At 70.9% G+C, this 53959-nt stretch carries 63 protein-coding genes and 1 pseudogene (2 of these 64 cut by a window edge); 30 read left to right on the forward strand and 34 right to left on the reverse strand.

Translation table 11 applies throughout. From position 1 onward, the window contains the following. Positions 1-615, forward strand: partial view of an MFS transporter gene (locus ACTU3I_RS09370; protein ID WP_442925419.1) — the final stretch only. Its footprint begins 891 nt before the window's first position; the window shows 615 of its 1506 coding nt (coding positions 892-1506); its start codon lies beyond the left edge, outside the window; it ends in the stop codon at positions 613-615. 45 nt (positions 616-660) lie between these two features. On the opposite strand, the gene ACTU3I_RS09375 is transcribed toward ACTU3I_RS09370, so the two are convergent. Next, positions 661-2370, reverse strand: coding sequence for an ABC1 kinase family protein (locus ACTU3I_RS09375; RefSeq protein WP_442926389.1), 1710 nt, complete (start codon positions 2368-2370; stop codon positions 661-663). Positions 2371-2426: 56 nt separating this feature from the next. Next, positions 2427-3002, reverse strand: coding sequence for a PadR family transcriptional regulator (locus ACTU3I_RS09380; RefSeq protein ID WP_442925420.1), 576 nt, complete (start codon positions 3000-3002; stop codon positions 2427-2429). A 252-nt stretch (positions 3003-3254) separates the two neighbouring features. Here ACTU3I_RS09380 and ACTU3I_RS09385 point away from each other — a divergent pair, with 252 nt between their 5' ends. After that, entirely contained in the window at positions 3255-3650 is a 396-nt protein-coding gene (locus ACTU3I_RS09385; RefSeq protein WP_442925421.1) for a TIGR03618 family F420-dependent PPOX class oxidoreductase, read from the forward strand. A 71-nt stretch (positions 3651-3721) separates the two neighbouring features. Further along, complete coding sequence (locus ACTU3I_RS09390) at positions 3722-4669, forward strand: aldo/keto reductase (protein ID WP_442925422.1); 948 nt, start codon at positions 3722-3724, stop codon at positions 4667-4669. A gap of 21 nt (positions 4670-4690) precedes the next feature. Here the strand turns inward: ACTU3I_RS09390 and ACTU3I_RS09395 are convergent, their stop codons facing one another. The 10 genes from ACTU3I_RS09395 to ACTU3I_RS09440 form a co-directional block, all read right to left on the reverse strand. Further along, positions 4691-5554: a phospholipase gene (locus tag ACTU3I_RS09395; protein WP_442925423.1), complete on the reverse strand. Its 864-nt coding sequence runs from the start codon at positions 5552-5554 to the stop codon at positions 4691-4693. Positions 5555-5726: 172 nt separating this feature from the next. After that, on the reverse strand, positions 5727-6437 hold the full coding sequence (locus ACTU3I_RS09400) for an NUDIX hydrolase (RefSeq protein ID WP_442925424.1): 711 nt from the start codon (positions 6435-6437) through the stop codon (positions 5727-5729). A gap of 21 nt (positions 6438-6458) precedes the next feature. Further along, the gene (locus ACTU3I_RS09405) at positions 6459-7700 is read right to left on the reverse strand and encodes a dihydrolipoamide acetyltransferase family protein (protein WP_442925425.1); all 1242 of its coding nucleotides are present in this window, start codon (positions 7698-7700) and stop codon (positions 6459-6461) included. Further along, positions 7700-9889, reverse strand: coding sequence for an alpha-ketoacid dehydrogenase subunit alpha/beta (locus tag ACTU3I_RS09410; RefSeq protein WP_442925426.1), 2190 nt, complete (start codon positions 9887-9889; stop codon positions 7700-7702). The genes ACTU3I_RS09405 and ACTU3I_RS09410 overlap by 1 nt, the downstream gene beginning before the upstream one ends. Positions 9890-9998: 109 nt before the next feature. Beyond that, on the reverse strand, positions 9999-10730 hold the full coding sequence (locus ACTU3I_RS09415) for a helix-turn-helix domain-containing protein (protein ID WP_442925427.1): 732 nt from the start codon (positions 10728-10730) through the stop codon (positions 9999-10001). 59 nt (positions 10731-10789) lie between these two features. After that, positions 10790-11845 (reverse strand): branched-chain amino acid ABC transporter permease, encoded by a 1056-nt coding sequence (locus ACTU3I_RS09420; RefSeq protein ID WP_442925428.1) that lies wholly within the window; start codon positions 11843-11845, stop codon positions 10790-10792. Between the two features lies 1 nt (position 11846). After that, complete coding sequence (locus tag ACTU3I_RS09425; protein ID WP_442925429.1) at positions 11847-12716, reverse strand: branched-chain amino acid ABC transporter permease; 870 nt, start codon at positions 12714-12716, stop codon at positions 11847-11849. A 13-nt stretch (positions 12717-12729) separates the two neighbouring features. Then, positions 12730-13449: an ABC transporter ATP-binding protein gene (locus ACTU3I_RS09430; protein WP_442925430.1), complete on the reverse strand. Its 720-nt coding sequence runs from the start codon at positions 13447-13449 to the stop codon at positions 12730-12732. Further along, positions 13446-14189 carry an ABC transporter ATP-binding protein gene (locus ACTU3I_RS09435; protein WP_442925431.1) on the reverse strand — a complete coding sequence of 248 codons (744 nt, stop codon included), beginning with the start codon at positions 14187-14189 and terminating at the stop codon, positions 13446-13448. Before ACTU3I_RS09435 ends, ACTU3I_RS09430 begins: the two co-directional genes overlap by 4 nt. Before the next feature lie 11 nt (positions 14190-14200). Beyond that, positions 14201-15448, reverse strand: a complete 1248-nt coding sequence (locus ACTU3I_RS09440; RefSeq protein ID WP_442925432.1) for an amino acid ABC transporter substrate-binding protein — start codon at positions 15446-15448, stop codon at positions 14201-14203. Positions 15449-15669: 221 nt separating this feature from the next. Here ACTU3I_RS09440 and ACTU3I_RS09445 point away from each other — a divergent pair, with 221 nt between their 5' ends. Genes ACTU3I_RS09445 through ACTU3I_RS09460 form a run of 4 tightly spaced genes read left to right on the forward strand, consistent with a single transcriptional unit; the run spans position 15670 to position 19127 of the window. Next, on the forward strand, positions 15670-16530 hold the full coding sequence (locus ACTU3I_RS09445) for an enoyl-CoA hydratase/isomerase family protein (protein WP_442925433.1): 861 nt from the start codon (positions 15670-15672) through the stop codon (positions 16528-16530). Between the two features lie 43 nt (positions 16531-16573). After that, entirely contained in the window at positions 16574-17449 is an 876-nt protein-coding gene (locus ACTU3I_RS09450) for an NAD(P)-dependent oxidoreductase (RefSeq protein ID WP_442925434.1), read from the forward strand. Further along, positions 17446-18012 carry a VOC family protein gene (locus tag ACTU3I_RS09455; RefSeq protein WP_442925435.1) on the forward strand — a complete coding sequence of 189 codons (567 nt, stop codon included), beginning with the start codon at positions 17446-17448 and terminating at the stop codon, positions 18010-18012. Before ACTU3I_RS09450 ends, ACTU3I_RS09455 begins: the two co-directional genes overlap by 4 nt. After that, positions 18009-19127, forward strand: a complete 1119-nt coding sequence (locus tag ACTU3I_RS09460; protein ID WP_442925436.1) for a zinc-dependent alcohol dehydrogenase — start codon at positions 18009-18011, stop codon at positions 19125-19127. The genes ACTU3I_RS09455 and ACTU3I_RS09460 overlap by 4 nt, the downstream gene beginning before the upstream one ends. A 16-nt stretch (positions 19128-19143) precedes the next feature. Here ACTU3I_RS09460 and pgi read toward each other — a convergent pair whose 3' ends face one another. The 6 genes from pgi to ACTU3I_RS09490 are packed head-to-tail and all read right to left on the reverse strand — an operon-like array spanning position 19144 to position 24780. Beyond that, the gene (gene pgi, locus ACTU3I_RS09465; RefSeq protein WP_442925437.1) at positions 19144-20823 is read right to left on the reverse strand and encodes a glucose-6-phosphate isomerase; all 1680 of its coding nucleotides are present in this window, start codon (positions 20821-20823) and stop codon (positions 19144-19146) included. Positions 20824-20861: 38 nt separating this feature from the next. Further along, the gene (locus ACTU3I_RS09470; protein ID WP_442925438.1) at positions 20862-21707 is read right to left on the reverse strand and encodes an NAD(P)H-hydrate dehydratase; all 846 of its coding nucleotides are present in this window, start codon (positions 21705-21707) and stop codon (positions 20862-20864) included. Then, positions 21691-22434, reverse strand: coding sequence for a histidine phosphatase family protein (locus ACTU3I_RS09475; protein ID WP_442925439.1), 744 nt, complete (start codon positions 22432-22434; stop codon positions 21691-21693). Before ACTU3I_RS09475 ends, ACTU3I_RS09470 begins: the two co-directional genes overlap by 17 nt. A 52-nt stretch (positions 22435-22486) precedes the next feature. Further along, positions 22487-23095 (reverse strand): GyrI-like domain-containing protein, encoded by a 609-nt coding sequence (locus ACTU3I_RS09480; RefSeq protein WP_442925440.1) that lies wholly within the window; start codon positions 23093-23095, stop codon positions 22487-22489. A gap of 21 nt (positions 23096-23116) precedes the next feature. After that, entirely contained in the window at positions 23117-24244 is a 1128-nt protein-coding gene (locus ACTU3I_RS09485; protein ID WP_442925441.1) for a PQQ-dependent sugar dehydrogenase, read from the reverse strand. Positions 24245-24300: 56 nt separating this feature from the next. Further along, positions 24301-24780 (reverse strand): pyridoxamine 5'-phosphate oxidase family protein, encoded by a 480-nt coding sequence (locus ACTU3I_RS09490; RefSeq protein WP_442925442.1) that lies wholly within the window; start codon positions 24778-24780, stop codon positions 24301-24303. 158 nt (positions 24781-24938) lie between these two features. Here ACTU3I_RS09490 and ACTU3I_RS09495 point away from each other — a divergent pair, with 158 nt between their 5' ends. From ACTU3I_RS09495 to ACTU3I_RS09510, 4 genes are all read left to right on the forward strand, one after another. Next, positions 24939-25226, forward strand: a complete 288-nt coding sequence (locus tag ACTU3I_RS09495) for a thioredoxin family protein (RefSeq protein WP_442925443.1) — start codon at positions 24939-24941, stop codon at positions 25224-25226. Positions 25227-25325: 99 nt separating this feature from the next. Continuing rightward, positions 25326-25808 carry a peptide-methionine (R)-S-oxide reductase MsrB gene (gene msrB / locus ACTU3I_RS09500; RefSeq protein ID WP_442925444.1) on the forward strand — a complete coding sequence of 161 codons (483 nt, stop codon included), beginning with the start codon at positions 25326-25328 and terminating at the stop codon, positions 25806-25808. Further along, entirely contained in the window at positions 25805-26353 is a 549-nt protein-coding gene (gene msrA, locus ACTU3I_RS09505) for a peptide-methionine (S)-S-oxide reductase MsrA (RefSeq protein ID WP_442925445.1), read from the forward strand. The genes msrB and msrA overlap by 4 nt, the downstream gene beginning before the upstream one ends. 82 nt (positions 26354-26435) lie before the next feature. Continuing rightward, positions 26436-27527: a DNA polymerase IV gene (locus tag ACTU3I_RS09510; protein WP_442925446.1), complete on the forward strand. Its 1092-nt coding sequence runs from the start codon at positions 26436-26438 to the stop codon at positions 27525-27527. A 3-nt stretch (positions 27528-27530) separates the two neighbouring features. Here ACTU3I_RS09510 and ACTU3I_RS09515 read toward each other — a convergent pair whose 3' ends face one another. Next, complete coding sequence (locus tag ACTU3I_RS09515; protein ID WP_442925447.1) at positions 27531-28127, reverse strand: M15 family metallopeptidase; 597 nt, start codon at positions 28125-28127, stop codon at positions 27531-27533. 86 nt (positions 28128-28213) lie between these two features. Between ACTU3I_RS09515 and ACTU3I_RS09520 the strand changes: the two genes are divergently transcribed. Then, the gene (locus ACTU3I_RS09520; protein WP_442925448.1) at positions 28214-28891 is read left to right on the forward strand and encodes a response regulator transcription factor; all 678 of its coding nucleotides are present in this window, start codon (positions 28214-28216) and stop codon (positions 28889-28891) included. Beyond that, on the forward strand, positions 28884-29972 hold the full coding sequence (locus tag ACTU3I_RS09525) for a sensor histidine kinase (protein ID WP_442925449.1): 1089 nt from the start codon (positions 28884-28886) through the stop codon (positions 29970-29972). Before ACTU3I_RS09520 ends, ACTU3I_RS09525 begins: the two co-directional genes overlap by 8 nt. Here ACTU3I_RS09525 and ACTU3I_RS09530 read toward each other — a convergent pair. Together ACTU3I_RS09530 and ACTU3I_RS09535 are read right to left on the reverse strand one after the other, a co-directional pair. Further along, positions 29945-30379, reverse strand: a complete 435-nt coding sequence (locus ACTU3I_RS09530) for a VanZ family protein (RefSeq protein ID WP_442925450.1) — start codon at positions 30377-30379, stop codon at positions 29945-29947. The two genes, ACTU3I_RS09525 and ACTU3I_RS09530, sit on opposite strands and share 28 nt — an antisense overlap. A gap of 41 nt (positions 30380-30420) precedes the next feature. Then, positions 30421-31248 carry an SDR family NAD(P)-dependent oxidoreductase gene (locus tag ACTU3I_RS09535; protein WP_442925451.1) on the reverse strand — a complete coding sequence of 276 codons (828 nt, stop codon included), beginning with the start codon at positions 31246-31248 and terminating at the stop codon, positions 30421-30423. 80 nt (positions 31249-31328) lie between these two features. On the opposite strand from ACTU3I_RS09535, the gene ACTU3I_RS09540 reads away from it, so the two are divergent. Together ACTU3I_RS09540 and ACTU3I_RS09545 are read left to right on the forward strand one after the other, a co-directional pair. Further along, positions 31329-31769 carry a MarR family winged helix-turn-helix transcriptional regulator gene (locus tag ACTU3I_RS09540; protein WP_442925452.1) on the forward strand — a complete coding sequence of 147 codons (441 nt, stop codon included), beginning with the start codon at positions 31329-31331 and terminating at the stop codon, positions 31767-31769. A gap of 13 nt (positions 31770-31782) precedes the next feature. After that, a complete protein-coding gene (locus ACTU3I_RS09545; RefSeq protein ID WP_442925453.1) occupies positions 31783-32205 on the forward strand; it encodes an organic hydroperoxide resistance protein in 423 nt (140 codons plus the stop codon). Between the two features lie 117 nt (positions 32206-32322). Here the strand turns inward: ACTU3I_RS09545 and ACTU3I_RS09550 are convergent, their stop codons facing one another. Beyond that, positions 32323-32493, reverse strand: coding sequence for a hypothetical protein (locus ACTU3I_RS09550; protein WP_442925454.1), 171 nt, complete (start codon positions 32491-32493; stop codon positions 32323-32325). A gap of 90 nt (positions 32494-32583) precedes the next feature. Then, a complete protein-coding gene (locus tag ACTU3I_RS09555) occupies positions 32584-33420 on the reverse strand; it encodes an SDR family NAD(P)-dependent oxidoreductase (RefSeq protein WP_442925455.1) in 837 nt (278 codons plus the stop codon). A gap of 160 nt (positions 33421-33580) precedes the next feature. Between ACTU3I_RS09555 and ACTU3I_RS09560 the strand changes: the two genes are divergently transcribed. From ACTU3I_RS09560 to ACTU3I_RS09580, 5 genes are read left to right on the forward strand one after another with little or no spacing between them, the layout of a single operon-like run. After that, positions 33581-34444 carry a helix-turn-helix domain-containing protein gene (locus ACTU3I_RS09560; RefSeq protein WP_442925456.1) on the forward strand — a complete coding sequence of 288 codons (864 nt, stop codon included), beginning with the start codon at positions 33581-33583 and terminating at the stop codon, positions 34442-34444. A gap of 50 nt (positions 34445-34494) precedes the next feature. Then, entirely contained in the window at positions 34495-35253 is a 759-nt protein-coding gene (locus tag ACTU3I_RS09565; protein WP_442925457.1) for a glycosyltransferase family A protein, read from the forward strand. Then, positions 35240-36043, forward strand: coding sequence for an endonuclease/exonuclease/phosphatase family protein (locus tag ACTU3I_RS09570; RefSeq protein ID WP_442925458.1), 804 nt, complete (start codon positions 35240-35242; stop codon positions 36041-36043). The genes ACTU3I_RS09565 and ACTU3I_RS09570 overlap by 14 nt, the downstream gene beginning before the upstream one ends. Beyond that, complete coding sequence (locus ACTU3I_RS09575) at positions 36040-36600, forward strand: hypothetical protein (protein WP_442925459.1); 561 nt, start codon at positions 36040-36042, stop codon at positions 36598-36600. The genes ACTU3I_RS09570 and ACTU3I_RS09575 overlap by 4 nt, the downstream gene beginning before the upstream one ends. 4 nt (positions 36601-36604) lie before the next feature. Continuing rightward, on the forward strand, positions 36605-37264 hold the full coding sequence (locus ACTU3I_RS09580) for an LON peptidase substrate-binding domain-containing protein (RefSeq protein ID WP_442925460.1): 660 nt from the start codon (positions 36605-36607) through the stop codon (positions 37262-37264). A gap of 11 nt (positions 37265-37275) precedes the next feature. On the opposite strand, the gene ACTU3I_RS09585 is transcribed toward ACTU3I_RS09580, so the two are convergent. From ACTU3I_RS09585 to ACTU3I_RS09600, 4 genes are read right to left on the reverse strand one after another with little or no spacing between them, the layout of a single operon-like run. After that, a complete protein-coding gene (locus ACTU3I_RS09585; RefSeq protein WP_442925461.1) occupies positions 37276-38097 on the reverse strand; it encodes an endonuclease/exonuclease/phosphatase family protein in 822 nt (273 codons plus the stop codon). Between the two features lie 58 nt (positions 38098-38155). Continuing rightward, positions 38156-38665, reverse strand: a complete 510-nt coding sequence (locus ACTU3I_RS09590; protein WP_442925462.1) for a glycine cleavage system protein R — start codon at positions 38663-38665, stop codon at positions 38156-38158. Positions 38666-38685: 20 nt separating this feature from the next. Next, positions 38686-39003: a TraR/DksA family transcriptional regulator gene (locus tag ACTU3I_RS09595; RefSeq protein WP_442925463.1), complete on the reverse strand. Its 318-nt coding sequence runs from the start codon at positions 39001-39003 to the stop codon at positions 38686-38688. 28 nt (positions 39004-39031) lie between these two features. Then, positions 39032-39793 (reverse strand): SDR family NAD(P)-dependent oxidoreductase, encoded by a 762-nt coding sequence (locus ACTU3I_RS09600; protein ID WP_442925464.1) that lies wholly within the window; start codon positions 39791-39793, stop codon positions 39032-39034. A 100-nt stretch (positions 39794-39893) separates the two neighbouring features. Between ACTU3I_RS09600 and ACTU3I_RS09605 the strand changes: the two are divergent. The 4 genes and pseudogenes from ACTU3I_RS09605 (at position 39894) to ACTU3I_RS09620 (ending at position 43732) form a co-directional block, all read left to right on the forward strand. Beyond that, positions 39894-40725: pseudogene (locus ACTU3I_RS09605) on the forward strand (helix-turn-helix transcriptional regulator). An 88-nt stretch (positions 40726-40813) separates the two neighbouring features. Continuing rightward, entirely contained in the window at positions 40814-41008 is a 195-nt protein-coding gene (locus ACTU3I_RS09610; protein WP_442925465.1) for a DUF2945 domain-containing protein, read from the forward strand. 21 nt (positions 41009-41029) lie between these two features. After that, positions 41030-42058: an FUSC family protein gene (locus ACTU3I_RS09615; RefSeq protein ID WP_442925466.1), complete on the forward strand. Its 1029-nt coding sequence runs from the start codon at positions 41030-41032 to the stop codon at positions 42056-42058. 27 nt (positions 42059-42085) lie between these two features. Beyond that, positions 42086-43732 carry a CocE/NonD family hydrolase gene (locus tag ACTU3I_RS09620; protein ID WP_442925467.1) on the forward strand — a complete coding sequence of 549 codons (1647 nt, stop codon included), beginning with the start codon at positions 42086-42088 and terminating at the stop codon, positions 43730-43732. Here ACTU3I_RS09620 and ACTU3I_RS09625 read toward each other — a convergent pair. From ACTU3I_RS09625 to ACTU3I_RS09645, 5 genes are all read right to left on the reverse strand, one after another. Continuing rightward, complete coding sequence (locus ACTU3I_RS09625; protein ID WP_442925468.1) at positions 43725-44360, reverse strand: SDR family oxidoreductase; 636 nt, start codon at positions 44358-44360, stop codon at positions 43725-43727. The two genes, ACTU3I_RS09620 and ACTU3I_RS09625, sit on opposite strands and share 8 nt — an antisense overlap. Positions 44361-44488: 128 nt before the next feature. Then, positions 44489-45586 carry an NAD(P)-binding domain-containing protein gene (locus ACTU3I_RS09630; RefSeq protein WP_442925469.1) on the reverse strand — a complete coding sequence of 366 codons (1098 nt, stop codon included), beginning with the start codon at positions 45584-45586 and terminating at the stop codon, positions 44489-44491. Between the two features lie 28 nt (positions 45587-45614). Further along, positions 45615-46010, reverse strand: a complete 396-nt coding sequence (locus tag ACTU3I_RS09635; RefSeq protein WP_442925470.1) for a YchJ family protein — start codon at positions 46008-46010, stop codon at positions 45615-45617. 32 nt (positions 46011-46042) lie between these two features. Continuing rightward, complete coding sequence (locus ACTU3I_RS09640) at positions 46043-46456, reverse strand: hypothetical protein (RefSeq protein WP_442925471.1); 414 nt, start codon at positions 46454-46456, stop codon at positions 46043-46045. Between the two features lie 67 nt (positions 46457-46523). Beyond that, the gene (locus ACTU3I_RS09645) at positions 46524-47114 is read right to left on the reverse strand and encodes a nucleoside deaminase (protein WP_442925472.1); all 591 of its coding nucleotides are present in this window, start codon (positions 47112-47114) and stop codon (positions 46524-46526) included. A gap of 112 nt (positions 47115-47226) precedes the next feature. Between ACTU3I_RS09645 and ACTU3I_RS09650 the strand changes: the two genes are divergently transcribed. The 6 genes from ACTU3I_RS09650 (at position 47227) to ACTU3I_RS09675 (ending at position 51993) form a co-directional block, all read left to right on the forward strand. Continuing rightward, positions 47227-47757 (forward strand): hypothetical protein, encoded by a 531-nt coding sequence (locus ACTU3I_RS09650; protein ID WP_442925473.1) that lies wholly within the window; start codon positions 47227-47229, stop codon positions 47755-47757. A 236-nt stretch (positions 47758-47993) separates the two neighbouring features. Continuing rightward, the gene (locus ACTU3I_RS09655) at positions 47994-48554 is read left to right on the forward strand and encodes a hypothetical protein (protein WP_442925474.1); all 561 of its coding nucleotides are present in this window, start codon (positions 47994-47996) and stop codon (positions 48552-48554) included. Between the two features lie 114 nt (positions 48555-48668). Continuing rightward, a complete protein-coding gene (locus ACTU3I_RS09660; protein ID WP_442925475.1) occupies positions 48669-49589 on the forward strand; it encodes a 5'-3' exonuclease in 921 nt (306 codons plus the stop codon). 163 nt (positions 49590-49752) lie between these two features. After that, positions 49753-50907: a sensor histidine kinase gene (locus ACTU3I_RS09665; RefSeq protein ID WP_442925476.1), complete on the forward strand. Its 1155-nt coding sequence runs from the start codon at positions 49753-49755 to the stop codon at positions 50905-50907. Further along, on the forward strand, positions 50904-51566 hold the full coding sequence (locus tag ACTU3I_RS09670) for a response regulator (protein WP_442925477.1): 663 nt from the start codon (positions 50904-50906) through the stop codon (positions 51564-51566). Before ACTU3I_RS09665 ends, ACTU3I_RS09670 begins: the two co-directional genes overlap by 4 nt. 118 nt (positions 51567-51684) lie before the next feature. Next, a complete protein-coding gene (locus ACTU3I_RS09675; RefSeq protein ID WP_442925478.1) occupies positions 51685-51993 on the forward strand; it encodes an SHOCT domain-containing protein in 309 nt (102 codons plus the stop codon). A 7-nt stretch (positions 51994-52000) separates the two neighbouring features. On the opposite strand, the gene ACTU3I_RS09680 is transcribed toward ACTU3I_RS09675, so the two are convergent. Together ACTU3I_RS09680 and ACTU3I_RS09685 are read right to left on the reverse strand one after the other, a co-directional pair. Further along, positions 52001-53308: an MFS transporter gene (locus tag ACTU3I_RS09680; protein WP_442925479.1), complete on the reverse strand. Its 1308-nt coding sequence runs from the start codon at positions 53306-53308 to the stop codon at positions 52001-52003. A gap of 20 nt (positions 53309-53328) precedes the next feature. Next, positions 53329-53959, reverse strand: the 3' portion of a protein-coding gene (locus ACTU3I_RS09685) for a PHP domain-containing protein (RefSeq protein ID WP_442925480.1). 362 nt of this gene lie beyond the right edge of the window; only the last 631 of its 993 coding nucleotides appear in the window; its start codon lies off the right edge, out of view; it ends in the stop codon at positions 53329-53331.

Here is a 53959-nt window from a genome sequence, read left to right on the forward strand (position 1 = left end):
TACTTCCTGCAGGCGACGCTGCAGTTCAGCCCGATCCAGACCGGACTGTCCTTCCTGCCGATGATCGCCATGCTGGTCCTCGCGGCCCAACTGTCGACGAACCTGCTGTTCCCGCGCCTCGGTGCGAAGCTCATGGTGCCAATCGGCATGGCCCTCGGCGCGGTCGGGATGCTCCTTCTCACGCGGTCGACGGTCGACAGCACGTACGTGGCCGACCTGCTCCCGGCGCTGATGGTCCTCGGACTCGCGATGGGCACCATCATGCCCGCCTCCATGCAGACCGCCACCATGAACGTCGACCGGCACTTCGCCGGTGTCGCCTCCGCGATGGTGAACACCAGTCAGCAGGTGGGCGGATCGATCGGCACCGCCCTTCTGAACACGATCGCTGCGACAGCGACCGCCGACTACGTCGCCGCCCATCTCGCCGATGGGGCGGGCGCCGCAGCATCCGCAGCCGTCGCCGGCTACACCACGGCCTTCTGGTGGGGAGCGGCGTTCTTCGCCGGAGGCGCGATCATCTCCGCGGTGCTCTTCCGACGGAGGGTGCGCCCATCCCGCGGCTCGGTGGCGGATTCCGCAGAAGAGGAACTGCCGGCCGCGATCGCGGTCTGACGGGCGGGCAGTCGGTCCTCTCCCGTCCGGACACCCGCTGCACCCTCAGGCACCCGTGCGACGAGCAAGGAGACCCGCAAGCAGGGCGTACAGGAGGGGAAGACCGGACAGCGACATCAGCACGGTGCCGAACACCGGGTCATCCGGCCGCACCACGGCGCCCGCGATGAGGAGTCCGGCGAAGAGCACGGCCGCCAGGATGCGACTGCCCAATCGCTCGAGCGCGCGCAGGCGGCGCTCGAGCCGCGGACTCTGCGCGGTGAGACGCCCCTCCTCCACGCGCGTGATCACGGCATCCAGGCGGCGCGGCAGGCGGGCGCTCACGCCGAGCACGGACACCGCTTCTCTCGCGAAGGCCTGCACGACGTTGCCGCTCTCCTCGCGGATGAGCCGATTCGCGTACGGCTCGACGGCGTCCCAGATGTTGAAAGCGGGATCGAGGGAACTGCACATCCCGGACGTCAGCGACATCGCCCGGATGACGAGAAGGAAGTTCTCCGGCAGCTGGAACGGCAACGACCGCACGACGTCGCCGAACTCCACCGCGAACGCACGGAATTCGCGAGGGTCGACAGCTTGGAGCTCAGCGAAGCCCATCCCGCCGAAGCGGGCGAACAGCTGCGTCATCGCCCGTTCGAGCTCGGCGGTGTCGGCGCTCGGGAGGAGCACGCCGACGTCGCGGATGCCCTCGACGAGGCCTTTGCCGTCGCGCGATGCCGCAGCGATGAGCACTCGGCGAAGCCCCCGCCGGAGGTTCGTGGGAACCTCGCCCATCATGCCGAAGTCGACGAACGTGAAACGCCAGCGCCTCGCCTCATCACTTCGATCCTCACTCAGCGCTCGGGGGGACGCGCTGCTCGTTTCGAGCGGAGTGACGAAGACGTTCCCCGGGTGGGGGTCGGCGTGGAAGAAGCCATGCTCGAAGAGCTGGTCGAACATCACCGCCGCGAAGGTCTGCGCCACCTCCGCCGGATCGATGCCGGCGGCACGGAGGCCGTCGAGATCGTTGATCTTGATGGCGGTGACGTCCTGTAGGGTCAGCACCCGCTTCGTCGTCCGCTCCCACACCACGGCGGGGGCGCCGACCCGGGCGTCATCGGCGAAGTCGGCGGCGAACCGTTCGGCGTTGGCCGCCTCGTGCAGATAGTCGATCTCCTCGAAGCTGGTGGTCGCGAACTCCTCCACGAGGGCGGGCACCTCGACCCGATCGCGGACGACCTTGACGCGGCTCAGCCAGACGCCGACCTTCCGCAGCGCCCGGAGGTCGACGTCGACGACCTCGTCGATGCCCGGCCGTTGGATCTTGATCACGACATCGGTGAGACCCGCCTGCTCGGCGTCCGGCGCCGACAGCTGCGCGCGGTGCGCCTGCCCGAGGGATGCCGCGGCGAGCGGGGTCGGGTCGACGAACGCGTAGGCGCGCTCCAGCGGCACGCCGAGCTCCGCCTCGGCCAGCGCGCGGATCGCGGGGAACGGGACGGCGGGCACCTCGTCCTGCAGGCCTTCGAGCTCCTTCGTGATCTCGGGCGGCAGCACGTCCAGCCGCGAGGACATGAACTGGCCGACCTTGATCATGAGGCCGCCCAGGTCGACCGCGAGCACGTGGAAACGCTGAGCGATACGTCGCATCCGCATCGAGCGATTGCGTGCCGCCAGGCGCGCCATCCCGAACCGCGGGAGCACCAGCTCGTACCACCACGCCTGGACGAGATAGCGCGCCGCGAAGCGCGTGATGCGCCGATAGCGGGCGCGCATGGCGTAGACGTCGGTCACCGAGTCTCCTCGACGCCGGCGCTCGTCGGGCACCCGCGTCAGTCCTGGGCGAGGATGGAGTAGAGCTTACGACGTGCCTCTTCGAGGACGTCGACGGCCTCCTTCACCTGCTCCGCGCTCCCGGTGCGTCCGACCTGTGCCGCTGCCTGCGCGAGGTCGATGCCGGCCTTCGCGAGGCCCGATGCGCGGCCGCTGTCGCGGGTGCTCGAGTTCTCCCACGGCGCCGGCTTCTCCGCATCCGCTTCGGCCACGAAACGGCCCTCGTCGGTGAGCGAGTAGGTCTTGCGCCCACCCGACTCCTCCGCCTTCAGGAGCCCCTCGTCGGTGAGCATCTGCAGCGTCGGATATACCGAGCCCGGGCTGGGCTTCCACGATCCGCCGCTACGTTCGCCGATCTCGGCGATGATCTGATAACCGTGCATGGGACGCTCGAGGAGAAGGGCGAGCACCGCGGCCCGCACATCCCCGCGCTGCATCCGGGTGCTGCCCCCGACCTTCTGATCGAACATGCCGCGCAGCTGCTCCATCGCCTCCATGATGTGAGGCATCGGCCAGCTGTCGCCCGTCGCCCGCCCGCGTCCGGGGAACCCGTCGCCGAACAATGATCCGCTCATGAGAATACCTCCCTGTGCCAGGCCCACTCGGGCTCAGCGATACATAACGATATATCGCTCACGCGAGGGCGAGCGCTGTTCGCGGTGAACGTCCAGCTTCCGGCGACGTTGCCCCTGGACGGCGGCGACCCTAAGCTCGACGGACCGCGATGATGCACAACGGCGTGCATCATCGCGCGATCACCCCGTGGACCTTCCGAGAGCGGATGTAGCATCCGTCGCGGCGACGGCGGTGCGCCTTAGCCTGGAGCCATGCCCCAGAACTGGACCGACGTCCGCCCCTCCTTCGAGAGGGCCATGGTCGCCCACGTGGCGACGCTCATGCCCGACGGCGCGCCGCACAGCGTCCCCGTGTGGGTCGGCATCGAGAACGACCTCATCGCGTTCTTCTCGCTCGCCGGGTCGCGCAAGGACGAGAACATCCGGGCCGACCCGAGGGTCGCGCTCTCGATCACCCACCCCGACAACATGCTCGACATGGCGTCCGTGCGGGGCCGCGTGATCGAGCGCATCGACGGCGATGCGGCCATGGCGATCGTCGATCGGATCGCCGAGCGCTACACCGGAACCCGCTACGACATCCGATCGGGTCTGGCCGTCTTCCTCGTACGGCCGGACGTCTTCTGGGCGCGCAACTACGCGGAGTGATTCGGCGCGGGAATGCGCTCGCCGGTTTCGGGTTCTCCTCAGGAGCGCATCCCGCTTTCGAAAGGACCCCCATGACCCGCATCGGCTCGAGTGAACTCGACGTGACCCCGCTCTCCCTCGGCGGCAACGTGTTCGGTTGGACGGCCGACCGCGACACGTCGTTCGCGATCCTCGACGCTTTCTTCGACGGCGGCGGCAACTTCCTCGACACCGCCGACGGGTACAGCGCAGGGGTACCGGGCAACGCCGGCGGCGAGAGCGAGACGATCATCGGCGAATGGCTCGCCGACCGGAAGCCGCACAACGCCGTCGTGGCGACCAAAGTCAGCTCGCACCCGGATTTCCGGGGTCTGTCAGCACGCAACATCCGAGCCGCCGCGGAGGCGTCGCTGCGCCGCCTCGGCCGCGACAGCATCGACCTCTACTACGCCCACTTCGACGACGCCGACACCCCTTTGGAGGAGACGGTCGCCGCCTTCGACGAGCTCGTTCGCGACGGTCTGGTGCGCTACGTCGCGGTGTCGAACTACTCCGCTGACCGCATCCGCTCGTGGGTCTCTTCCGCGCAGGCCATCGGCGCCGACCTTCCCGTCGCCATCCAGCCGCACTACAACCTGGTGCACCGCAACGACGTCGAGGACCACATCGTCCCCGTGGCCGACGAGTTCGGCATGTCACTCGTGCCGTACTACGCGCTCGCGAGCGGATTCCTCACCGGCAAGTACCGGTCGACGGATGCCGCGGGCGACTCGCCGCGCGCCGGTGGAGCGGCCAAGTACGCCACGGCGCACGGGCTCGCCGTGCTGGACGCGCTCGAGCAGATCGGCCGTGACCACCAAGCGTCCATCGCGACGACGGCGCTGGCGTGGCTGCGCGCCCAGCCGACGGTCGTCGCGCCGATCGCGAGCGCCTCCCGCCCGGAGCAGGTCGCCGATCTCCTCGCGAGCACGCGCCTCGATCTGACGGCGGCCGAGATCGCGCGCCTCGACGACGTGTCGTCCTGGAGCCCTGCACGCTGACCCCGTCCGCTTCCGCCTGAGTCAGTACCAGTTCGTGGCCTGCGAGTGTCCCCACGCGGCGCAGGGGCTGCCGTACGCACGATCGATGTAGTCCAGTCCCCACGCGATCTGCGTCGCGGCGTTGGTCGCCCAGTCGCCGCCGAAGCTGGCCATCTTGCTGCCCGGGAGCGCCTGGGGAATGCCCGTGGCGCCACTCGAGGCGTTGAGGGCCTGGTAGTTCCAGCTCGACTCGCGCTGCCAGAGCGAGGCGAGGCATGAGAACTGATCGCTTCCCCAGGCGTACCTCTCCGCTGCTAGCTGCGCCGCGTACGCCTTCGCGCCGTCGGGGGTGTTGACGGCGGCGAGGATCTCCGCCTGACGCTGCGCCTCGGCCGCTGCGGCGGCCTCGGCCTGGCGTTGAGCTTCGGCGGCCGCTTCTTCGGCGGCCCGCTGCGCGCGGGCGGCCGCCAGAGCCTCTCGCACGGTCGCGACGCGCTCGGTGACGATCTTCGCGTGCGCTGTCGCATCGGCTCCCAGCTCGGGGAAGAGCAGCACGGGCACGGTCGGCGCTTCCTCGAGCCGGGCCGTCGCGGCGCGCAGGTCTGCCGTGTCGATGTCGGCCGCGCCGCCCAGGTCGAGACCGGAGGCGACCACCTCGGCCCTCACCGCCGAGGCCGCATCGAGCGCGCCTTCGGCCTCCTCGAGCGCGGCATCCGCCTGGTCGGTGCTCATTCCTACGCTCTCGGCAGAGGTGAGAGCCGCCCCGAGCGAACCCGCGGTGGGCGCACCGACGTACGCGGCGGTGAGGGAAGCGGCCATCGGGCCGGACGCGGGTGCGCCGACGGCGAGCGCGACGGGAGCGAGTACTCCTGCGGCGACGGCGACGGCCGCGGTGAGAGTGAACAAGGTTCGACGGGCGGGACGAGAGGTGAGGCGGAGGCGCATGAGTGGTTCGGGAAGTCCTTCGGGAAGCTGACGCACGACGGCGCTGTGCCTCTTCGGGTGAGACACAAAGGCCCGAGTCTGCGCCTCGCGTCTGGACGGATCCTCCGCATCGGCTGGGTGAACGGTGTGCGCGTCACTCCCCCGGGAGCGGAGGAAGCGGTAACTCCCGCGAGTCGTCCCACGGCTCCGTCCATCGGAGGCGATCGAACAGGCCGTTCAGCAGCATCGCGGTGAAGCCCCACACGAGATACTCCTCGCGGGCATGCTCGATGAGAAAACCAGGGCCCCGCCACTCGCGCCCGCCGCGGCGCATCACCGTCACGCCGCGCTTGGCGGGGTCGAGCAGATCGGCCACCGGCACGCGGAAGACCGCGGCTGATTCGGCCTCGTCGACGACACGGATCGGGCTCGGATGCTGCCACCACGCGATCACGGGCGTCACGAGATGCTCGGAGTACGCCAGCGGTATGGGGGCCAGAGAGCCGAGCACCTCGACCCCCGCAGGATCGATGCCGGTCTCCTCTCGAGCCTCACGCAGCGCCGCTGCCACGGGATCCGCGTCGCCCGGATCCTGGCGGCCTCCGGGGAACGCCACCTGACCCGCGTGGGAGCGGAGCGTGCTCGCCCGCGACAGCAGCAGGACGTCGAGATCGCGCGAGACAGCTGTCGCCCGCGCATCGTGGTCGCTGGCGAGCCGGTCGAGCACGCCGAACAGGATGAGCACCGCCGCGGGACGGGGGTCTGCCGGGTGCGGGAGTCCGACCGGCGCGAGATCCTGCGCGGGAGCGGATGCCAGGGCGCTCAGCTGCGACCTGGCGTCGTCGAGAAGAGGATCGGCAACCACTCGTCGAGGCTAACGCGCCCCTCATATGAGGAGGCGCAACGGACTCTCCACGAGCGCGACGAATTCGGCGAGCCAGCGCGCGCCGACGACCTCGTCTATCACCCGATGATCGCCCGACAACGTCACCGTCATCATCGTCGCGGGCGACACCTGTCCGTTCACCACGACGGCGCGCGGCGTTGCGGCACCGACGGCGAGGATGCCGGCGTGCGGCGGATTGACGATCGCGGCGAACTCATCCACGCCGTACATCCCTAGGTTCGAGATGGTGAAGGAGCCACCCTCCAATTCGTGCTGCTGCAGGCGCCCTGCCCGAGCACGGTCGGCGAGATCCGCGACGACGCCTGCGATCCCGCGCAGGGAGAGCCTGTCGGCTCCGCGCACCACAGGGGTCACCAGGCCGCTGTCGATCGCCACCGCCACCGCGATGTCGGCGCTGTCGAGACGGCGCATCGTCTCCCCCTGCCTGATGGTGTTGGCCTCGGGGACGGCGGCGAGCGCGAGCGCCGCGGCCTTGACGACGAAGTCGTTCACCGACACTCCGGCGGTGCTCGACTCCTTCACCCGACGCCGCAGCTCCAGGAGCGCGTCGACACGACAGTGCCGCGTCAGAGAGAACTGCGGCACTGTCGACTTGCTCTCGACGAGGCGCCGTGCGATCGCTCGGCGCATGCCCGTCACCGGGATGTCGGTGCCGCGCTCAACCGACGCGACCGGCGCCGCCGGCGACACGGGCGTTCGCGAGGCGTCGGTCGGCTCTCCAGGTCGCGCGCTCACATGGCGCTCCAGATCGCGGCGCGTGATGCGTCCGGCCGGACCCGTACCCTCGACCTCGTCGAGGGCGATCCCCTCGCTGCGCGCGAGCCGCCGCACCAGCGGACTGGCCGGGATGCGCTCCCGCGACGTGCCGCGTGCCGGGACTTCGGCGGGCAGCGGCTTTGCGTCGGTTCGTTCCGCGCCGCCCCGGGCGGGCTCGCGCACTCCCGCCTCCGCGAGCGCGCGCTGCAGATGCGAGTCGTCCTCCCCCTCGCCGAGGAGCACGGCGATCGGGGTTCCCACGTCGACGCTGACGCCCTCCTCGATGAGGAGACGGGCAAGCGTACCGTCCGCGTCGGCGGCGAACTCCACGACGGCCTTGTCGGTCTCGATCTCGGCCAGCGGATCACCACGGTGAAGCGCCTGCCCCGGTTGCACGAGCCACGTCTGGACGGCCGACTCCGTCACCCCCGCCAGCGCGACCGGCATCCGCACCACCGTGGCCATCAGCGACCGCTCGCCGCCGCGCGCACGCGCTCGAGTCCTGCCGCGATCTCGGGCTCGCGCGCGATGGCGGCGCGTTCGAGAACGCGGGAGATGCTCGGCGAGGCCTCACCACCGGATACGCGCGCGATCGGCTGGTCGAGCCAGTCGAAGAACCTCCGCTGGATCTCGTCGGCCAGCCACCCGCCGTAGGACGTTCCCCGTGCCCCCTCCTCGACGATCACGACCGCGTTGGTCTTTCGGATGCTCTCCCCGATGGTGTCCCAGTCGAGGGAGGCGCGGTCCAGCCAGCGCAGGTCGATGAGCTCCGCGTCCACCCCCGTCGACTCGATCGCGACGGCGCTGCGACTCACCATCGACAGGTAGGTGAGGACCGTGACTTCCGCCCCCTCGCGACGGATGGCCGCCTTCCCCGGCGGGATCACGTAGTCCCACTGATCGGCGAGTACCTCGTCGTCGACGCCGTACAGGTCGACGTGCTCGATGACCAGCACGGGGTCGTCCAGCGCGAGCGCGGCATTCATCAGCCCGACGTAGTCCGCCGCCGTCGACGGGGCGACGATCCGCCACCCCGGGCTCGTCGCGAAGATACCTGCCGGATCGATGAGGTGCTGGCTGCCGTACCCCGTGCCCATCGCGACCTTCGTGCGCAACACGTAGGGCACGGGGTTGGTGCCGCCGAACATGTGCCGCGCCTTTCCGATCTGGTTGAAGATCTGGTCTGCGGCGACCCAGAGGAAATCGGGGTACATGAACTCGACCACCGGCCGGTACCGCCCGTCCAGAGCCATCCCTCCGCCGAGGCCGCTGAAGGCGTTCTCACTGATCGGCGTGCCGAGCACGCGATCCTCGCCGTGATTTCGCACCAGACCTCTGGTCGCCCCGTTCGTGCCGCCGTTGAGGCGGTGCACGTCTTCGCCGAGCACGATGATGCGTTCGTCCTCGGCCATCCGACGGTCCATCACTCGCGCCACCGCGTCGATGAATCGCATTCGGGACCGCGGTGCGTCGTCGGTCGTGGGCTCACGTGCCTCCAGTCGGTCCAGCTCGCTCGCGTCGCCGCGGAGACCCCAGTCCACCCAGTCGGGATCGGGCCAGAGCTCCGGGCGCACGCGCCGCTTCCCGGAAGCATCGGGGTCGGACTCGAGCAGACGATCGACGACGCTCGCCACGGCCTTCTCCGCACGGCGTCGCAACGCCGCGCGGGTGTCGTCGTCGAGGAGTCCACGGCGCGTCATCTCGGCCGCGACGCGCTCCAGCGGATCGCGCTCCCGCCACTGCTGCTCCTCGTCCTTCGAGCGGTAGCCGAAGGCGCTTCCCGGGTACGGACCGTTCTGATGGAAGAAGCGGTACACCTCGGCCTCGATGACAACGGGCCCCTCCCCCGCGCGCATCCGCTCGGCGGCTCGCTCGACGGCCAGATGAACGGCGAGCGGATCCATCCCGTCCACGCGCCACGCCGGGATGCCGAAACCCTGTCCGCGCACCGAGAGTCGTGGGTCGGCGGTGGCCTCCTCGACGCGGGTCGACACGGCGTAGATGTTGTTCTCGATGAAGAAGGCCAGAGGCAGCTTCCATGCCGCGGCCAGGTTCATCGACTCGAGCACCGAGCCGATCTGGCTGGCGCCGTCGCCGAAGTACGTCAGCGTCAGGTCGCCCGTGCCGCTGCGTCGCTGGGCCCACGCGTTTCCCGCGGCGAACGGCACCGCGCCTCCGACGATCGCGTTCGTGCCGAGCGCTCCTGCCTCCAGCAGCTGCAGATGCAGGGAACCGCCACGTCCGTTGCCGTATCCGTCCGACAGACCGAGGATCTCGGCCATCGTGCGATAGAGCACGGTGTCGACGGCCTCCCCGAAGGGCTCCCGCGCCGACATGGTGCCGCCACTGACGTGGGTGAGCACCTTGGCGAGAAACTGATGGTGGCCCCGGTGCGACCCGTTCACACCATCGGTCGAGCGCAACCCCACGATCGAGCCGACCGCTCCGCCTTCCTGTCCGATGCTGGAGTGGGCCGGTCCGTGCACGAGACTCTCCCCGGCGAGGTCGAGCACGGCCTCCTCGAACGTCCGGATGAGCTGGATCTGGACGAGCATCGTCTCCAACAGGGCGGGGTCGGCGGCGTTCCAGTCTGCAGGCGTGGTGGTCAACTCGATCCAGTCGACATCGGTGCGCAGCGGTCGTCGTTCAGGCATGGGGTTCTCCCGGGAAGGTGGGTGCGGAAAGCCGCGCCGTCGCCTCGGCCACCCGCTGGGGCGGCGCGACGGATCGCGATGCGCCCGTCCAGAAGGGCGCAGAGGTGGGTCAGTCGGCGTGCGCCTCGTAGCGGCGCACAGAGGGATCGTCAGAGGACGCAGCGCCGTGGAAGGTCTCGGGAGAGGCGAGCCCCGCCGCCTCGTTCACGAACCAGATGGCCCGAGTCTCACCGTCGGAGGCATTGCGAAAGCGGTGCGGGATCGACGAGCTGAAGGCGATGGAGTCGCCCGCTTTCAGAATCGTGGAGTCGAACCCCACCTCCACGTGCAGCGCACCGGAGAGGATGACGCCGTATTCACGGCCCTCGTGACGCGTCAGCCCGCTGTCGGTGGCCTCCTCCGTCGACGGCGGATAGACCACCTCCAGGAACTCCGCGAACTGCTCAGGTGCCGCGGTGAGGCGCTCCCAGCGCGGGCCGCTGCGGAGCTTGAGGCTGGGCCGGTCAGCGCGCCGCAGAACGATGCCGCCCTCGAATGTCGTCCGCCCGGCCGTGGCATCCGCCGCACGGGCGCGGGAGGCCGCGGAGGACGTCTCGGCGGCCGCATCGTCGAAGAGGCTGTCCAGCGAGATGTCGAGCGCGCTGGCCACCGAATACAGCACCGCCGCGCTGAAGGAGCCGAGACCTCGCTCCACCTGCGACACGTGCTGCGGAGTCACGCCGACGCGCTGTGCAAGCTCGCGGGCGCTCATCCCGAGCTGGCGGCGGGCCTCCCGGATGCGGGCGCCCACATGCTGCCATTCATCCAGGCCGCTGGCCTTTCCGGACGAAGGTGAAGACACGCCGACTCCCCGGAATCTCGATGAAGGCGCCACTCTATCAGCCGCTCGAATCGGCCCGTTCATACTGCCACCGTCCTTCCTCTGCGTGACGTGAGAGTGCCGAGCAGGCCCCGTCGCAGGAACAGCGCGCACGCGAGCAGCACGATCCCCAGCAAGAGCCGGTTGATCTCCGCCGGAGGTTCCCAGCCGAAGAACGAGACGTCGGCGATGAACAGTCGCAGCACCTGTTCGAGCACGACGACGACGACCGCGCCGACCAGCGGACCTGCCCACGTGCCGAGGCCTCCGATGACGCACACGAGGACGATGTCCAGCGACAGACCGAAGTCGAACGCGCCCGCGGGTTCGATGTACGACGTCTGGAAGGCGAAGATCGCCCCGGCGATCCCGGCGATCGCGGCACCGATCACGAGAGCCTCGAGTTTGACCGGCGTCGTGCGCACCCCCAGCGCCCTCGCGGCCAGCTCATCCTCCTTGATGGCGCGCAACGCATATCCGAAGTTCGATCGGTGCACGAGCCAGGAGATGAGCGTGGCGAGGCAGGCGAGCGCGAACAGCAGGTAGAAGAAGAACACCGCCAGTTGACCCGGGGTCCACTCCCCCGCCATGGTGAGGAACAGTCCGTTCGCCCCACCCAGCTCGGGGATGTTCTTCGCCACGCTGATTGCGAGGAATGTCACGACGAGGGTGAAGATCGCGAAGTAGTGGCTGCGCAGACGCAGGGTCGCCACGCCGATGACCACCGAGCAGGCCACCGCCACGAGGGCGGCAGGTATGAGCGTCGCCCACAGCGACCATCCCGACCCTGCATTCAGCGACGCCGCGGTGTATGCGCCGGCACCGACGAACAGGGCCATGCCGAAGTTGAGGTATCCGCCGAATCCGCCCAGGAGGTTCCACCCCTGGGCAATCGCGATGTAGAAGACCGCGGTGGTGAGGGTGGTGACCCCGCCGAGGTTCAGCACCGCGCCCAGGACGCCGATCACCGCGAGGACGCCGATGGCCGTCGCCGGCTCGATCCAGGTGGTCCGACGAGAAGCCGGCGCGCTGGCGCGCGAGGGTGCCAGGGCGATGTCGGTGTCAGCCGGGGCGGGTGGGGGTGTGGTGTCGCCCATGTCAGACCGCTCTCTCTCGGGCGCCGCCCAGTCCCTCGCTGCGCAGCAGCATGACCACTGCGAGCAGCACGTACAGGGCGACGTAGGTGTACTGGAAAGCGAGGAACGTCCCCAGGAACGCCTCGATGACGCCGACCGCGAGACCGGCCACGAGCGTGCGCATGGCGGAACCGAGGCCGCCGACGATCACGACGAGGAACGACCAGGCGAGCCAGCGGACGTGCTCCTGCGGCGTGAACGTCGACGTGAGGGCCAGGATGATGCCACCGAACGCGGCCAGCGCGACCCCTGCCGCGAACACGTGCCGGGAGAGCTTGGGCACGTCGATGCCGACGAGTCGCGCGACATCCGGACTCTGAGCGAGGCCCCTCACCGCGGAACCGGTCATGGTCCGGGTGAGGAGAAGATGCACGGCGACCAGGAGCGCGACGGCCAGAGCCGCGGCGACGAGACGTGCGACGGGCACGAAGATCGGACCCAGGTGCACGACGCCGCTGAGGTACCCCAGGGGCACGGACTTGCTGTCGGTGGTCCACGTGACGATCGCAATGCTCTCGATGAGCACCATGAGGCCGAAGAAGGCGAGCATCACGGTGGAGTCGTCCTGGCCGCGCAACCGCACGCCCACGGTGCGATACACGCCGAGGCCGAGGAGATATCCGCCGATCACGACCGGCAGGATCATCAGGAGCGGATCCATGCCCGCACCGGCGACCAGCTGCCAGTACACGAGCGCGCCCAGCACGAGGATCGCGCTGTGGGCGAGGTTCACGATGCGGAGGACTCCGAGCAGCAGACTCAACCCGATCGCGAAGCCGCCGTAGATGCCTCCCAGCAGGAGGCCGTTGACGAGGGTCTGGAGAAGGTTCACAGCGGTCTCCGGTTCACAGGCTGAGCCAGGTCTTGATCAGCTGGTCCAGCTGGCCCGCGAACTCGTCGCGGGAGCCGGACAGATGGTTGCGCCCGTAGGCGAGGGTGAAGACCTCGTCGGCGAGGCCGACCGCGGCCTGCACGTTCTGGTCGACGAGAAGGATGGTTCGTCCCTCCTCCTTGAGTCGCGCGATCTCGTCGTAGACCTCGTCGACGAGCGCGGGAGAGAGCCCGACGGACGGCTCGTCGATGAGGAGCACGGCCGGCTCGGTGATGAGCGTGCGCGCGAACTCGACCAGTCGCGCCTGCCCGCCGCTGAGACTCCCGGCCATGCGGGCGCGCAGCGGCACGAGCGAGGGGTAACGCTCGAACATGGCCTCGACCGCGGTGTTCAGCCGGTCACCGTCGTGCCGGATCTGCCATGCGCCGAGGCGCAGGTTGTCCTGCACCGACAACTGCGGGAAGACCGATCGACCTTGCGGGAGGAGCGCGATCCCCCGCGACAGGCGCTCAGCGGGGTCGAGCCCGGTGATGTCGTCGCCGTCCAGGAGCACGGCACCCGAGCGCGGCGTGACGAAACCGGTGAGCACCCGGAGCGTGGTGGACTTGCCGGAGCCGTTCGGGCCCAGGACGACACTCACGCGCCCCGGCTCCACGGTCAGGCTCACGTCGTCGAGCACGATGTCGTGCGCGTGGTAGCCGGCCGTGACGTTCGCCATCGTGAGCGTGGTCATCCGCGTTCTCCTCTCGAAGCGGGGCCGTGTCCGAGATACGCCTCCACGACCTCCGGATGACCGATCACCGCGTCGGGGGTGCCGGCGGCAATCACTTTGCCCGCCGCCATGCACACGACCGTGGAGCACAGCCGTGTGAGGTCGGGGATCTCGTGGCTCACGATGATGAAGGCGGTACCGGACTCGTTGCGCTCGGCGATGCGTTCGCGCATCAGCACTTTCACGCTCGGGTGCACGCCTGCGAACGGCTCGTCCATGAGCACGATGCGCGGGTCGGTCATGAGCGCCCGGACGAACTCCAGCAGCTTCTGCTGACCGCCGGACAGCTCGCTCGCCGCCGTGTCGCGGTGGGCGGCGAGGCCGACGAACTCCAGCAACGCCTCCGCCTTCGCCCGGAGCGTCGCACGGCCCCCGCGGGAGTGGAGCACCGGGACGAGGAGGTTCTCCAGCGCCGTGAGGGTGGAGAAGACCCGCGGGTTCTGAAAGGTGCGCGAGATCCCGGCCTTCACGAACGCGGCGCTGGACCGGCCGCTCACTCTGTCTCCGCGCACGGCGATGCTCCCGCTGTCGGGGCGGATGGCGCCGCCGAGAAGATTCAACGTCGTGGTCTTGCCGGACCCGTTCGGACCGATGAGGCCGACGAGGGAACCTGCGGGCACCTCGAGGTCGACTCCGGCGACGGCATGGACGCCCCGAAACGACTTCGTCAGCTCCTCGGCCCGGATGGCGATGTCGCTCACGTGCGCCACGGTCATCCTCGAAGCGGCACGACCGCGTCGGCCGTGGCTTGGTCGGCAGGCCAGATGACCTGGTTGCCGGCGGATTGGAACTGCAGGAGCAGGCCGTTGAAGGCGATCGTGCCGTCGTCGTTGTACGTGACCTCGCCGACGACGGTATCGAATGTCCCCTCGGCGACGGCGGCGCGCACCGTGTCGTCATCGAGCGACCCGGCCTTCTCGACCGCCTGCTGGAGCACCTGCAGCGCGGTGTAGCCCACGGCGGCGTACGAGGGCAGGGTCGTCATCCCGAGGCTCTCGTCCAGATGGGCTGCCAGCTCTGCGAGACCTGGAGTGTCCTGCGCGGTCGAGGCGGCGCTGTTCGCGAAGACGTTGACAGCGGCGTCACCCAGCGCCGGCCAGTTCGGGAGCGTCGTCACCTGGGATCCGCACGAGCAGTAGAAATCGGGGTCGTAGCCCGACTGCGAGACGGCCGTCGCGATCAGACCCGCGTCGTTGGGCGCGCTCAGCCCGAGGAACACCTCGGCACCGGATTGCGACACGCGCTGGATCAGCGCGGAGAAATCAGTCGCGCTCTGGTCGTATTCCTCGTCCACGACGACCTCCATGCCGAGTTCCTCGGCACGGGCGAGTGCGCCACCCTCGCCGTCGTAGCCGTCGCGCGCGGCCAGGAACGCGGGGTTCTGCGCGGTCGCGATGGCGACGGTGCTGGGGCGCTCGGCTTCGGGCAACGACTCGAGATAATCGAACAGCGGATACGTCGCCTCGGTGTCCTGGTACGGCCAGCCCGTCACCATCGTGTCGGGGTACTTGCTGTGCAGCTCCTTGCTGAAGAAGCCGCCGTTGAACAGCAGCTTGCCGGCCCGCTCGGCGAGCGGCACGACAGCCCCTCCGACCGCCGTCGCGTACGGCGCGAGAAGCAGATCGACGTCGTCTTCGTTGATCAGCTGCTGGTACAGCGTCTGCGCGGTCTGCGGGTTGCTCTCGTCGTCGTAGATCTTCAGCTCGACCTCCCGCCCCAGGAGACCGCCGCTGTCGTTGACCTGCTCGACCCAGTAGTCGTACGTCTCGCGGTACGCCGCGGCGGCGGTGGCGTACGTGCCGGTCAGGCCGAGAGTGCCTCCGATGACGATCGGTCCGGATTCCTCGGTGCCGGCATCGGCGCTCTGGCTGGCCGCACAGCCGCCGAGCACCAGCGCTGCAGCGGCGATGCCGGCGGCAAGGGCCGCCAGTCGGCGCGGGAGGGGGGTGACAGAACTCATCGGTGACTCCTTCGTCAAACGTCAGGGCGCATCGCTGCGTGACCGTCATGCTGGCACGACGTAAACCCGAATGTCAATCAACACTTTATTTCTTGTCCTCGGATCGCCTTTCAGTTGACACATGCCCGCATTTTTCCTACTGTCAGTGCTCATCAGCGCTTGCCTAAATTAAATTCACCATGAATGCTGCAGGCCCTTATCTCCGAGACGAGAGGACGACGATGTCTCTTCAAGACTTTCTCCCCACCCCCGAATTCGAGGAGTACAGGGAGTTCTTCCAGGACTTCTACACGCTCGAGCGCCGCGACGACGGGGTGCTCCTCGTGCAGGCCCACACCCGAGGAGGTCCGGTACAACTGAGCGTGCAGAACCACCGCTCGCTCGGACAGCTGCTCAAGGTCATCGGGGCCGACCCGAAGAACGAGCTTCTGATCTACTCGGGGACCGGTGATGACTTCATGGTCGACTCCGACCCCGACGGCTTCGAGCTGGAGAGCTCCGACGTCGCCCATTGGGCCTACGAGTACGCATACAAAGACGGGCGCATCAACGTCAGCTCGATGGTCAACGACCTCGAGATCCCCACGATCGGCATCATGAACGGCCCCGGATTCCACTCCGAGATCGTGCTGATGTGCGATCTCACCCTCATGGCCGAGGAGGCCACGATCTTCGACCTCCACTACGCGATCGGCTCGGCTCCGGGCGACGGCATCCACAGCGCGTTCCAGGAACTGCTCGGGACGAAGCGCGCGGCCTATGCGCTGCTCACCGGCGAGGCGATCGATGCGGCGACCGCGCTGGAGTACGGCATGGTCAACGAGACGCTCCCGCGCGCGGAGCTTCTCGAGCGGGCCTACGCGATCGCGGACCACATCATGCACCAGCCTCGTACGATGCGTCGTATGACCACGCAGATCGTCCGGCGGCCCTGGAAGCGCCGCATCGTCGACGACCTCGACGGTGGCTTCGCGATGCAGATGTTCGCACACGTGGCCAAGGGCGCCCCTTCGCACGGACGCGACCACATCGCCACGACGACGAACTACTGGCGCGAGGGCAAGCGCACGCCGATCGACTGATGGCCGCGCGATCCGCGCTCTGCCGTCGTCAGGAAGGAACGCCGTGAGGGACATCGGATTCATCGGCTTGGGCACGATGGGGCTGGCGATGTGTCGCCGCCTCGTCGAGGCCGGCCACGACGTCGCGGTGTGGAATCGCACGCCGAGGGTCGGAGCGGAGCTCGTCGCCCTCGGCGGGAGGCGGGTTCTCCTGGAGGAGGCATTGGGGAGTGCCGTGGTGTTCTCGATGCTCTCCAACGATGCCGCCGCCGAGGCTGTCTTCTCCGAGGAGAATCTCCGGCTCATGCCGGCGGGAAGCGTCCACGTCGGTTTCGAGTCGCTGAGTCTCGCCGCCGCCGACTCAGCCACGGCACGTCACGCCGCGGCCGGCGTGGACTATGTCGCCGCACCGGTCATCGGACGGCCCCCCGTCGCGGCGGCCGGCCAGCTCAACATCCTGCTCGCCGGGAAGCGTGCCGCCGCCGACCGCGTCGAGCCCCTCCTCGCCGAACTGTGCTCGCGGACGTGGTATCTCGGCGACCGGCCGAGGCTGGCGAACCTGGTCAAGATCTGTGTGAACTACAACCTCATCCACACGCTTCAGGCGCTCAGCGAGAGCGTCGCGATCGCCGAGCGCGGTGGGGTCGACCCCGCATTGCTGGTGGAGTTGCTCAACAGCACGCTCTACCCGGGGCCCGCCTACGGCGGTTACGGACGTGAGATCGCCGCGCGGCGGTACGAGCCCGTCGGATTCAGCGTCGAGCTGGGCCTGAAGGACCTGAGTCTGGCTGAGCAGGCCGCCGCCGAGACGGGAACCCCGCTCCCCACGGCACCGGTGCTGCGCGAGATGTTCGAGCGCACCCTCGCCGAGCCGGATATCGCCGAGCTCGACTGGGCGGCCATCGCGGAGATCGTCCGCCGCGAGAGGGCCACGTCATGAGCGGTACGGTCGGGGTCAATCACATCGGGGTCACCGTCCCCGACATCCGGGGCGCCGTCCGCTGGTATAGCGACGTGCTGGGCCTGCGGTGCATCATGGGTCCGCGTGTGCTGCGGCCCGCCGCATCCGGGACCTCGGAGACCCGGAGCATTCTCGGTCCCGGGTTCGCCCTCGCCTATCAGGCTCACCTCCTCGGGCCCGACGGCGTGGGGCTGGAACTGTTCCAGTTCGTCGACCCGCCGACCCGCGAGCGTCACGAGGGGCTGGGCTGGGAAGAGCGCGGACCGTGGCACGTGTGCTTCACCGTGCCCGACGTCGAGGAGGCCCTCCAGCGCATCGAGGGCGCGGGTGGAGAGCGGGTCTCGGATGCGGTGGCGTTCGTTCCCGGCCGCCCGTGGCTGCTTGCTTACGCGCGCGACCCGTGGGGGACCGTCCTCGAGCTCATGAACGCACCGTATGCCGACGTCTTCTCGGCATGGCCGCAGCCGGGCGCGACCGAGGACACCGAGTGGCTCGAGGGCGGGCGGATGGACGGCGGCCAGGATCGGGCGGACCCGGCATGACGTCCGCGACGATGCGGGCTGCGGTCTACCACGGCCCCCACGACGTCCGTATCGAACGTCGCCCGATCCCCACGCCCGGCCCGGGCGAGATGCTGCTGCGCGTCGGTGCCGTCGGGGTCTGCGGAAGCGACGCCGGCGAGTACGACCACGGGCCGGTGAACCACCCGCTTCACGTCCGCCATCCCGCCTCCGGACACCTCGGGCCGATCATCCCCGGGCACGAGTTCTCCGGGACGGTGATCGCTCTCGGCGACGGCGTCGATCCCGGATGGCTCGAGCGTACCGTCGCCTCCTGCGGGCTGGTCGCCTGTGGTCGGTGCCGGGTGTGCACGGAGGGACGCAGCAACCTCTGCGAGAGCTACTACGGCAGCGGGCTGCATGTCGACGGCGCGCTGGCGGAGTACGTCCTCGCGCGGCCGGAGAACTCTGTGGCCGTCGACGACCTGGGCCTCACGCTGGCCGAGGCCGCGCTCGCTCAGCCCCTCGCGATCGCCGTTCACGACGTCTCCCGCGCGGGTCCCGTCACAGGCCGATCGGTCCTCGTGCAGGGTGCCGGCGGCATCGGAGCCTTCCTCGTCCACGCGCTCGTCCAGGAGGGCGCGCATGTCGTGGTGACCGACCTCGACGAGGATCGGCTCGACATCGCCCGCGAGCTGGGAGCCGACGCCACCATCCGAGTGGCAGGCACGCCCGACGACGTCGGACTCATCCGCGACCGGCTGCCCCGCGAGGTGAGCGTGCTGTTCGAGGTGACCGGCGCTGCCGGCGGCCTTCGCACCGCGATCGACCTGGCCCCGCGGGGCGGGGTGATCGTCCTGGTGGGGCTCGCGCCCGAGCCGGTCGCGATCGATGCTGCGCGCCTGGCGCTGCGGGAGATCGCGCTCGTGGGGACGAACGCCCTCGTGCGGGAGCGCGATTTCCCCCGAGCCGTCGAGCTCCTCGCGCGTCGAGCCGGTGACTGGGGACGGGTCGCGCCGCGCGTCCTCCCGCTGACCGACCTGGTCGAGGGCGCGCTGCGACCGATGGCCGAGAGACGGGCGGCGGCGATCAAGTACCTGATCGACCCGCACGCCGAACTCCCGCGCGATCTCTACGACACTCCTCCCCGACGCTGATGCCGGGATCGCCCTCTCACGGGCGCTGCGAGCGGTAGTACGCCAGGAGCGCCTTCGTGGACGGATCCTGTGCCTCGAGCGCGTCGGCGTCGCCCTCGATGGCCGGTGCGATCTGCAGCGCCAGCTGCTTGCCGAGCTCGACGCCCCACTGGTCGAACGAGTTGATACCCCAGATCGTCCCCTCGGTGAAGACGATGTGCTCGTACAGCGCGATGAGCTGGCCGAGGACCGACGGGGTGAGGGCGGGACCGAAGATCGACGTCGTCGGGCGGTTGCCGGGGAAGGTGCGGGCCGCGACCAGGGCGCCGGTCGTGCCCTCGGCCTCGACCTCCTCGGCCGTCTTGCCGAATGCGAGCGCCTTCGTCTGGGCGAGGAAGTTCGCCAGGAAGAGTCCGTGCACGTCGCGGCCGTCGTCCTGCAACGGGTACGCCGGGTTGGCGAACGCGAGGAAGTCGGCGGGGATGAGGCGCGTCCCCTGGTGGATGAGCTGGTAGAAGGCGTGCTGACCGTTCGTTCCCGGCTCGCCCCAGAACACCTCGCCCGTGTCGGTGGTCACGGGCGTACCGTCCCAGCGGACGGACTTGCCGTTGGATTCCATCGTCAGCTGCTGCAGGTACGCCGGAAAGCGGTGGAGCAACTGCGCGTACGGAAGCACCGCGTGGGACTGTGCCCCGAGGAAGTTGGTGTACCAGACGTTGAGGAGCCCCATCAGTACGGGGACGTTCCGCTCCAGCGGCGTGGTGGCGACGTGCTCGTCGACTGCGGCGAAACCGGCCAGGAGCTGCCGGAACGCGTCGGGTCCGAGCGCGACGGCCAGCGAGAGACCGATCGCGGAGTCGACCGAGTAGCGCCCGCCGACCCAGTCCCAGAATCCGAAGGCGTTGTGCGGGTCGATGCCGAAGGCGGCGACCTTGTCGAGCGCGGTGGACACGGCCACGAAGTGGTGGGCGACCGCGTCGGCGCGGGAGGCCTCGCTGCCGTCGATGGCTCCCGACTGCGCGAGTCCGGCCCACAGCCAGTCCCGGACCAGGCGCGCGTTGGTGAGGGTCTCGAGGGTCGTGAAGGTCTTCGAGGCGACGATGACGAGGGTGGTCTCGGGATCGAGCCCCGCGGTCTTCTGCGCGGCATCCGTGGGGTCGATGTTGGAGATGAAGCGCGCCTCGATCCCCGCGTCCGCGTACGGCTTGAGCGCCTCGAAGACCATGACGGGGCCGAGGTCGGAGCCACCGATGCCGATGTTGACGACGTGGGTGACCTTCTTCCCCGTCACCCCGCGCCACTCCCCCGAGCGCACGCGCTCGGCGAAGGCCGACATCGCATCCAGCACCTCGTGCACGTCGCTGTCGACCTGCTGCCCGTCCACGTCGAGCGGCGGTCGCAGACCCGCCGGCCGGCGCAGGGCGGTGTGGAGCACCGCACGGTCCTCGCTCGTGTTCAGATGGGCTCCGCGCAGCATGTCCGCGAACCGCTCGGCGACACCGGTCTCCTCCGCCAGCTGCAAGAGTGCGGCGAGGATCTCGTCGGTGACGAGGTTCTTCGACAGATCGACGTGCAGGTCGGCGAGCGGATGCGTGAGCTTCGTCACGCGATCGGGATCATCACCGAACCAGCCCCGCAGATCCGGGGTGAACCCCTCGCGGATGCGGGTCAGCTCGGCCCAGGCGGACGTGGACGTGGGATCGACAGGTGCGCGCACACCCCCACGCTAGCGAGATCGGCGCGCTCCAGGGTCCCTTACGGCCTCTCGATCTCGCGGACGGCGAGGGGGAGCTCACGCGCCAGTTCGCGCGCGAGGAATCCGAGACCGAGGCGGTCGGTGAGGCGCTCCCCCGCCCGCGCGTGCACCCAGGTGCCCCACGCGGCGGCGTGCGAGAGCTTCACCCCGCGAGCCACGAAGCCGGTGACGGCCCCGGAGAGGACGTCGCCGCTGCCGGAGGTGGCGAGGCCCGGGCCGCCTCCGCCGACGTGCCACACCTCGCCGCTCGGCGCGGCGACGACGTCGTAACACGTCACCACGGCGCGGTATCGCGCCGCCACCTCGCGGACGACGGCGGCCAGGTCATCGATGTCGGGCCCGCGATCGGCCAGGAGCGCCAACTCCTCGCGGTTCGGCGTGAGGACGAGCGCCTCGGGAAGGCGGTCGCGATCCAGCCGCGGCAGAACGCCGAGCGCGTAGGCGTCGAGGACGACGCACCGCGGCCCCGTGTCGGCGACCGCGAGCAGCGTCTCCAGCGTCTCGTCGGCATCATCGAAACCCGGACCGACCAGCACGGCATCCGCCCCCTCGACCTTCGTGCGGGCAGCTCCCTCGAGAGGGTCGGAGGCGTCGTCGGGGAGAGTGAGGATCGCCGCCTCCGGCAGGACCGCCCCGAGTTGCACGCTCACCGACCCGGGCGCGAGCACGCCGACCCGGCCGGCTCCGACGCGCAGTGCCGCCTCGGACGCGAGGATCACGCCCCCGGGCGTACGCTGCGAGCCGCCCACGACGGCGACGTCGCCGCGCGACTTCTTGTCTCCGCCCGGCGCGGGAAGCCCCCACCGCCGCAAGACGTCGGGCGTGACCTCAGTGGGCTCGGACATCGGATCCTCCCGGATGCTGCACGTCGGGGCTGCCCTCGTGCACCGTGACGTCGGCGCCTCCCACCCGCAGGTGCGCCACGTCGGAGAACGACGCCACCGCCCAGCCCGAGTCGGCGCGATCCACGCGCGTGATGGAAGCGTTGAGCACGGGGTGGGCCGCCGCGAAGGTGAGGAGCTCCTCCTCGGGCATCCCGGTGAGAAGTCCGACGATCAGCGTCACGACGGCGTCGTGGGCGACGATGAGAGCGGTCGACTCTGGCCGGGCCAGGAGGTCGCCCAGGAACGATCGCAGCCGCAGCGCCACGTCGGCCCACGACTCCCCGCCCGGGGGGCGGTGATAGTACTTGCCGAGGTGCCGGCGCCGCGCCGCCTCCTCGGGATGGCGCCGCTCGACGCCTCGCCACGTCAGCAGATCGAGCACCCCGAGCTCGCGGTCGCGAAGGCGCTCGTCGGCGGTGACCGAAGCCTCGAATCCGGCGAGCCCGATCGTCAGCGTCTGCTGGGCACGGAGATAAGGAGAGACCCAGTACGTGCCGATCGCCTCGCGCTGAGCGGCCAGCCATTCGCCGAAGGCGCCGGCCTGATCCTCTCCGACCGGAGACAGCGGCACGTCGGCGTCGCGGATGTCGATCGGGACGCGTTCGAGGCCCTCCCGCTCAGCACGGGTGGCCGCGACGTTGCCGATGCTCTCGCCGTGGCGAACGAGCCACAGAGTCTCGATGGACATGCGCCCAGCCTAGATTTCCGGTACGGGTGGGATCCGGGGCTTGCGTCACAGGTCACGCGGGTGCGACGGGCTGACGGAGAACGGTGCGGAGCTTCGCCGGCTCCGTCCGCCGGGGATCGCTGAGATAGATCTCGTGATGGGTCCCCGTCATCCGAAGGCCCCGCGCGGGGATGACCTCGTCGTGCATCCGTGCGAGCACCGCGGCTTCCTCGTCGTACGAGCCGATGTGCAGGGTCTGCACGCACGTTCCCTCGTCGAGGGTGCCCACGCGCAGACGCTCGATCGACGGTGCGTCCGCGGCATCCCGCCTCGCGGCGGCGACCAGATCATCGGTCACCCACTCCGGCACGAGGTTCAGCAGCGTCCAGGTCCACTGCGACTTGTCGCGTGCCGTCGTGAACGCCGTCCTGTCTGCGGCGTCCCACAGCGCCTCCAGCGGCGGGACGACATAGTCACGCTCGAGGTCGCGCTTGCTGCGGAACTTCAGCTTGTACGCCACGGGGTAGATCGTCTGAAGCGCCGCCAGATAGTCCTCGGCGGTGTTGGGGTCTCCGGCGCCGTCGATCATGAGGTAGCGCATCGGCGGGACGTCGACGACGTCGAAGACGCCGCTTCGCGCGCGATACGCCGGGATGTCCTTCTTCGGGTCGGCCTTGGTCACCTCTTCACCCTGGCCCGCATCTCATCCGGATGCGAGCGGCACGCGCAGAAGCCGATCGTCCTCGGCCGCGGGCGAGCCGCGCCCGTCGGTGTTGTTGGTGAGGAGCCACAGCGCACCGCCCTGGACGACGGCGTCGCGGATGCGGCCGAACTCGCCGACCCACAGCGCGTGCGGCGCCCCCACGACGGCGCCGCCCTCGACATCCACCATCCAGACGCGCTCACCCCGCAGACTCGCCACGAACAGGGTGCGCCCCGCGGCGGCCATCCCGCTCGGGCTGGCCTCGTCCGTCGCCCACGTCACGACGGGATCGAGGTATCCCGCCTCGCCGGCCGCCCCCTCGTGGAGCGGCCACCCGTAGTTGCCTCCCGGTTCGATGCGGTTGACCTCGTCAAACGTGTCCTGACCGAACTCGCTCGCCCACATCGTGCCGTCCGCGGTCCACGCCAGCCCCTGCACGTTGCGGTGCCCGAGCGAGAAGACCGCCGTGCCGGACGGGTTCCCGGGGGCCGGGGTGCCGTCCGGAGCGAGGCGGAGGATCTTCCCCGCCGCGGAGCCGGGGTCCTGCGCCGCACCGCGCAGTCCCGCGTCGCCGGTGGTGACGTAGAGGAACCCGTCGGGGCCGAACGCGAGGCGGCCGCCGTTGTGATTGCCCGCACGCGGGATCCCCTCGAACACCGTCTCCACCCGGCCGAGGCTCCGGCTGCCCGCGGATCCGGCGAGCGGCATCCGCACGACGCGGTTGTCGTCGGTCGTCCCGTGGTAGGCGTACAGCCACGTGCCGTCGGGCGATACGGCCAGGCCGTGGAGGCCACCCTCTCCCCCGGCCGCGACCCCGGGGACGGTGCCGATCCGGCGCGTCGCGCCGTCCGCCGCGATCTCGAGTATCGTCCCGGACCCGCGCTCGCTGACGAGCTGCGTACCGTCGGCGAGGGGCGCGGCCGACCACGGCGCCTCGAGTCCGGTCGCGACGACGACGGGGTCCCCGGCTGGACGCGCTGGCGGATCCGCCGTCGCCGACGGTGGGGGCGCGTCCGGCGCGACGAGAGGGCTCGGCACGTCCGTCGCCGTCGGCGGAGCGTCCGCCGCGCACGCGGCGAGAACGAGCGCCGCGGCGACCACGACGACGAACCTGATGGTCCTCGGCATCCCCGTCCTCCGTCCGGTCGGACTTCCCGCCTCGACCGCGGCCCCGCGCACCCGGGCTACAGGTCGAACTTCTCGTTGTCGCCCTCGAGACGCTCGCCCGTCACCTTGTGCTTGAGGAAGGCCAGCACCGTGGTGATCCGCCCACCGGGGCTGTCCCAGTATTCGCCGCTGAGGGCATTGACCTTCAGGAGCACGACCTCGGGGTCCTCCGGCCCGTTCGGGAACCAGGCCTCCAGGGCCGGGTTCCACTGCTCGCGCAGCTTCGCGGGATCCTCGACGAGCTCGGCGCTCCCCGCCAGCGAAAGCCACGCATCGTTCGAGCTGAACGACACCCCGACGGCCGGGTCGAGGCCGATGTGGGTCACGGCCGAGGCGGAGCGGCCGATCACGAACCACAGGTCACCGTCGAAGTCGCTCTCCTGCACGGTGAGCGGATGCGCGTGCAACGACCCGTCTTCGGCGCGGGTGGTGACCATGGCGAAGCGGAACTTCCCGAGCAGCTCGTTCAGCTTTTCGAGTTCGGTTGTGTCGGCCACGAGGCGTCCCTTCTGACGGTGGTTGCGTACAGCCCCATCCCAGCGGGAACGCGAGCACCAGGCGAGGCGTTGACAGCGGCACGGCGGGGCCCTACTTCCGCGAGGCGCACGTCGGAATACCAGCGGAGCATCGGCGTTGTGCTGCGGTGGAGGCATCCGTGACACAGGAACTGTCGCTCACGTTCGAGCTCTACTCGACGTCGTTCTGCGGCGCCTGCCGCCAGACGCGGGGAGTGCTCGACCGCGCGGCCCAGCTCGTCTCCGGCGTTCACGTCACGGAGCACGACGTCGCCTTCGAGCCCGACCTCGCAGAATCGCTGGACATCCGCGCGACTCCCACCGTGATCATCCGCCGCTCGAACGGCGAGCAGGTCCTTCGCGCCGAGGGCGTGCCGAGCATCGATCAGGTGCTCGTGGCCACCGCCAAGGCACTCGACGCGCCGTGAGAACTCACGGCTCGCTCCCAGGTTTCCGGGACCAAAACCCGCCCGCCATCCGTTTTCTCTGATGACCGCCGCAGCCAGCGACGGCATCGAGGAGGAACTGTGACCACCGAGTACCGCAAGACCCCCGAGGCGCTGAGCCGCCTCACCCCCACCCAGTTCCACGTGACGCAGGAGTCGGGCACCGAGCCCGCCTTCCGCAACCGCTACTGGGATGCGCACGAGCCCGGAATCTACGTCGACGTCGTCTCCGGCCAGCCACTCTTCTCGTCGACCGACAAGTACGACAGCGGGACGGGCTGGCCGAGCTTCACCCGGCCGATCGACGCCGGCGCCGTGGTGGAGAAGACCGACCGCATGCTGTGGATGACCCGCACCGAGGTACGCTCCTCGGGCGCCGACAGTCACCTCGGTCACGTCTTCGACGACGGGCCGCGGGAGGCGGGCGGGCTCCGCTACTGCATGAACTCCGCCTCGCTGCGCTTCGTCCCGCTCGCCGAGCTCGACGAGCAGGGATACGGCCCCTACCGCACACTCTTCGCCGACAGCGCGTCGGCACCCGACACCGAGGAGAACCACTCATGACCATCGACACCGGCGCCGTCACACGCACCCCCGGCACCGAGACAGCCGTCCTCGCGGGCGGCTGCTTCTGGGGCATGGAGGACCTGATCCGGCGCCAGCCGGGCGTCCTCTCGACCCGCGTGGGGTACACGGGCGGACGCAACGATCACGCCACCTACCCCTACCACCCGGGGCACGCCGAGGCCGTCGAGATCGTGTTCGACCCCGCACAGACGACGTACCGCGACATCCTGGCGTTCTTCTTCCAGATCCACGATCCGTCGACCCTGAACCGCCAGGGCAACGACATCGGCACGAGCTACCGCTCCGCGATCTTCCCGCAGAGCCCCGAGCAGGAGCAGGTCGCACGCGACACGATCGCCGACGTGGACGCGTCGGGCCTGTGGCCCGGAGAAGCCGTGACGACGATCGAGCCCGCGGGTCCGTTCTGGGAGGCTGAGCCGGAGCACCAGGATTACCTGCTCAAGTACCCGAACGGGTACACGTGCCACTTCCCCCGGGCCGGCTGGGTGCTCCCCCGCCGCGAGGAGCCCGCGAGCGCGTAGCACCCACCCACTTGCGTGAATCGGCTGCCAAATCGCGCGCGATAGCAGCCGATTCACGCAAGAGCGGGGCACACTGGTGCCCATGAGCGACGGCGAGGTCGGCGACGAGCGACCCTGGGTGCTGCACGTCGACCTCGACCAGTTCATCGCGGCGGTGGAGGTGCTTCGCCACCCCGAGCTCGCCGGGCGACCCGTCATCGTCGGCGGGCGCGGCGACCCGACCGAACGCGCGGTCGTGTCGACGGCGTCGTACGAGGCTCGAGCCTTCGGCGTCGGATCGGGGATGCCGCTGCGCTTCGCCGCCCGCAAGGTTCCGGATGCGGTGATCCTCCCCGTCGACGCCCCCCACTACACCGCGGCATCCGAGGAGGTCATGGCGACCCTCCGCGCACAACCCGGCGCCGTCGTCCAGGTCCTCGGATGGGATGAGGCGTTCGTGGGCATTCGCACCGCCGATCCCGAGGCCTCCGCGCGAGCGCTGCAGGCTGCGGTCCTCGCCCGCACCGGATTGCACTGCAGCGTCGGCATCGGCGACACCCTGGTGCGGGCGAAGGTCGCGACCGGGTTCGGCAAGCCGCAGGGCGTGTATCGCCTGACCGCCGAGAACTGGCCGGCCGTGATGGGGAACCGCCCGACGATCGAGCTGTGGGGAGTCGGATCGAAGATCTCGCGTCGACTCGAGAACCTCGGGATCCGCACCGTCACCGACCTCGCGACGGCCGAGCCGCAGGCGCTGGTCGCGGAGTTCGGGCCACGGATGGGTCCGTGGTACCAGCAGCTCGGTCGTGGCGCGGGCACCGGTACCGTCGACGACACCCCATGGGTCGCCCGCGGTCACGGCCGCGAGACGACGTTCCCGCAGAACATCGACGACCCCGCCGAGATCGAGCGCGCCGCGCGCGGGCTCGCAACGGAAGTCCTCGACGCCGTCGCGGCGGAGGAGCGGCCGGTGGTCGGCGTGGGGGTGAAGGTGCGGTACGCCCCGTTCACCACGAAGACCTTCACGCGCAAGATCCCTCCGACGTCCGACCGCGAGACCGTGATCACCGCCATCCTGGCCCTCGTCGCCAGGATCGACCCCGGCAGAGAGCTTCGCCTTCTCGGCGTCCGCGCCGAGATGCAGATGCCCGCCGACGCGCGCGAGGGCCACACCCCCACCCGCGGCGGCTGGTAGGGCTCACCCGCGCGTGGCGGAGGCGTCCGCGAGCATCTCCGGGCAGGCTCCGCCCGGAGAGGCGGCGCGCTCGAAGTGCCACGGCTCGTTGGCGTAGACCTGGCAGAGGCCCCATGTCGTTCCGTGTGTGCGCAGCCAGACCTGCGCGTCGAGCGAACCGATGTCAACCGACTGGCCGGTCACGTGGCGGGACTCGTCGGGGGTCGCGACGAACTGCCGCGCGACCTCGGCGTTCCCGTACGTCTCGACGGCGTTGTCCAGCAACCACTGCTGGAACGCGGCGCTCCGCCACCCGCTGGTGACATCCAGCGTGACCCCCTCGGCCGCTGCGGCCTCGGCGGCGTCGCGGAGCGCCTGCCGCAGGTCGGCGTCCAGGCGAGCCAGGGCCGGGAGGTGCTCCTCGGTGGCCGGCACCGAGGCGCCCTCCGGGATCAAGCCGTCGGCCACCCTCGGCGAGAACGGCCGGGCGGCGTCGGCGGCGATGCCGGCGAGCACGAGAGCGAGGGCTGCCAGCAGTGCGGCCAGGCACACTCCGATGGCGATGAACGCCGCAGTGCGCAGCCGGGAGGGCGGAGTGACGAGGGTCGTGGCGATCTGCATGATCCCAGCAGACGTGTCGCGGCGTTGCCCGGCCGTATCGCGGAGCGCATACACCCGCGATACAGGCTCCCACCTACGATGGCGGAGTGCGCGTGCTGATCGTCGAGGACGAACCGTATCTCGCGGAGGCCATCCGCGACGGGCTCCGCCTCGAGGCGATCGCGGCGGACCTCGCCGGCGACGGCGAAAGCGCACTCGAGCAGATCGCCGTCAACGCCTACGACGTCGTCGTGCTCGACCGGGACATCCCCCCGCCCGACGGCGACGAGATCGCGCGGCGCCTCGCGACGGACCCCACGAGCCCGCGCGTGCTCATGCTCACGGCGGCGGACCGCCTCGATGACAAGATCCAGGGTTTTGAAAGCGGTGCCGACGACTACCTCACGAAGCCGTTTGCACTGCGTGAGCTCGTCGTGCGGCTGCGGGCGCTGGAGCGGCGTCCGGCCGCCGGCATCCCCCCGGTGCTGGAGGTCGCGGGCGTGAGGGTCGACCCCTTCCGACGCGAGGTGTATCGGGACGGGCGCTACATCGCCCTCACGCGCAAGCAGTTCGCCGTGCTGCACGTCCTCGTCGCGGCCGGTGGCGGCGTCGTCAGCGCCGAGGATCTGCTGGAGCGGGCCTGGGACGAGAACGCCGATCCGTTCACCAACGCCGTGCGCATCACGATCTCGACGCTGCGCAAACGTCTCGGTGAGCCCTGGGCCATCCAGACCGTCCCCGGCGTGGGGTACCGCGTCTCCGCCGACGGCGGCGAGGATGCCTGACATCCCCCGGCTTCCGGGGCTCTCGGTCCGGGTGAAGCTCGCCCTGAGCTATGCGGGGTTCCTGGTCGTGGCGGGCATCGCCATGATCGCCGTCGGGCTGCTGCTGCTGCGCTACATCCCCGAGGGCAACCTCGATCTGGTGAACGGCGGATGGGTGCCCAACCGCACCGACCTCCTCGAGGTGTTCTACCGCTACGTCGGCTGGGCGACGGTCGGCCTCGTCGGCTTCGGGCTGGCAGGAGGGTGGGTGCTCGCAGGGTGGGTGCTGCGCCCGCTGCGACGGATCACGGATGCCGCGGCGCAGGCACGCGACGGAGCCCTCGACCGCCGCATCCGGATGCCCGGTCATCGGGATGAGCTGACGGAGCTGGCTGACGCCTTCGATGCGCTGCTGGACCGGGTCCAGCGCACCCTCGACGAGGAGCGCCGGTTCGCCGCGAACGCCTCCCACGAGCTGCGGACGCCTCATGCCATCGTGCGCACGCTGGTGGAGGTGGCGCAGGCCGATCCCGCCGGCCGCGACGTCGACACCGTGCTCGCGCGGATCGGCGAGACCAATGATCGCGCGATCGCCCTCACGGAGGCGCTCCTCGCGCTGGCGCGCGTCGGACGGGACGGGGCGCTGCAGCGGGAGGGCGTCGACCTGGCCGAGATCGCCCGTGAGGCGGTCGCGGAGACGTCAGCGGATGCCGCGGCGGCCGTCGTCACCGTCGAGGACCGCCTCGAGCCGGCGGCCGTCGCGGGCGATCGCACGCTCCTCGCGCGGCTGGCGGCCAATCTCGTGCGAAACGCGGTCGTCCACAACGATCCGGGGGGGACCGTGCTCGTCGCGACCGCGGATCTCGGCGACGCCGTCGCCCTCGTCGTCGTCAACACCGGTCGCGTGCTCCCCCCGACCCTCATTGCGACTCTCACCGAGCCCTTCGTGCGAGCCGGCGGCCGCACCCATCCCGCAGCAGGCGAGGGCTCGGGCCTCGGGTTGGCGATCGCCGACGCGATCGTCCGCGCCCACGACGGGTCGCTCACCGTCACCGCCCGCGAGGGCGGCGGTCTTCACGTGCGCGTCACGCTTCCCCGCTGACGAAAGCCCGCGACGCACCCCCGGGCCGTCGCGATCGCCATCGCGCCGAGCGCTCCCCCGACGCCGTTCCACAGCACGTCGGCGCCGTCGGGGATGCGCCCCGGAATCGAGGACTGGGCCGTCTCGACCGCGAACGACGCGACGACCGAGAGCAGAAGCGCCCACGGCCAGCCGCGCCGCGGCAGGACGGCCGCGAGCGCCGCGCCCAGTGGGACGAAGAGCGCGGTATTGAGGAGCCGCTCGGTCACCGGGTATCCCGACCCCGCGAGCAACGGCAGCTGCACCGCGTCCGCCCATCCCAGGAACGCGCCCCGCAGCGGCCCGACGACCGGTTGCGGAGCGAGGGTCAGGGCGGCCACCAGCAGAAGGGCGGCGGCGGCGAGAAGTCCGCGAGCGATCCAGAGCATCCCGCCACTGTGTGCGACGGGATGTTGCGGCAGCGTATGCGTCAGCCCTGCGCGAGGCGCGCCACGTCGTCCCACTTCTCCCAGCCGGCCAGCCGAGACTCGTAATCCGGGCGGACGATCGACATCGCGCTGGCTCCGAAGAAGACGCGCAGCGGCGGTTCGGCGGCATCGACGACCGCCAACAGCGCGGCCGCGGATGCGCGCGGGTCGCCGGGGCCGGCGGCGTTCGCCGCCGCACGCTGCCGCGCGCGCCGCTCACGGGCGGCGTCGTATGCGGGATGGGGATCGGCGTGACGCGAGCTCGGCCCCGCCCAGTCGGTGGCGAACCCGCCGGGTTCGATCAGCGTGACCGAGATGCCGAACTCCGCGACCTCCTGCGAGAGGGCCTGGGAGAAGCCCTCGAGCGCCCACTTCGACGCGTGGTACGCGCTCAGGTTGGCGAAGGCGGTGACACCGCCGATCGAGGAGACCTGGATGATGTGACCGGCCCCCTGAGCGCGGAGGACCGGTAGGGCGGCCTGCGTGACCCAGATCGCACCGAACACGTTCGTCTCGATCTGTTCGCGGTATTCCGCTTCGCTGAGTTCCTCGACCATGCCGAAGTGGCCGTACCCGGCGTTGTTGACGATCACGTCGAGTCTTCCGAAATGCGCCGCCGCCTGCTGGACAGCGGCGAAGTCGGCGTCGCGGTCGGTGACGTCCAGCTCGATCGGCAGCAGGGCGTCGCCGAAGCGGTCGGCGAGGTCGTCGAGCGCCGTGACATCCCGCGCGGTGGCGGCGACGCGGTCACCCCGCTCGAGTGCGGCCGTCGTCCACTCGCGACCGAACCCGCGGGACGTCCCGGTGATGAACCACGTTCTCTGTGTCATGCCGGGGTACGACGCGGCGAGGCGGTGCCGTATTCCCCAACTTTGTTGTGCACAACTCAATTGTGTGCAATCCTTCGATCGTGCCCGGCATTGACGACATGGTGTGCTTCTCGCTCTACTCGGCGAGCCGGGCGATGACGGCCGCCTACCGCCGCGTGCTCGCCCCGTACTCCCTCACGTATCCGCAGTACCTCGTGCTCGTCGCGCTGTGGACCTCGGGGACGCAGAGCGTGAGCGATCTCGGGACACGACTGGCGCTCGAGTCCGGCACCCTGTCGCCGCTCCTGCGGCGTTTGGAGTCACGCGGCGTCGTGAGCCGCATCCGGCGCCGCGACGACGAGCGGGTCGTGGACATCGCCCTCACCGACAAGGGCGCGGCGCTGCGCTCGGAGATGCGGGAGGTGCCGGGCCGGATCGCCGCCTGCATGGGCATGGACATCGGCTCCGCCCGCGCGCTCTTGACCTCCCTGCATTCGCTGACCGCGAGCGTGCAGGCCAGCAACGAGGCTCACGCCTCCTGATCCGAAGGACGTCATGGACGCTCTCTACACCGCAGAAGCCCTCTCGACGGGGGCGGGCCGCAACGGCCACGTCGCCACCAAGGACGGCGTCATCGACACCGACGTCCGCGTCCCGGTGGAGATGGGCGGACCCGGCGGCGCCCCCAACCCCGAGGACTTCTTCGCCGCAGGGTACGCAGCGTGCTTCCACAGCGCGCTGCAGGGCGTCGCCCGGGCACAAAAGGTGACGCTGGAAGACACCACTGTCGGCTCACGCGTGCACCTCGTCGGCGACGGAAAGGGCGGTTACCAGCTCGCCGTCGCGCTCGAGGTCGTCATCCCGACGCTCCCGCACGAGCAGGCGCAGCAGCTCGCCGACGCCGCGCACCAGATCTGCCCGTATTCGAACGCGACCCGCGGCAACATCGAGGTGACCGTCACGGTCTCCGACGACTGACCGGCGCTGCGTCGTTCTCGTCGTTCTCGTCACCGTCGCGGCGGGCGTCGGATGTGCGCGGCGGCGGCGGAAGGTGCTCGCCTTCCCCCGCCGCCATGCGTGTGCGCTCCTCCGCGTTCATCGATCGCCACGCTCATGGGCGTCCGCGGTGATCTCGGATGCGAGCGCCTCACCGTCCACCGGGCGCACGTCGGCGGCATCGGATTTCACTTCGTCACTCACCGCGTCGGTGGGCGGCGCCGCATCCGCCCGGGCGTCGTCGTCGTCATGCTGTCGCGTCTGGCTCATGAGGGGTCCTTTCGACGCCCTCACCCTCGCTCACTCAGGCGAGCGGAACACCCCCTGGACATCGAGGGGAAGGCGAGGTACCCGTCCGGGTCAGGCGTCCGCTCGGTCGGTGGTCAGGGCGAGCTCCTTGCCGGCTTCGAGGTCTTCCCGGAGGGCGTCGACCTTCGCCGTGGCGTACGCGTACGCGTCAGATCCCAGGATCTGGTGCAGTCGCGTGTCCCCCCGGTCGACGATGCCCACCAGAGCTGCGGCCGCTTTCGCCGGGTCGCCGAGCTGGTTGCCCTGCAGCTTGCGGTGGTCGTCGATCATCCGCGCGATGTCCTGGTAGGCGTCGCCGGCGTGGGTGACGGCCGTGAGCGCACCCGGAGTCAGGAAGCTCGTGCGCAGGTACCCGGGCTCGGCGATCGTGACGGTGACCCCGTACGGGGCGACCTCTCCCGCCAGCGCCTCGCTCATCCCTTCGAGGGCGAACTTCGCGGCGCAGTACGCGCCCCACCCGGGAACCGCCGTGAGGCCCAGAACGGACGAGACGTTCACGATGTGTCCCGAGCGCTGCGCGCGCAGGAGAGGCAGAGCGGCGCGCACGACGTTCCAGGCGCCGAACACCTGCACGTCGAAGAGCGTGCGCACGGCGGCGTCGGAGACGTCCTCCACCGCGCCCAGCAGGCCGTAGCCGGCGTTGTTGACCACGACATCGATCCGACCGAAGGTCTCCGCGGCCCGGTCGACGGCGGCGGTCACGGCCTGCTCGTCCCCGAGCTCCACTTCCAGCGCCAGCAGACGTCCGGTGCCGACCCCGTCGAGCGAGCTCAGCAGCCGTTCGCGCGACCGGGTGGTGGCGGCGACAGCGTCGCCGCGTTCGAGAAGCTGCGAGGCGAGCTCGAGACCGAGGCCCTGCGACGCCCCCGTGAGAAACCACGTGCGCATGATTCGTCCTTTCATTCCTCCGGCGTGTGCCGGTGAGTCCAGTTTTCGCCGGGAATGCCCTCGAGAGCGGGTCATAACGGGCCCTCTCGTACCGGGGTGGCCGCCGCCTAGGACGCAGCGACCCAGGCGCCGACGGGCAGGCCGCGGCAGAATCGGCCGTATGACGAATCGAGAGCTCGCCGACTATCTGCGACGAGCGCGCGCGGCGGTGGACCCGGCCCGCGCGGGTCTCCCCCACGATGACCGCGTCCGGCGGGTGCCGGGGCTCCGACGGGAGGAGGTGGCGCTGCTGGCGGGCGTCTCGACCGATTACTACACACGGTTGGAGCAGGGCCGCGCGATCGTGCCCTCCGACTCGGTGCTGGATGCGATCGCCCGCGCGCTCGATCTCGGCCCCACCGGCCGTCTCCACCTCGGCCACCTCGTCGGCGCACCGAGCCTTCCGCGGCGCCGCGGAACCCCGACGGTGCAGAAGGTGCGCCCGGGGCTGTGGCAGTTGCTCGAGACGCTCGACGGCGCGCCGGCGCTGATCCTCGGCCGTCGCAGCGACGTTCTCGCCTCGAATGCCCTCTCGCGCGCCCTCTTCACGGATTGGGAGGCGATGCGCCCCCGCGAGCGCAACTACGCGCGATGGATGCTGCTGAGCGACCAGGCGCGGAACCTGTTCGTCGACTGGGAGGATCAGGCTCGCGTCGCCGTCGAATCTCTCCGGCTCGACGCCGGGGATCATCCCGACGACGAACTGACGCAGCAACTGGTCGCCGACCTCGCGCAGCGCAGCGCTGAATTCCGCCAGTGGTGGACGCAGCACAGGGTGCATCAGCGGACCCACGGCACGAAGCGACTGCAGCATCCGGTGGCGGGTCCGCTGACCGTCGACTTCGAGACGCTGACCCTCCCCGGCGACGCCGACCAGACGCTGTTCGTCTACACGACCCCCGCCGGTTCGTCCTCGCGCCAGGCTCTCGAGCTGCTTGCAAGCTGGATATCGACTCCGACGGAGGGTGTCAACCGCCCCTCCTGACTGCCACCCGCCGCCTAGCGTGACGGGACGACATCAGCTCAGGAGGCGACGTGCCCGGCATCTCCGTCGTCATCCCGGTGAAGGATGACGCCGAACCGCTGCACCGCTGCCTGCGGGCGCTGGCCGCTCAGAGCCGCCTCCCCGACGAGGTGGTCGTCGTCGACAACGGGTCGACGGACGACTCCGCCGCCGTCGCGCTCGCCGCCGGTGCGCGAGTGGTCCGGTGCGAGTCGCCCGGGATCCCGGCGGCGAGCGCCCGAGGATTCGACGTCGCCCGCGGCGACATCCTGCTGCGGATCGACGCCGACTGCGTCCCGGCCGTGGGGTGGGTCGACGGCATGGCCGATGCGTTCGATAGGCGCCCCGACGCCGCCGCCTTCACCGGCGCCGCCCGGTTCATCGACGGCCCGCGGATGCTCCGGCGCCCCCTTGCCGCGGCCTATCTGCTGTCCTACGCCGCCGCCACCGCACCGGCCCTGGGTCACCTCCCGCTGTTCGGATCGAACCTGGGGCTCCGCGCGCAGGAATGGCGCCGCATCCGCGACGACGTCCACCGCACCGACGACGTCCACGACGACCTCGACCTCGCCTTCCACATCGGCCGGCATGCCCGTGTCTCCTACGTGCCCGGCGCCGCGATGGGCGTCTCGATGCGTCCGTTCGCCGATGCGCGCTCGTTCGCGCGACGCGTCCGCCGCGGAGTGCGCACCGTCGTCGCGCACTGGCCCGAGGACTTCCCCCCGGTGCGGTGGATGCATCGCGGAATGCGCCGGTACGTCGCCGGACGGAGAAGCCGTGCCCGCCGATGACGCGCTGATCGGGCCGGTGGAACCGCCGGAGCTGACGGTCATGACGTTCAACCTCCGCCGCGCTGCGGCGCGATCCCCCGGCTGGATCCGCCGGCGCGAGCGCGTGCGCATCCTGCTTCAGCGGGAGCGTCCGACGCTGCTCGGCCTACAGGAGGCGACGGCCGGACAGGCACGATACGTGCTCGGCGCCCTCGGCGACTCCTACCGCCGCGTCGGGGCGGGTCGCGGTGCCGACGGGCACGGCGAGGGCTGCCCTCTCCTGTTCGATGCCGCGCGTCTGGAGTTGATCGACGGCGATCAGCTCGCCCTCTCCCCGACGCCCGACGTGCCGGGCTCCCGCGGCTGGGGGGCGCTCTTCCCCCGCGTCCTCGTGCGCGTCACGCTTCGCGACCGGACGACGGGCGCGGCGTTCACCGCGATCAACACGCACCTTGACGTGCTGTCGGCACGCGCCCGACGGCGATCGGCCGAGATGGTGGCCGCGGCCGCGGGGCACGGTGCCGCGCTGGTGACCGGAGACTTCAACGAGGGCGCTGAAGCCCCCGCCCGTCGACTCCTCGCTGCCGCCGGGCTCACCGACACGTGGGACACCAGCGCGAGGCGCCTCACCCGCGCGCGCGGCACCTACGCCCCGCATCGACGGCGATCGAGGGGCGAGAGACGCATCGATGCAGTGCTCGCGCGCGGCTGGCACGTGTCGGAGGTCGGCATCGATGCCCGCCCCATCGCCGGCGGTTGGGCCTCCGACCACGCCGCCGTGTGCGCGGTGGTGAGGCGGGAGCGGCCGTGATCGCGAACTTCCTGCGCCGCCCGGTCGGAGTGGTCGCCTGGTCCGCGGATGCGGTGCGGGCGCTCGGCGTCCTCAGCGTGGTGCTCGCGGGCGTCGCGGCGTCACCCACCGACGCGGGGATCCTCGCGTTCGCGCTCCCGGCGCTGATGGCACCGCGCTTCCTCGCCGTCCGCCCGGGCCTCGACGTGGCATCCGGTGTCATCGTCCTGATCGCCGCCTGGAGCAACGTCCTCGACCTCTACCGCACGATCGCGTGGTGGGATCTCGCCGTGCACTTCGCCTGTACCGGCGCGATCGCCCTGCTGCTGTACATCGCCGGGGAGAGGTCGGGCGTCTTCGCCTCGCCCCGGGGTCGTGCCCGCACGCCGCTGCTGCTCCTGCCGACGATCGGCCTGGCGATCAGCGCACTGTGGGAGATGGTCGAGTGGGCGGGGTACACCTACGTGTCGGATGACATCTTCGTCGCCTACGCCGACACGGTCGGCGACATGACGCTGGGAGGGCTGGGCGCCGCCGCGGCCGGGGTTCTCGCCGCGCGCATCCGGCTGGTTGACTGAGGCCATGCCCGGCACCGCGATGTTCCCCCTGGGCGCTGTGCTGTTCCCGCACACGCCGCTGGCGCTGCGCGTCTTCGAGGAGCGGTATCTGGTGCTGATCGGTCGTCTTCTCGACCAGGAGGACCCGGAGTTCGGCGTCGTTCTCATCGAGCGCGGCCGCGAGACCGGCGGGGGCGAGCAGCGGTTCGAAGTCGGCACCCTGGCCCGCCTCACCCGCGTGCTGCCGCAGGACGATCAGATCGCGGTCGTCGCGCAGGGCACCGACCGGGTCGAGGTCGTCGCCTGGCTCGACGACGACCCGTATCCCCGCGCCGAGGTGCGCGTCCTTCCCGACCTCGATTGGCACGACCAGCTGGCGCCGCTGCTGCAGGAGGCGGAGCACATCGTCCGGCGGGTGCTCGCGCGCGCCGAGGAGGTCGGCGCGGCGCGCTGGGATCCGAACGTGGAGCTGTCGGAGGACCCGCTCGCCCGCGCCTGGCAGATCGCCGCGATCGCGCCGCTCGCCGAGATCGACCGCCTCGATCTTCTCCGCTCCACCACGGCCGGCGCGCTCCTGCGCCAGACGATCGACCTCACGCTCGCGGCGGAGCCCTTCCTCGCCGAGCCCGCGCCGGACGGACTGTTCGTCGTCGAGGACGACTCCGATGAGGATCCGGGCGACTGACGGGCCCGCCCTCAGGGAAGCCACGCCGCGCGTGGGGCATCAGCCGGCGCGGAAGGCCCTTCCCCCACGGCGATGTCGGCGACGACGGGATAGTGGTCGGAGGGCGGCAGCCCGTCCGGCTCGTCGCGGATGACCTCCGCGTGAGTCGCGCGCGCTCCCGCGGTTCCGGGGAAGTAGCGGACGTGGTCGATGCGCCGGTTCCACTGGTCCTCGCACTCGGACGGGGCGAACCGGTTGGTCTCGCTCAGAGTGCGAGGGTCGGCATGCGGGTCGGCGGCGTCCCAGGCATCGGGCATCTGCAGCGCCGCGAGCGCCGGTTGGGTGGGGTCGTAGTTGAGGTCGGCCAGCAGGATGCTCGGCGCCGCGCGCTCGCCTCTCCCCTCGCGCGTGAGGCGCTGCAGCGCGGCGACCTGCTGCGCCGTCTCGGCGACCCGCTCGGGCTCCCAGCTGACCGCGCCGACGACGACGCGAAGCTCGCCGAACGGCGAGTCGATGCTCGCCACCAGCGCATTGTTGCGCCGGTCGTCCGAGGGAAGCGGGACGCTTCCCACCTCGGTGATCGGCCAGCGGCTGACCAGGCCCAACCCCATCACTGCGCCCTCTCCCTCCTCGGCGGCCGGAGGCAGGTCCATCTCCACGAACGCGGCCGACGCGCTGAAAGCCTCCGCCACGACATCGGCCTGGGTCCCGTCGCCCGTGCCCCAGCACTCCTGGATGCCCAGGATGTCGGGGGCGACATCGCGCACGACGCGGAGAAGGCCCGGCTCCCGCTCCCGCCAGTTGCCGCCGAAGCGCCACCAGACGTTCCAGGTCATGGCACGGATGCTGTCCATGCGGCCACGGTAGGAATCCTCCCGCGCCCCGGGGAGGGGGTTGCGATCAGCGTGGTCGTCAGTCCGCGAGCGTCACGTCGACCTGGATCTCCGCCGCGATGCGCTCCAGGTCATCGCGCACGACCGCGATATCGACCCCCTCGGGGACCGACGCGGTGATCGTCGCCTCGAACAGGCGCCCGCCCGACATGGCGGCATCCCGCGTCTGCGTCGCCATGCGCTCGATGCTCACCGTGCGGGCGCTGAGTGCTGCCGAGATCTCCCGCACGATGCCCGGGCGATCGTTGCCGAGCACCTGAAGGGTGATCTCGCGCACCGCGGATGCCGGCGTGGACGGCGTGGCCGCAACGGCGACGGTGATCAGCCCGGGAAGGTCTTCCAGTGCCGTCCGCAACGACTCGGCGCCCGCGGCGGGGACGGAGACCTGCACGATCCCGGCGAAGGCTCCCGACAGCTCGGCCAGCTCGCTGTCCTCCCAGTTGCCGCCGGCCGCATCGACGGCGGAAGCGACGGCCGCCACGATGCCGGCACGGTCGCTCCCGACCAGGGTCAGTACGAGCGTCGTCATGTCGTCAGAGTAGTCCCGCCTCAGCAGGAGACGCAGAGGTTCGCGGTGGGACGCGCCTGCATCCGCTCGGGCGCGATCGGTCTGCCGCAGCGGGCGCAGATCCCGTACGTTCCGTCGGCGACACGGGCGAGGGCGGCGTCGATCGCGACGAGCTCCTCCCGCGTGCTGCGGCGGAGCACGTCCACGCGCGCCCACTCCCCGGAGAGGGTGGAGCCCTCCGGGTCGTGTTCGTCGTCGGCGGTGCCGTCGGCGCGGTCGGCGAGCAGGGCGCGCTCGTCGGCGTCCAGCCTCGCCATGCGCGCGAGGGCCGCCGCCCGCATCCGCTCGAGTTCATCCACCCTCCCACGGTACGCGCGCGGAGCCGGCTCAGAGCCGCTGTCCGCCCGATGCCTCGATGCGCTGGCCCGTGACCCAGGCCATGCGCGAATCGAGCACGGCGGCGACGGCCCGCCCGATATCGTCCGGCTCGCCGATGCGGCCCATGGCGACGCTCGGCAGGAGCATGGTGCGGTACTGCTCATTGTCGCGGATGACTCCCCCGGCGAAGTCCGTCGCCGTGGCACCGGGAGCGAGCACATTGACGGCGATGCCGCGCGGTCCGAGCTCCTGCGCGAGATACAGCGTCCACGTCTCGACCGCACTCTTCATCGCGGCGTACACCGAGTAGACCGGGTTGGCAGAGCGGGTGAGGCCGGTGGAGATGTTGAGGATCCGCGCGCCGTCGCTCACCAGCGGCGCGAGTTGCTGGGTGAGGAGCACGACGCCGGTGAAATGGACCGCGACGAGGCGTTCGATCGCGGGCAGCTCGATGCCACCGAAAGGGGTGCCCTCGCCGTACCCGGCGTTGTTCACGAGGATGTCGAAGCTCTCGCGACCCCAGGTCTCCCGAAGCACGTCACCGAGCCGCGCGGCGAAGTCCGGGAACGTCTCGGGTCGGGTGGTGTCCAGCGGCAGCGCGACGGCCCGGCGACCCCTCGCCTCGATCGCCGCAAGGACGTCGGCCGCCGCGTCCGCACGGGACCGATACGTGATCACAAGGTCGTCACCGGCCTCGGCGAGGGCGAGAGCGGCTGCGCGGCCGAGACCGCGAGACCCGCCGGTGAGAAGGATGATGCGTGGATTCGTCATGACTCCACCGTCGTCGCCGCGGGCGGCCTCATCCAGGCAGCGCTCATCGGAGGATCGGCGGTCCCTGGCTGGCGGCCGGCCGGCGGAGGAGGATGGACGCATGCGACAGCTGGCCGACTTCCTCCGCAAGCATCGTGAGGCCTTGCAGCCCGAGGACGTCGGCCTCTCCCGCGGACCGCGCCGACGCACGCCCGGACTGCGCCGTGAGGAGGTCGCGGCCCTGGCCGGCATGTCGACGGACTACCTCAACCGGCTCGAGCAGGCGCGAGGTCCGCAGCCGTCGGAGCAGATGCTCGCCGCTCTCGCCCGCGCCCTGCACCTCGACCGCGCCGAGCGCGACCACCTGTTCCGCCTCGCCGGTCACTCCGCGCCCGACCACGGCGCGACCTCGTCGCACGTCTCTCCCGGGATGCTCCGCATCCTCGAGCGGCTGACCGACACCCCCGCGCAGGTCGTGACCGAGATCGGCGAGACGCTCGTGCAGACGGAGCCGGCGCGCGCCCTGCTCGGCGATGCGCGCGCGCTGACCGGGCTCGCTCGCGCCACGGTGTACCGGTGGTTCACCGACCCGGCGTCGCGCGACATCTACGTGGCCGAGGATCACCCGGAGCGGGCGCGGGCATTCGTCGCAGAGCTCCGAGCGGTGTACGCCCGAGACGGCGACCGATCGACGGCCGGCGCCATCGTCGCAGAGCTGCTGCGCACCAGCGAGGAGTTCGCGGGAATCTGGGCCGAGCACGAGGTGAGCGACAAACATCCGATGACCAAGCTTCTCGCATCCCGACGTGGGTGAGATGACGCTGCACTGCCAGACGCTCCTGGACACCGAGACGGGGCAGCGTCTCCTCGTCTTCACCGCCGCCGCCGGCTCCGAGGACGCCGAGAAGCTCGACCTCCTCCGGGTCATCGGAACGCAGCTCACGGCGCGCTGACTGTCAACCCCGGGCGCGGGTCCCCCGTTCGACGAAGACTGGGTGGCCACGCAACGAAGGGCGGAGCACAGTGGCGAAAGAACTCTCGGTGGGCGATCGCGTCAGCTGGAACACCCCGCAGGGGCGCACGAGAGGCGAGATCGTCGACCGCCGCACCCGCGACTTCACCTTCGCGGATCAGCAATTCTCCGCGTCCGCCGACGAACCTGCGTATCTCGTGCGATCGGAGAACAGCGGCAAGGAGGCCGCCCACCGGGGGTCCGCCCTCCGCAAGCTGCGGTGACGCGCCTGCCAGACTCGACGCATGCGCATACCCGCAGCCTTCCGCGCGCCGCGGCGGGGACCGTTCCTCCAGGTCGTGAAATCGGCCGTCGCCACGATCGCGGCGTGGCTTCTCGCGGGCTGGCTCGTTCAGGGTCCGCCGCCCGTCTTCGCCGCCATCGCCGCGCTCCTGGTGGTGCAGCCGAGCCTGAACCAGTCGCTGACCCGCGCGATCGAGCGCAGCATCGGCGTCATCGTCGGCGTTCTGATCGCCTCGACCCTGGGCATCGCGTTCGGCTCGCAGACATGGGTGATCCTCGCGGCCACCGCGATCTCGCTGCTCACCGCCTGGCTTCTGAAGATGACACCCGGGACGACCAACCAGGTGGCGATCAGCGCCGTCCTGGTGCTCGCCCTCGGCGCCGCCACCCCCGGCTACGCGGTCGATCGCATCGTGGAGACGCTGATCGGCGCGGCGATCGGGTTCGTGGTGAACCTCGCGATCGTCCCGCCGGTCGCGATCGGCCCCGCGCGCGAGAAGACCGAGCGCCTCGCCGTCGAGCTCGCGGAGGCGCTGGAGCGGCTCGGCGAGGCGCTCCGCACGGCGCAGACCCGCCCGCAGCTGGAGGAGCTCCTCCTCACAGCACGGCTTCTGCGGCCCATGCTGGAGGCTGCCTCGACGGCCATCGACGACGCCGCGGAGTCGCTCACCTTCAACCCGCGCGGTCGCCAGCTGCGCGCCGATCTCGCGCGGATCCGCGAGGTGCTCACCATGTACGCCCCCATCGTCACGCAGGTGATCGGGATGACCCGGGCGGTGTACGACCGGTACGACCCGTCGATCGTGGCCGAGCCCGCCGTCCGCGCCATCGCCGAGCAGCTCGGCCGCGCCGCGCATGACGTGCGCCTGCGCCACGTCGGCGCCGCCCCGCACACGCCGTCGGCCACCGAGCCGCCCGCGCTCACGCATCCGCTGCAGATCGCCGCGCCCTCCGCCGACCACTGGATCCTCGTCGGCTCCCTGCTCGTCGACCTGCACCGCATCCACGAGAACCTCGGCGAAGACGACTGACGTGCCGACGGCCCTAGGCTGTCGCACGTGAGGGTGATCGAGCGCGGGGGGATGGTGCTCCGACGCATCCGCCGGGCGCTCCGGCCGTCCGTCACGATCACCGATCCCCCCGACGGAGTCGTCGCGGAGTGGAACGTGCCCGTGCCCATGCGCGACGGCACGATCTTGCGCGCGAACGTGTTCCGCCCCGCTTCGGCCGGCGCGTACCCCGTGATCGTGTCGGCTCACCCGTACGGCAAGGATCGCCTGCCGCACCGCCGCCGCGGGGGCGGGTGGACGGTGCCGCGGCAGTATCGGTTGCTCCCCCAGGACGAGCCGTTCGCACACTCGGCATGGACGTCGTGGGAGGCGCCGGACCCGGCGTTCTGGGTGCCGCGGGGGTACGTCGTGGTGAATGCCGACCTGCGGGGCTGGGGCACCTCGGGCGGCACCGGCGAGCTCTTCACGGCGCAGGAGGGCGAAGACGGCCACGACCTGGTCGAGTGGGCCGCCGGCCAGTCCTGGTCGTCGGGCCGGGTCGGGATGGCGGGCGTGTCGTATCTCGCGATCGTGCAGTGGCGGGTGGCGGCCACCCGGCCTCCGCACCTCTTCGCGATCAGCCCGTGGGAGGGCTTCACCGATCTGTATCGCGACTTCGCCTTTCCCGGCGGCATCCGCGAGGACGGCTTCAGCGTGCTGTGGAACGCGATGCTCACGCTGGCCCGGCGGCGAAGCGCCGGCCTGCGGCGCCTCATGCGGCGCCATCCGCTGATCGACGGCGCCTGGAACGGCCGCGATGCGCGTCTGGAAGACATCGAGGTGCCCGCCCTCGTCTGCGCCAGCTTCTCCGACCAGAATCTGCACACGCGGGGCAGCTTTCAGGGCTTCCTGCGGATCGGGTCGAGCGAGAAACGGCTGTACACCCACCGTGGGCCCAAATGGGCGACCTACTACTCCCCCGCCGCCCTCGAGGAACAGGCGGGGTTCTTCGACGAGCACCTGCGCGGCGCGCCCGCGCGACACGACACCGGGGCGGTGCGTCTCGAAGTGCGCAGCGACGGCCGCACCGTCGCGGCGGTGACGCGGGAGTCGAGCTGGCCCCCCGCCGATCTCTCCCCGCACACGGTGACCGCGGATGCCGGCGACGCGGTGCTCACCGAGCGCGCTCCGTCCCGTGCAGCGCTGCGCCGGACGCGGGGCGGCACCATCCGGTTCACCTACCGCTTCGAGACGGACACGGACGTGATCGGCCCGATGCGACTGCGCGTGCACGTGTCGACGGCGCGCGACGACCTGACGCTGTTCGCCCGCGTGGAGAAACGCTCGGGTGACCGGACTGTCGGATTCGAGGGGTCCTACGGATTCACGTCCGACGCTGTGGCGCACGGGTGGCTGCGCGCCTCGCACCGAGCTCTCACGGGCGAGCCGCCGCAGCATCCGCACGACCGGCGGGTGCCGATGTCACCGGGCCGAACCGTGCTGCTCGACCTCGAGCTCCTGCCGTCCGCGACGCGCTTCGCAGCCGGCGACGAGCTCGTCCTGTGCGTGACCGACAGCTGGCCGTACCCGGCCGATCCGCTGACCGGCGCGTTCCCGGCGCGGTACACGCGCACGCGCCGCCAGCTCTGGGCCGTGCACACCGGGCCGGTCACCCCGACGGATCTGACTTTCTCGGAACGGCCGGTGGTCAGCTGACGATCGCCTCGGCGATCGGCACCTCGCCCGAACCGAACCGCACGAACCGGCCGACCGTGCGGTCGTCGGCGAGACTCGCGGCTATCACCGCCGCCACATCCGCGCGCGGGACACGGCCGTCGCCGTCCGGATCGCGCTGGATTCGGCCGGTCGGCGGATCGAGGGTGAGCGTCCCGGGTCCGAGGATCGTCCAATCCAGCGCGCTGGCGCGGAGGTGATCGTCGGCGGCGAGCTTGGCATCGGCGTACGCATAGAACGCGCTGTCGGGGTCGACCCCGTGGTCGGGTGACGAGCCGATCCACGACACCATGACGTAGCGTCTCACCCGCGCACGTTCGGCGGCGTCCATCGAGCGGATGGCGGCGTCGCGGTCGACGGCGTACGTGCGTTCTCGCGATCCGCCGCCGGCGCCGGCCGTCCACACGACGGCATCGACGTTCGCGAGGGCGTCGGCGAGGTCATCGCCGCGCTCGAGGTCGAGGACGAGCGGGGTGGCGCCGGTCGCGGCCACCTCCTCGGCGTGCGCCGGGTTGCGGATGACGGCGGTGACGGCGTCGCCGCGGCCGGCGAGGAGGGGGGAGAGAAGAAGCGCCACCTTGCCGTGGCCGCCGAGGAGAAGAACGCGCATGACATCACGCTACGGCGCCGGGGCCCCGCAGCGGCAGGGCTTGACGCTCACGCGGCCGCGGCGACCGGGCCTCGGCGCTCACGGCCGCGGCGACCGGGCCTGGGCGCTCACGCGGCCGCGGGGCCTGCTCACGCGGCCGCGGCGACCGACTCGGCGGCGATCGCTTTCACGACCGCCCGGCCGGCCCGGTTGGCGCCGATCGTCGATGCCGACGGGCCGTACCCGATGAAGAACACCCGCGGGTCATCGAGCGAGCGCGAGTCGGCGACGCGGAACCCTCCCGCCGGCGTGCGGAGCTTCAGCGGGGCCAGGTGATCGAGCGCCGGGCGGAACCCGGTGGCCCAGAGGATCGCCTCCGCTTCGAGGAGGGATCCGTCGGGCATTCGCGCGCCGTGCTCCTCGAGACGCGTGAACATCGGCAGCCGGTCCAGCACGCCCCGCTCCTGCGCGCGGCGGGCCCACGGCGTCCAGTGCATCCCGGTGACGGAGATCACGCTTCCGGGAGGAAGGCCCTGCCGCACCCGCTCCTCCACGCCCGCGATGGCGGCGACGCGGGCGGGAAGGTCGAACTCGCTCTCGATCCACTCCGGCTCGCGGCGGGTCATCCAGAACGTCTTCGCGACGTGCGAGATCTCCTCGAGCAGCTGCACCGCCGAGATGCCGGCGCCCACGACGATCACGCGCTGGCCCCGGAACTCCTCGGCCGAGACGTAGTCGGCGGTGTGCAGCTGACGCCCCGAGAAGCGCTCCTGCCCCGGGTACCGCGGCCAGAACGGGCGGGTCCACGTGCCGGTGGCGTTCACGACGAAGCGGGTGATCCACGTCCCGCGATCGGTCTCGACCCGAAGCGCACCGCGCGGATCGTCGTCGACGGGTCGCACCGCGCGGACGGCGACGGGGCGCTGCACGCCGAGAGCGAACCGCCGCTCGTACTCGGCGAAGTACGGCGGGAGCACGTCGCGCGCCCGCGAGCTCGGGTCGGCGGCCGGGACGGGGAACCCGGGCAGCTCGTGGATGCCGTTGACCGTCGCCATGAGGAGCGATGCCCACCGGTGCTGCCACGCGCCGCCCGCGGCCTCGTTCGCATCGAGGACGATGAACGTTCGCGCGCCGCCCTCCGACGGCGGGGTGAACCCGCGACGACGGAGATGATAGGCGGCGGAGAGGCCGGCTTGGCCGGCCCCGATGACGACGACGTCCACCGTCTGCGGCTCGTCCGAGGTCATGCCGGGGGAAACGACCGCGACGTGAGCACTATTCCGCCGTGACGTCGCCGTCGACGTACAGCCACCGCCCGCCGCGGCGTGCGAAGCGGCTGCGCTCGGCGAGTACGCCGCGCTTGCCGCCCTCCCGCCACCGCGCGCGGAACGCGACGGTCCCCTCGTCGCCGGACGCGCTGGCCTCGACGATCTCGAGACCCTCCCACTCGATCGCCGGATCGAGGTGCACCGCCTCCGGACGCGTCCGCGGGTGCCACGTGCGCTCGAGGTGGGCGGCATCGCCGCGGACGAACGCGGTGTACCGCGAGCGCATCAGCCGCTGCGGCGACGGAGCGGGCGCCCCGGCCAGCAGGGGTCCGCAGCATCCGGAGTAGGCCTCACCGCTCCCGCACGGACAGAGCGCGGGGCGGGATGCTGCTCCGAAAGTCACGCACTCAGCGTAGAGCCGGGCGGAGCCGACGGTCAGCGCTCGGTGACGTCGACCGTGAACTGCAGCGGCTGGATGCCGCCCTGCTCGTTGACCAACTCGACCTCGGTCGTCCCGGCCGCCAGCGCCTTGACACCGGGGTTGAAGGTGGCGCTCCCCTTCTCACCGCCCTGCACGAACTCCGCGACGGCGGTGTCGGCGACGGTGCCGGTGTAGCTGTCTTCCGCCAGGTCGCCGGTGTTGATGTTCAGCACCTGTCCGACGACGAGGTCGACAGTGGCGCCCTGCAGGTCGTCGGCGTCCATCGTCACCGGAGCGATCACGGGTGTCATCTCCTCCGAGGGAGTGGAGCCCGACTCGGTCGGGGTCGACCCCGACGAAGCGCAGGCCGAGAGGCTGAGGGCGAGGGCGACCGCAGCGGCGGCGCCGAGAAGTGCACGGGTGTTCACGGCGTCAGTATGGCAGCGGCACGGGCCGCGCCCCGGTAACCGATATGGCTCCGTTACGGCGGGACCGTCAGACCACGGCTCCGCGGGCGTTGTAGACCGTCGCATCCGAGTCGCCGTATGCGCGGAAGACCGCCACCGCCTCCTCGCGACGGACGCCGATCGTGACGCGGATGCCGCGGGCCTCGAACTGCGCGGCCCAGTCTTCGACGACCGGCCCCTCGTCGAACCCGCTCAGCGCCTCGAGCTCGGGCCCGTCGCCGGCCACGACGAGCGAGCGGACCCCGCTCCACATCGTGGCGCCGTAACACATCACGCACGGGCGCCAGTTGACCACCAGCTGCAGATCGGCCCCGGATGCCCCCAGATCCCAGCGGGCGAGGGCACTCTGGGCGAGCCCGATCGCCGTGACCTCCGCGTGCATCGAGCTCAGCCCCGAGCTCAGCACGACGTTGACGCCGGCAGAGACGAGCCGCCCGGTGGCGGCATCGACCACGATCGCGGCGAACGGCCCGCCGTTGCCGGCGCGCCAGTTGCGATCGGCCAGGTCGTTCACGAGGTCCATGCGGTCTTCGAGCGTGGGAAGCACCACCGGAAGGTTCGGAAGATCGGCTTCGAGCCAGTCGGGAAGCGAGGCCGAGAAACCGGATGCGAGCGTCATGGCGTCATCTTGACGGAGGAATGTTTCCTCGCTGTTCCGGTGACGTGGCGGTAGCCGCCCGTCGCTGTGGATAACGGGTGCGTCAACGGGGAAGCGGCTCTAGCCTGGTGCGATGTTCGCCCGCGCGGTCCGTTCCCTCGCCACCGCGGCGTGCGCCGCCGTGCTGCTGGCCGGATGCACGGGCACCCCGGCTCCGACACCGTCGCCCTCCGCCTCGCTGACCGACGAGGAGGCGTTCGCCGCCGCCGAGGAGACGTACCGCGCCTACGTCGACGCCCTGAACCAGGTCGACCTGAGCGACCCCGCCACCTTCGAACCGGTCTACGCCCTCACAACCGGCGAGGCGAACGCGAATGAGCGCGAATCCCTCACACAGATGCACGCCGATGGTTGGAGCGTCGGCGGTGAAACCGTACTGGAACGCGTCATCGGAGACTCTGTCGAATCCAACAGCGGTGGGCTGTCGATCACGGCTCTGGTTTGCACCGACGTCAGCAGCGTGCGCGTCGTCGATGCAGCCGGACAGTCTGTCGTATCTCCCGACCGACCGCCCAAGTTCACGCTTCGTGTGGTGTTCGCAGAGATCGGCACCGGTTTCGCAATCAGCTCGAGCAACGCCGTTGAGGAGCCGGGATGCGACTAGCCGCCTGGGTGTTGGTAGTGGGTGTTGCGCTTTCCCCATCTCCGACCTCCTCGTGCGAAGGATCTTCCACTTGGACGCACTGTGATATCGGCAACTCCGGGTCGCAGATCGACGTGCTCGGGGAACACACCACACCCGGATCAGGCGCCGAGGACTCCGGGGGCGGCTCGGGGCGGGAGTCCGGCGGAGGCGGAGTGCCCGCCGGGCCCGCCCCACGCGACGACGGGTGCACGCGGATGACGGCCGGCACACCCGAGGAGTTCGACGACATCCTGGTGTGTCCGGCGACTCCGCCGATCGCACCGGGCATCCCGGCCGTGACCGCGCGCGACCTGGCGAGCTTCGCGCCCGCCCGCCCCGCCCTCTCCGGCGAGCCCGAGGGCGTCGGTGTCGTCGGCATGCCGGCCAACTTCGTCGCGGGAGCTGCGGCTCAGACGCTCACCGGCACGCTGTTCGGCCGCGCGGTCGCTGTGCGCTTCACACCCGCCTCGTACGTGTTCGATTACGGCGACGGCACGCAACTGCGGTCCTCCTCCGGTGGCACCTCCTGGAGCGATCTCGGCCAGGCGCAGTTCACGGCCACCTCCACCAGCCACGCGTACGCCCAGCGCGGCACCTACATCGTCTCGGTGACCACCGACTACACCGCCGAGGTCGACTTCGGGCTGGGCGCGTGGCATCCGGTGACGGGCGTCGTCTCCTCGACCACCGGCGGCTATCCGGTGCAGATCTACGAGGTTCGCACGGCCTTGGTCGACAAGACCTGCGCCGAGAACCCCGCCGGACCGGGCTGCTGACCTTCCGGAAACAGGACATTCGCCGGGTAACAGGACGACCCACCCCGATCGGTCCTGTTTCGGGCGATGCTCCTGTCCTGGGGCGACGGCGACGCGGCGTGGGAGGATGAGCCCATGCCCGACCGGCTCATGCTCCTCGACACCGCGTCCCTCTACTTTCGTGCGTTCTACGGCGTCCCCGACACGGTCAAGGCGCCGGACGGCCGACCTGTCAACGCCGCGCGCGGGCTCCTCGACATCATCGCCAAGCTCGTCACGACCTACTCGCCGACCCATCTGATCGCCTGCTGGGACGACGACTGGCGCCCGCAGTGGCGGGTCGATCTGATCCCGACGTACAAGACGCACCGCGTCGCCGAGGTCGTCGCCGACGCACCCGACGTCGAGGTCGTGCCCGATCCGCTCGAGGTGCAGGTGCCCCTCATCCGCGAAAGCCTCGGCGTCCTGGGCATCCCCGTCGTCGGCGCCGCGGAGCACGAGGCCGACGACGTCATCGGCACCCTCGCGACCCGCGCGGCTCTCCCTGTCGACATCGTCACCGGAGACCGCGACCTCTTCCAGCTCGTCGACGACGGCCGCGACGTGCGCGTCATCTATACCGCCCGCGGCATGAGCAACCTCGAGGTGGTGACGGATGCCACGATCGTGGCGAAGTACGGCGTCCATGCGTCGCAGTACGCCGACTTTGCCGTGCTCCGCGGCGACGCGTCCGACGGCCTCCCCGGTGTCGCCGGCATCGGCGAGAAGTCGGCCGCCACCCTGCTGACCGCGCACGGCGACCTCGCCGGGATCGTCGCCGCGGCCGAGGCCGGCGGCGGGATGCCTGCCGGCCAGCAGGCGAAGATCCTGGCCGGCGCGCCGTATCTCGCCGTCGCGCCGGCGGTGGTCGAGGTCGTCCGGAACCTCGATCTGCCCGAGCCCGGCCCCCTCCCCGGCGTCGACGACGCACGCCGCGCCGCGGCGACCGCGCTGGCGGAGCAGTACAACCTCGGGTCGTCGATGGGCCGCGCCCTCGCCGCCCTCGCCGCGTCGTAACTCCTCAAGATCAGGCCGCGCAGGCCGGATTCGGGCCGTTCGCCGCGCGGCGGCGTCGATCTTGAGGAGTTGCGGCGGTGGCTTGCCGCTACTCCCCGCGGAGTACGCCGAGGCGTCCCCGGCGCCGACGAGAGGCATAACCGCGCGGCGTAGCATCGAGCCCATGCCGAGCGACGAGCTGCCCCGATTCCGGCCGTCGCCTCTCCTGCGCCTTCTGATCCCCGTGGTGTTCGCCTTCCTCGTGCAGGTGCCGACGACCCTCGCCGTCTCGCTCTTCGCGCGCGTCGGACCCCTCGCCGTCACCGCCTCGGTCGCGCTGGCCGCCGGCGCCGCGCTCGCCCTCCTGGCCGCACGTCGCTGGCCGGGTCCCACCGTGGCTGTCGTGTCGGCGATGTCCCTCGCCGCGCTCCTGGTGCCGCCGGACGCGGGCCCGCCCCTTCTCGCGCTGCCCTTCGCGATCATCAGCGCCGTGGCCCGGGGCGCACGCATGTGGGCCCTCCTGTCGGTCGGTGTCGCATGGGCGGCCGCGGTCATCGCCGCCGGATTCCTCGACTCGGCATGGCACCCCATCCGCATCGCCGTCACCACCCTCGGCCTCGTGCTGTGCTTCGCGATCGGCGAGGGGATTCGCACCCGGATGGCTGCGGCAGCCGAGCGACGGGCGCAGCTGGCCGAGCGACGACGCACCGTCGAGCAGCAGGAGCGGGCGCGCATCGCCCGTGAGCTCCACGACGTGCTGGCGCACTCCCTCAGCCAGATCGCCGTCCAGTCCGGCGTGGGTCTGCATCTGTTCGACCGCGAACCGGAGAAGGCGCGCGAGGCGCTCGCCAGCATCCGCACCCTCAGCGCCACCGGCCTCGACGAGGTGCGGGGGGTCCTCGGCTTCCTCCGCGGCGACGAGCGCACCCCGACGGCGCCCCTCACCCCGCAGCCGCAGCTCGCCGACCTGCCCGCCCTCGCGGCGGCGCGCAGCGGCCTGGGCCTGACCGTCTCGTTCGAGGATCATCTGGGCGGCGACGCTCCCCCGAGCGCCGTGCAGACAGCGGCCTACCGCATCGTGCAGGAGGCGCTCACGAACGTCGTCCGCCACTCCGCGGCGACGTCCGCCGTCGTGCGGATCGACCGGAGCGACGACCACCTCGTCGTCCGCGTCGCCGACGACGGCACCGGGATCCCTGCCGACGGTGTGGCGGGCGGTGGCATCCGCGGCATGCACGAGCGGGCCGAGCTCGCCGGCGGCACGATCGAGCTCGCGGATGCCGCCGGCGGGGGCACCATCGTCGTCGCCCGTCTCCCCTGGAACGGAGCATCACCATGATCCGCGTCGCGCTCGCCGATGACCACCAACTGGTGCGGGCGGGATTCCGTGCGCTCCTGGAGTCCGAGCCCGACATCGACGTCGTCGCCGAGGCCTCCAGCGGCCAGGAGCTGCTGCGGCGCGTGCGCGAAACCGAGGTGGACGTCGCCCTCCTGGACATCCGCATGCCGGACGGCGACGGGCTGTGGGCGACGGAGCAGATCGCCGCGGATCCGGCGCTGTCGAACACCCGCGTCGTCATCGTGACCACCTTCGAGCTCGACGAGTACGTCGCGCGCGCGATCCGCGCGGGAGCCAGCGGCTTCCTCGTCAAGGACACCGAGCCCACCGACCTCATCCGCGCGGTGCGGGTGGTCGCGGACGGCGACGCGCTGCTGTCCCCCGGAATCACGCGGCGCCTCCTGGAACGCGCCGCGGGCGGACTGCGCACGACGCCCGACCCGGGCCTCCTGCACGAGCTCACCGAGCGGGAACGGGAGGTGCTCCACCTCGTGGCGCAGGGCCTGACGAACGAGGAGATCGCGACCCGCCTGTTCCTCTCGCCGCTCACCGCGAAGACCCACGTGTCGCGGATCCTGCAGAAGCTGCACGCGCGCGACCGCGTTCAGCTGGTCGTGCTGGCATACGAATCCGGTCTGGTCGCCCCCGGCTGGTCCTGACCGGTACTCCCGGCGGCGCATGTCAGGTGCGTCCTCCGGGCGGATGCGTGCGGGGCCCGCGCCGCGTGGAATCGAGGCATCCGACCGCGGACCCGCCGGGGTCGGAGGAAGGACGATCATGTCGACGATCCTCGCCACCGCGGCGACCCACTATCCCGGATGGGGCGGACCCGGCTGGGGCGGTGGGCCGGGACCGGCGCTCTGGTTCCTGCTGATCCCGCTGCTGTGGATCGTCGTGTTCGCGATCCTCTTCGCGGTGTTCGGCCGCCGGTGGCGCCGCGCCGCCGCGGAGAACGGCTACGGCCCGCACGGACGACTGAGCCCGCAGCGCTCGGCCCAGGCCACCCTCGCCCAGCGCTTCGCGAAGGGCGACATCGACGAGACCGAGTACCGGGCGCGCCTGGAGGTCCTCCGCACGATGACGTGACCGGGGCTCAGCGACGGGAGAACCGCATCGCGAGGAACGCCGCCCCCAGCAGCACCGCGTAGACGGCGGCGATCCCCACGAGGAGCCCCAGCGGCGCCGACCACGCGCCCGTCGCCTCGTGCAGGCCCCCGAGGAGGGGGCCTGCCACGGCCCCGATGGCGTACCCGCCGCCCTGCACGAGCGCCGACATCCCGGCAGCCTCGGCGTCCGAGCGTGCGACCTGCACCAGCAGGCTGAACACGACGACGAACCCGCCGGCGTGGGCGATGGCACCGAGAGAGAGCCACACCACCAGCAGCGACGGGGCCGTGAGCGTACCGATCATGAGCGCGAGCCAGCATCCGCTGATGGCGACGACGGTCACCCATGCCGGCGCGATACGCGTGAGGAGGGGCACGAGGAAGGCCCCGGCGATCGCCACGCCCTGGAAGACGGATGCGAGAGCGCCGGCCGCCGTCCGGTCCAGGCCCAGCACGTCGCCGGTGAGGACGGGGAGCCACGTCGTGAGGCCGTAGAACATGAAGGTCTGCGCGCCGAAGGTCGCCAGAAGCAGCCACGGCACCGGCCGCCGCAGAAACGAGGCGGCGCGCGCCGACACCACGGGCATGGGCCCGGTGAGGGTCCGCGGGTCGAGGTCCTCGGGGCTGGCCTTCCCCGGGGACTGCTCGCCGGGTGCGCCCCTTCCCGGCGACAGCTCGCCGGAGAAGCGTTCGTCGGCGTCGATGCCCGCGCGGCGTTCGCGGGCGAGATGCAGCCCCCACAGCACGATCCCCGCCACCGACAGCACCGACCACAGCAGCAGGGCCGTTGGCCAGCCGACGACCGCCGCCAGGGGCGCCGTGAGCAACGACGTCAGGAGGGATCCGGCGTTGAGAGTCGCCACGTAGGCGCCGGTCACGATGCTGACGCGATCGGGCGGCACATCGCGGCGGATGACGACGGGCACGACGACGTTGCCGATCGTGATGGCGGCGCCGATGACGATCGTCCCGGTCAGCATCCACCCGAATCCGGGCAGTGCCCGCACAACTGTTCCGACGAGCACTCCGCTCAGCGACACGAGCAGCGCGAGCTCGGGACCGGAGCGACGGATGACGAGGGCCGCCAGAGGAGTGAGCACGGCGAACATGAGCACCGGCGCCGTCGTGAGAAGCGCGACGGTGGCCGAGCCGATGGCGAGATCCTCGCCGATATCGCGGAGCACCGGGGTGGGGGCGATGATCGGCCCGCGAAGGCTCAGCGCGGCGACGAGGACGCCCGCCAGAAGCAGCCAGGGGACGGCGCGCCCCGCGGCGGAGGCGGGCGTAGGCGTCACCGATTCAGTCTAGGAGCGGGTCAGCGCTTCCTTCCCAGCCACGAGCGCAACCGCTCCAGCGGCCACGTGGTCACGACGCGGTCGGCGGGAACCCCCGCCGCTTCGGCGCGCGCCGCACCGTAGTCCAGCAGCGACAGCTGACCGGGCGCATGGGCGTCGGAGTCGATCGAGAACAGGCACCCGGCCTCGAGCGCGATCACGAGTAGGTCGTCGGGCGGATCCTGTCGCTCGGGACGGGAGTTGATCTCCACGGCGACGCCGTGCGCCGCGCACGCCTCGAACACCGCGCGGGGGTCGAACTCCGACGGCGGGCGGGTACCGCGCGAGCCCTCGACGAGACGCCCGGTGACGTGGCCGAGAACATCGGTGCGCGGATGCGAGACGGCGGCGACGAGGCGTCGGGTCATCGGCGCCCGCTCCATCCGCAGCAGCGAGTGGGCGGATACGACGACGACGTCGAGCTCGCCCAGCAGCGCGTCCTCCTGATCGAGAGCGCCGTCTTCGAGGATGTCGACCTCGATGCCGCTGAGGAGCGTGAACCCGTCGCCGGCGAACCCCGGCACGAGGGCGAGCTGCTCGCGCAGACGCTCGGGCGAGAGCCCGTTCGCCACCCGCAGCCGCGGCGAGTGGTCGGTGAGGGCGAGGTATTCA

Source organism: Microbacterium sp. RD1, from assembly GCF_052220165.1.
GTDB lineage: Bacteria > Actinomycetota > Actinomycetes > Actinomycetales > Microbacteriaceae > Microbacterium.

Coding starts and splice junctions, on each gene's coding strand:
- ACTU3I_RS09385 (WP_442925421.1), top strand. CDS start 3,255: ATGCCCCAGAACTGGACCGACGTCCGCCCCTCCTTCGAGAGGGCCATG.
- ACTU3I_RS09380 (WP_442925420.1), bottom strand. CDS start 3,002: ATGAGCGGATCATTGTTCGGCGACGGGTTCCCCGGACGCGGGCGGGCG.
- ACTU3I_RS09600 (WP_442925464.1), bottom strand. CDS start 39,793: ATGACGAATCCACGCATCATCCTTCTCACCGGCGGGTCTCGCGGTCTC.
- ACTU3I_RS09550 (WP_442925454.1), bottom strand. CDS start 32,493: ATGAGCCAGACGCGACAGCATGACGACGACGACGCCCGGGCGGATGCG.
- ACTU3I_RS09655 (WP_442925474.1), top strand. CDS start 47,994: ATGACGGCCGGCACACCCGAGGAGTTCGACGACATCCTGGTGTGTCCG.
- ACTU3I_RS09530 (WP_442925450.1), bottom strand. CDS start 30,379: ATGCTCTGGATCGCTCGCGGACTTCTCGCCGCCGCCGCCCTTCTGCTG.
- ACTU3I_RS09420 (WP_442925428.1), bottom strand. CDS start 11,845: ATGGGCGACACCACACCCCCACCCGCCCCGGCTGACACCGACATCGCC.
- ACTU3I_RS09555 (WP_442925455.1), bottom strand. CDS start 33,420: ATGCGCACGTGGTTTCTCACGGGGGCGTCGCAGGGCCTCGGTCTCGAG.
- ACTU3I_RS09585 (WP_442925461.1), bottom strand. CDS start 38,097: ATGGACAGCATCCGTGCCATGACCTGGAACGTCTGGTGGCGCTTCGGC.
- ACTU3I_RS09670 (WP_442925477.1), top strand. CDS start 50,904: ATGATCCGCGTCGCGCTCGCCGATGACCACCAACTGGTGCGGGCGGGA.
- ACTU3I_RS09410 (WP_442925426.1), bottom strand. CDS start 9,889: ATGCCTGAACGACGACCGCTGCGCACCGATGTCGACTGGATCGAGTTG.
- ACTU3I_RS09560 (WP_442925456.1), top strand. CDS start 33,581: ATGACGAATCGAGAGCTCGCCGACTATCTGCGACGAGCGCGCGCGGCG.
- ACTU3I_RS09440 (WP_442925432.1), bottom strand. CDS start 15,448: ATGAGTTCTGTCACCCCCCTCCCGCGCCGACTGGCGGCCCTTGCCGCC.
- ACTU3I_RS09375 (WP_442926389.1), bottom strand. CDS start 2,370: ATGCGCGCCCGCTATCGGCGCATCACGCGCTTCGCGGCGCGCTATCTC.
- ACTU3I_RS09660 (WP_442925475.1), top strand. CDS start 48,669: ATGCCCGACCGGCTCATGCTCCTCGACACCGCGTCCCTCTACTTTCGT.
- ACTU3I_RS09390 (WP_442925422.1), top strand. CDS start 3,722: ATGACCCGCATCGGCTCGAGTGAACTCGACGTGACCCCGCTCTCCCTC.
- ACTU3I_RS09615 (WP_442925466.1), top strand. CDS start 41,030: ATGCGCATACCCGCAGCCTTCCGCGCGCCGCGGCGGGGACCGTTCCTC.
- ACTU3I_RS09545 (WP_442925453.1), top strand. CDS start 31,783: ATGGACGCTCTCTACACCGCAGAAGCCCTCTCGACGGGGGCGGGCCGC.
- ACTU3I_RS09405 (WP_442925425.1), bottom strand. CDS start 7,700: ATGGCCACGGTGGTGCGGATGCCGGTCGCGCTGGCGGGGGTGACGGAG.
- msrA (WP_442925445.1), top strand. CDS start 25,805: ATGACCATCGACACCGGCGCCGTCACACGCACCCCCGGCACCGAGACA.
- ACTU3I_RS09645 (WP_442925472.1), bottom strand. CDS start 47,114: ATGACGCTCGCATCCGGTTTCTCGGCCTCGCTTCCCGACTGGCTCGAA.
- ACTU3I_RS09460 (WP_442925436.1), top strand. CDS start 18,009: ATGACGTCCGCGACGATGCGGGCTGCGGTCTACCACGGCCCCCACGAC.
- ACTU3I_RS09535 (WP_442925451.1), bottom strand. CDS start 31,248: ATGACACAGAGAACGTGGTTCATCACCGGGACGTCCCGCGGGTTCGGT.
- ACTU3I_RS09665 (WP_442925476.1), top strand. CDS start 49,753: ATGCCGAGCGACGAGCTGCCCCGATTCCGGCCGTCGCCTCTCCTGCGC.
- ACTU3I_RS09675 (WP_442925478.1), top strand. CDS start 51,685: ATGTCGACGATCCTCGCCACCGCGGCGACCCACTATCCCGGATGGGGC.
- ACTU3I_RS09430 (WP_442925430.1), bottom strand. CDS start 13,449: ATGACCACGCTCACGATGGCGAACGTCACGGCCGGCTACCACGCGCAC.
- ACTU3I_RS09630 (WP_442925469.1), bottom strand. CDS start 45,586: ATGACCTCGGACGAGCCGCAGACGGTGGACGTCGTCGTCATCGGGGCC.
- ACTU3I_RS09475 (WP_442925439.1), bottom strand. CDS start 22,434: ATGTCCATCGAGACTCTGTGGCTCGTTCGCCACGGCGAGAGCATCGGC.
- ACTU3I_RS09515 (WP_442925447.1), bottom strand. CDS start 28,127: ATGCAGATCGCCACGACCCTCGTCACTCCGCCCTCCCGGCTGCGCACT.
- ACTU3I_RS09650 (WP_442925473.1), top strand. CDS start 47,227: ATGTTCGCCCGCGCGGTCCGTTCCCTCGCCACCGCGGCGTGCGCCGCC.
- ACTU3I_RS09485 (WP_442925441.1), bottom strand. CDS start 24,244: ATGCCGAGGACCATCAGGTTCGTCGTCGTGGTCGCCGCGGCGCTCGTT.
- ACTU3I_RS09510 (WP_442925446.1), top strand. CDS start 26,436: ATGAGCGACGGCGAGGTCGGCGACGAGCGACCCTGGGTGCTGCACGTC.
- ACTU3I_RS09525 (WP_442925449.1), top strand. CDS start 28,884: ATGCCTGACATCCCCCGGCTTCCGGGGCTCTCGGTCCGGGTGAAGCTC.
- ACTU3I_RS09445 (WP_442925433.1), top strand. CDS start 15,670: ATGTCTCTTCAAGACTTTCTCCCCACCCCCGAATTCGAGGAGTACAGG.
- ACTU3I_RS09590 (WP_442925462.1), bottom strand. CDS start 38,665: ATGACGACGCTCGTACTGACCCTGGTCGGGAGCGACCGTGCCGGCATC.
- ACTU3I_RS09580 (WP_442925460.1), top strand. CDS start 36,605: ATGCCCGGCACCGCGATGTTCCCCCTGGGCGCTGTGCTGTTCCCGCAC.
- ACTU3I_RS09455 (WP_442925435.1), top strand. CDS start 17,446: ATGAGCGGTACGGTCGGGGTCAATCACATCGGGGTCACCGTCCCCGAC.
- ACTU3I_RS09470 (WP_442925438.1), bottom strand. CDS start 21,707: ATGTCCGAGCCCACTGAGGTCACGCCCGACGTCTTGCGGCGGTGGGGG.
- ACTU3I_RS09625 (WP_442925468.1), bottom strand. CDS start 44,360: ATGCGCGTTCTTCTCCTCGGCGGCCACGGCAAGGTGGCGCTTCTTCTC.